We start from the raw sequence: 57,671 nt of genomic DNA, 5'->3' as shown, positions 1-57,671 counted from the left end.
ACCCAGGTGCTGATGTTAAAACGCTGATCAAGCTCGTGGTACCAATCAGAATCAATTGTGTTCTGATAGATACCCGGCGCGTACTGCACAAACTTAGATGCCTGCTCGCTAATAATTGGGCCAATGGTCATGACCAGACCGGTCACAGCGCCAGCAAAACCAGCAAGCACAGCAATCACGCCGATACCGCGCTTAATGCCCCAAGACTCCAGGCGGCGCACAATCGGGTCTAGACCCAGAGCAATGAAAATAGCACCGGTCACCCAACCCACCAGGGCACCCACATTGTTGAAAATGTAGTAGGCGAAGAGCGCCAGACCCACGCCCACGGTCATGAGGAAACCAAAAGCGACCGGGTTGTGCATCATGGATGCCTTGCCGTTGCCGACCACCTTCGGTGCGGGAGGCGCATCCTCAGAAGCGGCGGGAACCACCGGAATGGTATCCGTAGGAGGCATAGAAGCGCGGCGGCGGTTGGAACGCACCTGGCTAATGCTTTCGGTCAGCTCGCTGAAGGTCTCCGTTAGCTGATCGGTGAGGGATTCCTTCTTGCGCGTCTCGGGGGACGATGTCGTCTCTGCGGGAGCTTCTGAGGCTTTCTTCTCGCTCATGCTCTTCCTTTCCGAATCATTCCGGGTATTTTTTCTCTACTGTGCCATTCTACCGGCTGGTTTACTTTGTTACGGCGTCCACGGTGAATCCCAAGGACAGGGGAGTGCATGTGGGAGAGATATTTGCGGGACGGATCGGGCAATAGCCCAAACGCTATCCCCGGCATGAGCTCAGAGCGTAGGCGACAGAGAACGGGCGCTCGCAACGGTGCGTTGTGGGGATAATAGAGGAAGGAACGCGTGAAGGATTTAGCCCGCACGCAACAATAGGTACAGAACGTAAAGGAGCCCAGGATGAGCATTATTTTTGATCCGGCAGACCGCGGCGCATCCCAGAACGCGGCACAGGGTAACGTCGCGCAGGGTGGTGCAGCGCAGAACGGGGTAGCGCCGGAGATTCCCGCCTCCGTACGCAACGCCATGGAACTGAACCCCAACGCGGCACAGTCTGCTGGCGAACAGGGCGGCGAGCAGACCCCCTCCGCCCCCACCTGGCGTTACGAGGTCAACACCCCCGAAGAGTTCCAGAAGTTCGTGCAGCTTTCCAGCCAGGGTGCCGTGATTTTTGCGCTCTACGCGCCGCACTCGCCCTCCTCTCTGCAGATGCTCGAAGGCGTGCAGAAGCTCGTTGACTCCGCCGCAGGTAGCATGATTTGCGCCGCCGTGGACGTCACCAAGCTCCCCGAAGCTGCCCAGGCATTCGGCGTGAGCGGCGTGCCCGCGGGTGTTGCCGTTCTGGCGGGCCGCCCGGCACCGATTTACACCGGCCCGGTCAGCGCAGAAGACCTCGGCGATGTGCTCTCTCAGGTTCTGCAGCTCGCGGCACAGTACCAGCTACCCGGTGGCTTCGACCCGGTCGTTCCCGAAGACGAAAAGCCCCTGCCGCCCCTGCACGCAGAAGCCGTCGCCGCCCTAGACCGCGGCGACCTGGAGGGTGCCCGCGCCGCATACCGCAAGGCAATCGCCGAGAACCCCGGCGATAAGGAAGCGAAGCTCGGCCTGGAACAGGTTGAACTGCTCTCGCGCGTGAAGGACCTGGACATGGCAACCGAGCGTGCGGCGGCTGCGGCAGACCCCATGAACATTGAAGCGGCGTTCAACGTAGCCGACTTGGACCTGGTGGGCGGCCACGTGGAGGACTCCTACAACCGTCTGCTGCGTCTGTTCAGCGCTGTTGGTCCTGACGATAAGGCGCGTGTGCGCGAGCGCCTCGTGCAGCTCTTTGACGTGGTGGGTGCATCTGACCCGCGCACCGTCAAGGCGCGTGCGGCACTGACCATGGCGCTGTTCTAAAAGGCGCTGTCACCCGGGAAACATCATGAGCCGGTCTAGCTAGCTCTGGCTAATCTAGGCGGCTGAAACGTTGAATACGGACGGGCTATCGTCTACCCCTGCACTCGGGCTGCGGGGGAGGCTGTAGCCCGTTCTGCGTTCGCGGGTTTGAGCGGTTTTAAGGGTGGGGAGAGCAGGCGACTCAACCTGTCTGATAGCGCGGTTGGATGGCATCTATAGCACCCCGAAATGTCCATATTATGCATTGTGAGTACTTAATAATGCAGGTTTCATCACCAAACCTGCTAGACCTCATGGGGGGGTGGTAGGGTGAAAATATGAACACTAGTCACTTTCCCCAAGACCCGAACCCGCAAGAACCAGGTTCACCGCAGAACCCGGTACAAGAGACCAACCCAGTACCAGAGACCGCAGTAGAGGCAACCCCCACCGCGGCAGTACCTCAAGCTATAGTCCCCGAATCTGTAGCGCCGGAAGCTGTAAACCCTGAGCCTGCAGCGCCGGAAGCTGTAGTTCCCGCATCGGTAGCACCGCAGCTACCCGTCACCCCGCAGGCCGCACCGGCCGCTGGCGCCCGCCCCGCCATCGAAATCCGCGGCCTCACCAAGGCATTCGGTCAGAAGGTCGCCGTCGACCGCATCAACCTGGATATCCCCTCCGGATCCTTCTACGGGCTGGTCGGCCGCAACGGCGCCGGTAAAACCACCACCATCTCCATGGTCACGGGCATGCTCATGCCCAGCGAAGGCACCGCATACGTGCGAGGCATCGACATGTGGACCGAGCCGCTCAAGGCCAAAGCACACCTGGGCGTGCTGCCTGACGGCGTGCACCTCTTCGACAAGCTCACCGGCGAGCAGCTCATCACCTACTCCGGCTACCTGCACGGAATCGATAAGGAAACTGTCGCATCCCGCGTCAAGGACCTGCTCACCGCAATGGACCTGACCGACGCTGCGGGTCGTGCCGTTGCCGACTACTCCGCCGGTATGACCAAGAAGATTGCGCTCGCCGCCGCGCTCGTCCACGCACCCTCCGTGCTGATTCTTGATGAGCCCTTTGAAGCGGTCGACCCGGTTTCCGCCGCTAATATTCAGGATATTCTGCGTGGCTTCGTTGCCTCCGGTGGAACTGTTATTATCTCCTCGCACGTGATGGACCTCGTGCAGCGCCTGTGTGACCACGTAGCCGTCATGGACTCCGGCCGTATTCTCGCCGCCGGAACCGTCGATGAAGTACGCGCCGGTATGAGCCTTGAAGAACGATTCGTGCAGCTGGTTGGCGGCCGCACCTCCTCGGAAGGATTGTCATGGTTGGGCACCTCGTCTCACTAAAGTGGCAGTATGTGCTCGCTTCCTTCCGCCGAAGCATCTGGGCGCTCATTGGCCTAATTTTTGCGGCGCTTTATGCGGGCGGTATGCTCTTCGGCCTCGGCTCCGCATACGTTATCGCTAACTCGGAGGTACCCGAATACGGTCAGCTCGGCGCCCTCCTTGTAGGCACCGTTGTGGCGCTCGCCTGGGCTATCGTCCCTATCTTTTTCAGTGGCCTGGACGGCACCCTGGACGAGAGCCGATTCGTGCTCTTCCCCATCAAGCCCTCCACCCTGCAGAAGGGCCAGTTCCTCGGCGGGTTCGTGGGTATCCCCGGCATTGCCAGCATCATTGCCGTGCTGCTGGGTGCGATCGCGTTTATATCGCAACCGCTCGCGCTGGTCGTGTACCTCATCTGCTGCGTGCTCGGCCTTGCGAACCTCATGGTGTGGGCTCGTCTCGCCAACCGCCTGGGCATGGCGCTGAATGATAACCCGCGCATCGCCAACACCCTGATGATCGTTGCCATGCTACTGATGATGAGCGCCGGCTTTATCTTCGGTGGAACGATAACCTACCTGACCAAGCACTGGGAAGAGGTGCTGCCCTACCTGCCGTGGCTCAGCGTGACGCCCTTCGGGTCGGCATTTGCGGTGCCCTACTTTATGGCGACCGGCAATATGGGTACCGCCCTTGGTTGCCTGGCTCTGACCCTCGTCTACCTGGCTGGCGGATGGTGGCTGTGGGGTAAGAACCTGGCACGCTCCATGGCGAATGTGGGCAGTAGCGCGCACCACGCCAGCGCTGCCGAAGTCGCCGCAGGTGATTTGGGTCTGTTGGCACGGTTCCCCGCAACCCCGCGTGGCGCCGTGGCGGCACGAACCCTGCACTCATTTCTGAAAGACAACCGTCTGCAGCTGCTGACCGCAAGCACCGCCATGCTTTATCTGATACTGACGGTGGCTATGCCCCTGTTCCTGAGCTCTGTAGGCTCCTTCGAAAGTCGGGCCAGTTTTAACGGCGTCAACGCGGCTGAAGCTAACCAGATCATCAATAGCGGCGTGATGCAGCTCTTCGGATTCTGGATGTACTTCTGCACCGTCTTCACCGGCTACTACATGTGCTACCTCGTCTCCTACGACAACACCGCATTCAGCCTGCACGTGCTCTCCCCGCTACGCGGTATTGACGATCGTCTCGGCCGTCTTTGGGGTTACAGCATCCTGATGGTTCCGATCGTGGTGGTGATGGTGTTCGTCGCCTCAGCGGCAAATGGACACCTGGAGCTTTTCCCCATCGTGCTGATGCACCAGCTGGGCGTGCTCGCCGCAGCGGCTGGTATGGGCAGCGTGATGGACACCTTCATTAGCCCGCCCGTGGCGCCTCCCGGGGCTAACCCGTTCAAGAACCCGAAGAACACTGAAGGCTTCGCTAAGCAGCTGCTGCTGATGCTCTCTATAGTTTTGGTGATGCTCAGCGCGCTGCCCGGCGGTATCTCTGTTCTCGTGTACATTTTCCGCACGCAGGATGTGCTGACCCTCGTATACGGCGGCTTGATTCAGCTGCTGATTGGTGCCGCACTACTAGTGGGCGGCGTGGCGTGGGGCGGCCACCGCTACGACAAGGTCAGCTCCAAGATGCTGGAACGCGTGGCACGCTTCCAGGCGAACTAACAAGAGTCGAAGCTCCAGCACATCAGGAATAAAAGAGAAGGGTTCCGTGTTAGGTACTAAACCTGGCGCGGAACCCCTTTTCTGTGCCACCCAAACTTCTAACGGAAAGAAGCTCACCGCAATACCTAAGAGTCTATGGTTGAGCTGTGGCCTGCCTCCATATTGACCGCCCGGGGGCTCAGCACCTCCCAACTGCTACTAAAATAGAGAAGGCGCCAATCACCCAACCGTGCAGCGGCGCTCCTCACCCTATGTATCCCACCTCATCATCAAGGAGAAACATGAGCTCGATCGAAGGCATCGAAGACCCCTTTGGCCCCGGAACCGCAGGCGGCACCGCCCTGCTCGAACGCGAAGAAACCCAGCTTTCTGAGCCCGGCGACCACGAGCGCTTCTCCCACTACGTACGCAAGGAAAAGATCCTCGAATCGGCGCTGACCGGTGAACCCGTGCGCGCCCTCTGCGGCAAAATGTGGGTACCCGGCCGCGACCCGCAGAAGTTCCCCGTCTGCCCCCAGTGCAAGGAAATCTACGAAGGCCTCGCACCCGGCAACGACGGCGACAACGGCTCCGGCGAATAATACGCGCCAGGCGACACGCCTGAGACAAATACGCCTGAATAAATACGAATAAATAACACGCCGCAGCAGCAAGACTCAACGGCCCAACACCGCTCATGAGACTTTGCTGACGAGCACCAAATTCTTGCACCACAGCCCGGCCCAACCCGCGGATGTGGTGCTAGAATTTAACCTCGCTGTGCCCGGACCGCCAGAGCATCAGGAACACTAGAGCGCCACCTCCTAACGGGGGAGAGGCACCTGCCCTGAGTCGGCAGAGGGTACCAGCAGAGGCAGACGAGGAAGAAGGAGAGAATGAGCGCAGCACCAGAGGAACCCACGCTATTTGACAGCATGGTGAAGCCGAAGCTCTCCCCGGCATACCCCGACCGCGCCCCCTGGGGCACCTCGGTGCACCTGCGAGCCTGGCAGGCCGAGGCCATGCAGAAGTACTTCGAAAAGAACCCCCGCGACTTCATGGCCGTGGCAACCCCCGGCGCGGGTAAAACCACCTTCGCGCTCACCCTCGCCAAGGAACTCTTCAACCGCGGCACGGTGCGCCAGCTCATCGTTGTGGCGCCGACCGACCACCTGAAGAAGCAGTGGGCGGACGCCGCCGCGAAGGTCGGTATTCCGATTGACCCGAACTTTAAGAACGCGGACGTGACCATCAGCCGCCACTACAAGGGCGTGGCGCTGACCTACGCGCAGGTGGCGAATAAGCCGCAGCTGCACGCGCGCAACACTGAGGCGACGAAAACCCTCGTTATTTTTGACGAGATTCACCACGCCGGAGACTCCCTCTCCTGGGGTGACGGCCTGCGCGAGGCCTTCGACGACGCGACCCGCCGCGTGGCGCTGACCGGCACCCCGTTCCGTTCCGATACCTCCCCGATTCCGTTCGTCACTTACGAGGTCGACAACGACGGTATCCGCCGCTCCAAGGCGGACTACTCCTACGGCTACGGCCCGGCGCTCAAGGATCACGTGGTGCGCCCGGTCATCTTCATGGCGTACTCGGGTCAGATGCGTTGGCGCACCTCCGCCGGTGAGGAAATGGCGGCAAACCTGGGCGAGGGCTTCACCAAGGACATCACCTCCCAGGCATGGCGCACCGCCCTGGACCCCAACGGCGAATGGATTCCGACCGTGCTCGCCGCCGCCGACAAGCGCCTGACCGAAGTGCGCCGCACCGTGCCCGACGCCGGCGCGCTCGTCATCGCCACCGACCACGCGGACGCCAAAGCCTACGCCGAACAGCTGCAGAAGATTACCGGCGAATATCCCACCGTGATCCTCTCGGACGACCGCGAAGCCTCCGCCAAGATCGACGAGTTCCGCGAGGGCACGCAGCGCTGGATGGTCGCCGTGCGCATGGTGTCCGAAGGCGTGGATGTGCCCCGCCTCGCCGTGGGCGTGTACGCCACCAGCACCAGCACCCCGCTGTTCTTCGCGCAGGCTATCGGCCGTTTCGTGCGTGCCCGCAAGCGCGGCGAAACCGCATCCGTGTTCCTGCCCTCGGTGCCGCAGCTGATGATGCTGGCCAACGATATGGAGGTCGAGCGCGACCACGCCCTCGACCGCGGCGCACCCCAGGAAATCGACCCCATGGTCGAGGGCCTGGACGACCACCTGATTGAGGAAGCAAACCGCGAGGAGCGCGCCTCCGAGCAGCTGGCCCGCGGCAAGTTCGAGGCGCTCGGCTCCGAGGCGTCCTTCCACGGCGTGCTCTTCGACGGCGCCGAGTTCGCCTCCGGCAACCTCGCCGTGGGCAGCGAGGAGGAGCAGGACTTCCTGGGCATTCCGGGCCTGCTGGACGCCGAGCAGGTGGGCACGCTACTGCGCGCGCATCAGCGTGAGCACGCGGCTCGTCGCCCGGCAACCGCGGTGCCTTCGGTGGTGGATCACCGCCAGTTGAAAGCGCTGCGCAATAAGCTGGCGAAGAACGTGGCGGCCTGGTCGATTCGCTCGGGTAAGCCGCACGGCGTGATTCACAACGAGCTGCGTAAGATTTGTGGCGGCCCGGCGGTGGCGCAGGCCTCCGCGGAGCAGATTCAGGCGCGTCTCGATAAGCTGTCGGACTGGTTCGTTGGCCGACGCTAGAACATAGGTAGAACGTATAGAGAAGCCCCGCGGGTGTGTATGCGCTCGCGGGGCTTCTGTGTGCATAAAATGCAGAAATATTGGGTCTGAGGCGCCATAATCATGGCGGCACGGAGATGGAACGTGTAGCCTAGTGGGGGTAAGTTCTTTAGAACATGCGGCATGGTCGCCGATTATAGGGAACTTTCCAATGATGCGCGGCATATAGGTCTATGCTGAGTCATCAAAACTTTAAGAAACACCATGCAACCAACCCCCGGATGGCGCGCGCCCCGATATCGTGCCAGGGGAATGATTGCACCAACCTTTGAAGGACAGTGATGTCTCATATTTCTCGCCGTAAGGTCGTGAAGGGTGTCGCCTGGGCAACCCCCGTGATCGCGGCTTCTTCAGTAGTGCCGGCCTACGCAGCGTCAAAACCAGATTGCACCGTGTCTGAAAAACCTTACATGGATATCAGCGCTGACATGTACAACCGACGGGAAGAAACAGAATATCTCTACGCGCACCACACCTACATTAAGGTACGTTTTGAACTGGTCGGTGGCGCAGGCGGCGGAAGCTTCGATAGGAGCTCTCCAGGCGGTTCCGGCGCGAAGGTTACCGGAGTCGTCGAGGTACCCGGTCCTGCGTCTATCGAGCTCATTGCAGGTGGCGGCGGAAGGGTCGATGTCCGAGGGTACGGGCCCACCCTGGACGAGTACCGGTCTGAAGGCTTCCAGGGTGGGCAAGGCTTCGGTAACGGTGGTGGGGTTCCTAACACTAGAATTCCCGATGACGTCATGAAAAAGCTGAGCGAACGCTGGGCATGGGCTGCAGATTGGGACCACGGACCGCATCCTAAGTTTCCCATGGAAGAAGTCTATGGATGCTCAGGCGGTGGTTCAACGGCACTGCTCATCAACGGTGAGGTTATTGCCGTTGCTGGAGGCGGTGGCGGCGGAACCACCCGTGCAACAATGTTCACAACGGAACCTGACCCGGACCATTTCCCCGGAATCGTAGACGTTCGTATGACCGGTCCAGAAAATCAGGCTCACCCGCCCGTGCGAAGTGTGGGCGGGTCGGGAGAACGAGCACGCGGTGGTGACGCCACAATCGGACGTGAGTATTATGCTCAGGACCCGAGCATTCAACTAACTGTTGAAGGCGGTAAAGGTGGCGGCGGAGGCATTGGTGGTGCTGGCGGCGCTAAGCCAACCGTGCTGACCGGTACCCCTAACGATGTCTTTAGCTTCGATAGCCAGAATAATCAGATTCTTTACAGCTCCTCCACTGCAGGTAACCCAGGCACTAATGGTTTGCAAGGGAACGGCGGTGACGGTGTAATGTCTGTGAGCTACCAGCTGGACAACCACAGTCTGTACGGCGGGGAATATGAAACCCTTAAACTCCCGGACGGGACCCACAAATACTTGTCTTACTACCAAGTTGCTCCATACTTCAACGGTGCCCAGATTATTGTGTCTGGAGGCGGGGGTGGCGGCTACGGCGGCGGCGGTTCGGGCGCAGCTCTCTCACAATCAGCGATTACGATTGCTCAAAAATGGAACAATAATCCGCAGGGTATTCGACAGAGTGTGAGCTCTGCGCAGGTTGCGGGTGCTGGAGGTGCGGGTGGTTCCTACCTGGCACCGAGTGTGATTGAAGGTGAGATTTCTCTATCAAATAACGCAGACCATTATAGTGAGTACGGAACCGGTGGTACCGCGACAGTGTATCTCTGTGAAGTGCCCTGGTAATAACCCGTCTTTGCCAGAGGTAAATTAAACCTCCGGCTCAGTGAAAGCCCCGAGAGTGTGTATGCGCTCGCGGGGCTTTTGCACGCCCGTAATATTTGTTCGCGTAGACGCAATAGGGCGGGCATCCCGAGTACTCTCGGGGTGCCCGCCCTATCGTTGTGCGAGTTGCGTTGAGGCTAGAGGACCTCTACGACCTCCACGCCGTCGGCTTCCAGTGCCTCGGCGGTTTCGTCGAGCTTATCCTCGTGCACCGGCGCGGTCAGGTCAATCAGAACGCGGGTTTCGTAGCCGGCGTCGACCGCATCGCGCGCGGTGGCTGACACGCAGTAATCGGTGGCGATACCGACAACATCAACGTACTCGATACCGCGCTCATCCAGCCACTCCGACAGGGGAGTCTGCGGGCCGTCCTCGGAAGCATCCGCGCCCGGCTCGTGCTCGCCGGTGGCCACCTCGTCCTCGGGGGCCAGCAGACCCTCGAAGCCCGAGTATGCGGCCTCGTAGCGGCCCTTACGGAAGTACGCCTCAATGTAGTCGGTGTCCAGGTTCTCGTGAATCTGCGCACCCTTGCTCTTGGCCACGCAGTGCACGGGCCAGGAGTCCACGAAGTCAGGGGTGTCGGAGAAGTGCGAACCCGGATCGATGTGCCAATCCTGGGTGGCCACGATTGCGTCGTAGCGGTGGTGGTTGTTCTCCACGAACTCGCTAATGAGCGAAGCCACCTCGGCGCCGCGCGCGGTCGCCAGGGAACCGCCTTCGCAGAAGTCGTTCTGCACGTCCACAATAATCAATGCCTTAGACATAGCCGTCCTTACAAGCCGTTCCTATACGGTCACGGGTAGAAGTATGGCGCGCCGCCCCGCGTGATTGCGCCGGATGCACCCCGTCCTTGAGGGGTATCGCGGCGGCTCGCGGGGCGGGCACCGTGGGGGAGTTTTAGATGAATTCGGTCGGGATAACCGGCTCGCCCTCGGAGAGGCGACGAGCGGCCTCGGGCAGCTCGGCCAGGGATGCGGCGTGGCGGGCGGTTGCGCGGCGCACGCCCTCCTCACCGGTGAAGCCGGGCAGCAGCTCGCCCTCGCGAACGAAGTCCACGAGCAGGGGGCGGGTGTCCTCGTGCAGGGCCGGGTCTTCGTGGGTTCCCAGAACCTCGGCCGTTGCGATGCCCATGCTGTTCAGGCGGCGGGCAGCGAGCTTGGCGCCACCCACCGAGGCCTTGCCGGCCGAGGCCTTCGCGACCGGCTGCATTTCGCCCGCGGAGTTCTCGCGGGCCACGACCTTGTACACCATGGAGGAGGTCGGCGCGCCCGAACCGGTCACCAGGCGGGTACCCACGCCGTAGGAGTCCACGGGGGCAGCGGCCAGCGAGGCGATGGCGTATTCGTCCAGGTCGCTGGTCACGGTGATCTTCGTATTGGTGTTACCCAGCGAATCGAGCAGTTCGCGCACGTGGGCGGCGGTGGTGACCAGGTCACCCGAGTCCAGGCGAACGCCGCCGAGCTCCTCGCCGGCCAGTTCCACGCCCAGGCGCACGGCGTTGTCCACGTCGTAGGTGTCGACCAGCAGGGTCGTGCGGGCGCCGAGGGAACGCAGCTGCGCTTCGAAGGCTTCGCGCTCGTTGTCGTGTAGCAGGGTGAAGGCGTGGGCGCTGGTGCCGATGGTGTGCAGGCCGTAGGAGCGGCCCGCCTCCAGGTTGGAGGTGCCGGCGAAGCCAGCGATGACGGCGGCGCGGGCTGCGGAGACGGCGGCGCGCTCGTGGGCGCGGCGCGAACCCATTTCGAGGCAGGGGCGGTTGCCGGCGGCGGCGGTCATGCGCGAGGCGGCGCTGGCCACGGCGGAGTCAAAGTTCAGGATGGACAGCAGGTAGGTTTCGAGGATGCACGCCTCGGCGAAGGTGGACTCGATCTGCATGACGGGGGAGTGGGGGAAGAACGCCTCACCCTCGGCGTAGCCGCGGATGTTGCCGCTGAAGCGGAAGGACTCCAGGAAGGAGAGGGTCTCCTTGTTGACGACGTTGCGGGAGGAGAGGAACGAGAGCTCTTCGTCGGTGAAGCGGAATTCGGAGAGTCCCTCGAGGAAGCGGCCGGTGCCGGCGAGCACGCCGTAGCGGCGGCCCGCGGGAAGGCGGCGGGTGAAGACCTCGAAGGTGCACTTGCGCTGGGCGGCTCCGGAGGCGAGAGCTGCCTGAAGCATGGTCAGCTCGTAGTGATCGGTGAGAAGCGAAGTAGTAGTCATGTGTCTAATTGTAGAGGGGGGAGCGGGCGTTTTTCTTGTTGTGACGGCGTGTCAATCACTACATAAAGTACTATTGACTATAAGTAGTGTAGTATGAAAAAGTACAGGCACTCTGCCCGCCGCCCGGCGCGTCCGGCCGTATAATCGAAAGAGATTCGGCCCCCGCACACACACCGGCCGCGAGCCGCCACGCTGCACGAAGTGGCGAGGCTCGGTTCCCAACAATCCGGCCCCACGAACTCCGGAATCCATCAGACCGGACCCCGAAGGACCCCCCATGAATAACGCAGCCGTGACCCTCTCCAGCGGAACCCTCACCGAAGGCGACACCGACCTGACCACCGAGCTCGAGAACATCCTCGCCGCTGATACCCCCTGGAACGTCATCGTCTGGAACGACCCCGTCAACCTCATGACATACGTGGCATACGTCTTCCGCAGCCACTTCGGCTACTCCCGCGCCCGCGCCGAGGAGCTCATGCTGCAGGTGCACCACAACGGCAAGGCCATCGTCTTCACCGGGCCCCGCGAGGACGCCGAAAAGCACACCCAGGCCATGCACGCCTGGGGTCTGCTGGCCACCTTCGAGAAAGTGGAGAACTAATGGCACGCCCCTTCCGACGCACCCCCGGCGGCTACACCGCACGATTTGAACAGCCCGAGCGCGAGCTCATCCGAGAACTCGCCGAGGATGTGCGCGCCCTGCTACGACCCTCCGACACCGCCGCCGACGGCAGTACCGTCGACCCGCTCGAGGCGCTGGTCGGCATCACCGAGAACCCCACGATTCCCGAGGACAGCGCCGTGGCTCGCCTGCTCCCCGTCGCCAGTAGCGACGAGGAAAGTGCGGCCGAGTACCGTCGCTACACCGAACGCGATTTGCGCGAAACCAAGCGCGCCAACCTGGCGATGCTCGCCTTAGACATTGAGTCGAGCGACCTGCGCCTGAACGAGGAGCACGCCCGCGCCTGGGCCGCTGCCCTCGGTGATATTCGCCTGGTGCTCGCCGACCGCCTGCAGATTACCGATGAAGAACGCGCCGACGAGATCGGCACCATCACCGACGCCTCGCAGGTCACTAACAATGAGGAGTACATGGCGATGGTGTACAACTTCATCTCGTGGGTGCAGGATTCGCTCATGCTTGCGATGATTGAGGGCCTGGACGAAGAGGAGTAGAGGCCTCTTCTCGGTTCATAAGGTGCACGCGCGCGCAGTAATATTGCCCGTCGACGTGCGATAGAACACCGCCCACTGAACGGATTTTTCGTTTGCCCCCTCGCACCGCCGTCACAGACCGTCTCATAATGGTGGTTCTGGACTCATCTAACCCCCTCCCGGGAAGAAACCACCCCGAACGCGGGTTAGCATAGAACGAGGAAACGACCGATACCGAAGTGTAGGTGACCCATGAGTGACAGCATCGACGCAACCAATCCCTACCGTGCCCGCACCCCCTGGGGAAGCCCCGAACCCGTAGCTCCCACCGCCGCGGCACCCATCGGCGTCTTCGACTCCGGCGTAGGCGGCCTTACCGTGGCCCGCGCCATCATGGATCAGCTGCCCCACGAACGCATCATCTACGTCGGCGACACCGCGCACGGCCCCTACGGCCCCCTCAAAATTGCAGAGGTGCGCGCCAACGCACTGCGCATCATGGACGAGCTCGTCGACTCCGGCGTGAAGATGCTCGTCATCGCCTGCAACACCGCATCCGCCGCCGTGCTGCGCGACGCCCGCGAACGTTACACCCGCCAGTACGGCATCCCCGTCATCGAGGTGATTCAGCCCGCTGCCCGCCGCGCGCTTGCCGCGACCCGCAACCGCAAGATCGGCGTAATCGCGACGGAGGCGACCGTCACCTCCCGCGCCTACGAGGACACCTTCGCGATTACCCCCAACCTTCAGGTGTACTCGGTGGCCTGCCCGCGCTTCGTGGAGTTTGTGGAGAAGGGCATTACCTCCGGCCCCGAACTGCTGGAGACCGCTCGCGAGTACCTGCAGCCGCTCAAGGATGCAGGGGTCGACACGCTCGTGCTCGGATGCACCCACTACCCGTTGCTGGCCGGCGTGATTTCCTACATCATGGGCGAGGACGTCACTCTTGTTTCCTCCGCGGATGAGACCGCCAAGGATGTATACCGCGAACTGCTCAACCACGCCATCGAGAGCCCGGTTCCCGAGGAGCACCCGCACCACGAGTTCCTCGCTACCGGCGAATCTGAGACGTTCTCGCAGCTGGCGCGCCGCTTCCTCGGCCCCGAGGTCACGAACGTACGTCACACCAAATCCGTGGCCGAGCGTTTCCCGACCGGCTCCTTTGCCACCATCACCCCCGAGATGCTGGCCGCACACCGCAACATCACCCTGGACGAAGACGTCGCCGAGGCCGAAGAGGCCGCGGCGACGCAGGAAGGTCCCGCATGCGCCTAACGATTATCGGTTGTACCGGTTCCTTCCCCGGCCCCGTCTCGCCGGCCAGCTGCTACATGCTCACCGCGACCGACTTCGCCGGCCGCACCTGGCGCGTCATCGTGGACATGGGCAACGGCTCCCTCGGCATGCTGCAGCGCCATATCGACCTGAGTGATATCGACGCGATTCTCATCTCGCACCTGCACCCGGACCATTGCATCGATCTGTCCGGTCTGCACGTGGCCGTCAAATGGGATCCGCGCGGCTGGCCCAAGGGACGTATTCCGCTCTACGGCCCGGCCGCCATTAACGAGTACCTTTCGGCGACCCACGGCTTGGACCCCGACCCGGGCATGAGCACCGAGTTTGAGTACCACACCTGGACCGAGGGCGAGCCCGTGCAGATTGGCCCGTTTCGCGTGGAACCATTCCGCGTGGTGCACCCCTCGAAGGATCCCTACGCCCTGCGCATCACCTGCAACGACCGCGAGGGCCACACGATTTTCGCCTACTCGGGTGATACCGACCTGTGCGAGGGCCTGGTTAAGGCCGCGCGCGGCGCCGACCTGTTCCTGTGCGAGGCCGCCTACCAGGAGGGTCGCGACGACGCCCTGCGCGGTATCCACCTGACCGGCAAGCGCGCCGGACAGGCCGCCCAGGAGGCGGGCGTACGCAACCTGCTGCTGACCCACTTGCCCGTATGGAACGACCCTGACATCGCCCGCGCCGAGGCACGTAGCGCCTTCTCCGGCCCCGTGGGCGTTGCCGAGATGGCCGCGAGCTACCGCATCTACCCGCGCCCCACTCCGGCGCATCCGGTGACCTCCACGCTGAACGTGGTGGAGGTGCTGGACCCGCCGCTCAAGACCGCCATTGCCCTCCCTAAACCCTAGCTGGACTAGCGCAAACCACATTCAACCCGACCAGGTTATAAGCACAACAGACCGACCGACCCAAGGAGAACCCATGACTGTGACCCGCGACGACGGCCGCGCCCTCAACGAACTGCGCCCCATCACCATTACCCGCGGCTGGTCCCGCAACGCCGAGGGCTCCGCCCTCATCGAGTTCGGAAACACCCGCGTGCTGTGCACCGCATCCTTCACCGAGGGCGTGCCGCGCTGGCTCAAGGGCGAGGGCAAGGGCTGGGTGACCGCCGAGTACGCCATGCTGCCGCGCGCCACCAACACCCGTTCTTCGCGCGAGTCGCTGAAGGGCCGCGTGGGCGGCCGCACCCACGAGATTTCCCGTCTGATTGGCCGCTCCCTGCGCGCGGTCATCAACATGGAGGAGCTGGGCGAGAACACCATCGTGCTCGACTGTGACGTGCTGCAGGCTGACGGCGGTACCCGCACCGCCTCGATTACCGGCGCGTACGTGGCCCTGGCCGACGCTATCGCCTGGGCGAAGGAGCAGAAGATTATCTCCGCCAAGGCTAACCCGCTGATTGATTCGGTGTCCGCGATTTCGGTGGGCATCATCGACGGTACCCCTATGCTTGACCTGCCCTACACCGAGGACGTGCGCGCAGAGACCGACATGAACGTGGTCGTCACCGGTAGCGGCAAGTTCGTGGAGGTTCAGGGCACCGCCGAGGGCGCCCCCTTCGACCGCGAAGAGCTCAACAGCCTGCTCGACCTGGCCCTGGAGGGCACCGCAGAGCTGGCCCAGATTCAGCGCGAGGCCCTGAAAAACGACTAACCCGCACGGCGCCCCACCCCGCACCGTGTGCACCTGTTGCAAAGGAGAAACCATGGCAGAAGCAAAGATTGTTCTGGCAAGCCACAACAAGGGCAAGCTCAAGGAGCTACGCGAGATTCTGCGCGGCCACATCGACGGCCTGGACGTTGACACCCAGGTCGTGGATGCAGCCAGCGTGAACGCACCCGATGTTCCTGAGACCGGTGTGACCTTCGCTGAGAACTCCCTGCTCAAGGCTCGCGCGGTCGCCCGGGCAACCGGTCTGATTGCTATTGCCGACGACTCGGGCCTGTCCGTGGACGTGCTCGGCGGCGCTCCCGGCATCTTCTCGGCCCGCTGGGCCGGCCGCCACGGCGATGACACCGCGAACCTGAACCTGCTGCTGGCTCAGCTGAGCGATATCGCTCCGGAGCACCGCGGCGCGAAGTTCTGCTGCGCCGCATCGGTGGCCTCCCCGGACGGCTTCGAGGCGGTTGAATACGGCGAGCTACCCGGCGAGCTACTGACCGCACCGGCGGGGGAGGGTGGCTTCGGCTACGACCCGATTCTGCGCCCCGTGGAGCTCAACGGCGAGAACGCCCTCTACGAGGGTAAGTACGCCGGCCAGTCCTGCGCACAGATCCCCGCCGAAATCAAGAACTCGATTAGCCACCGTGCGCGTGCTTTTGAGGCGCTGATTCCGCAGATTGCTGCGGCTCTGGCCTAAAACCGTCACTGGGGCGTTACAGCTTGTTTGCTGTGCCTGATATCTGTCGGGTATCTGCCTGGCGGAGGGACGAGTGCGATTTATTCGTACACCGCGGCCAAAATCCCCCATACGAATACCACTTAAAGGCACAATAGGTAAAGAAGCTTTACCTCAGGGTTAGTGACACCAAAGAGACTCGTCTGCTGAAGGTACCTTCGGCAGACGAGTTTTGTTGTTGAAAAGCACTTCAACGGAGCATCTGCCTGATGCCTGCTGCCACCGACCCCGGTAGAAAAACCTGCCGCGAAAGAGAACGCACCGATGTTCATCCTTCTCTTGCTGATGGCGCTGATGCTTGCCGTCGCCCTCTGGTCCTACTCCTACGTGTGGCGCGGCCTCAACCGCCGTGTTATCGCCGCCGTCAAGGTGGTCGACCCCATGATTACGCTCGGCCCGTACGCCATGGTGGCCTGGGCGGGGTTGATGGGCATCATCGCCACGAATATGTGGGCGACCGGTACCCTCCAGCTGGTGCTGAGCGTGGTGTTGTGGGTGATTGTTGCCGGTACTCTCGGCTGGGCTGGTTTTTGGCTCCTCATGCACTGCCTGGGCGGCCAAACCCCCGGCAAGCGCCCCATGTGGTGGCGTGAGGCGGTTGCCGCGAAGTTCGCCTGGCGTAACCTGTCCCGTATGCCCGCCTACCTGGGTGCTCGCACCAGCATCCTGCCGGTGGAGAACCCGCACCTGACCAAGCCGTATTCGGGGTCGTGGACTCGCCCGCTCGGTGCGACCATGCCCGGGTACAGCTCCAACGGCGAGTTTATTGAGGGCTTTGACGAGTTCGGTCGCAAGATGCCGCGCATCTACCCTGTAGGCCCTGAACCGACCATTTTTGAGATGGCGCGCTGGGGTAAGTCGGTGAGCTCCGATCAGCTGCTGACGACCTTCCTGCCGACCGCTCCGTTTGAGCGTCTGCGTCTGCCCGGCACTATGACGGGCCCCTTCACCTTTGCGGGGGAGGTGCCGCACGGTGCGGTGACGAAGTGGCCTCGCCGCAGCGGCGCAAACCGCGCCTTCGGCTCCTACGCTCGTCTGGGTGAAATTACCGAACGCAAGGTGGAGCTGCTGGTCGACCACCGCCTCATTGCGGCACTGCAGACCACCCGTGAAAGCTACGAACGCCGACACAGCTGGATGCTCGCCTTCACTGATATTGCAGACGGCGACTTCACGATGGACGCCGACGAGAATGGCAACCTGCGCATCACCTTCGGCATGATCACCGAGGGTTACGAGACTCCGTGGGTCTTCACCAGCACCCTGAAAGACAGCCCGCGCCTGCGCCGCAAGGTACGCCGCGCCATGCGCGAGCGTCGCGTGCTCAAGCAGAGCAGCGGCGAGCTGATGGACTGGTACTTCGTGCCGAAGCTCAGCGAGTTCCCCCACGGCCCGGCCACCAATGAGCTTCCCGAAGAGTTCTACTTCAAGTCCAATATCATGGTCACGAACCGTCACGAGAGCTCCTCTCGCGCCTCGGGTGAGGCTCACTAGGGCAGTGCCACTGCTATGAGGTGCCCAGAGTGGACACCTCAGAAGCGCACCCTAAAAATTCAGACATCCATGCACCGACTGCTACTCCATAGGGGAGTGGCAGCCGGTGCTTTTCTGCTGTTTCATTCTCTCGGCAGCGTCTAATAACGGTACAGAGAGCCTCATGACGGCGCAGGCAGAAGCGGGCAACAAGCCACGATAGAATAGAAACTTAGAGCACTATGAGCGCAAGCCCGGGGCATTTTCTCCCCTTCGCGAGCTTGCCGTGCTGAAAACATCTGCAGAGCATATTTGCAGAGAGCATCTGCAGGGAACGCCTGCAGAGAACACACAGCCATCATTTGCCGAAAGGATTCCCGTGGCGTCTTCGAACTACACCGCCCGTCACCTCTCCGTGCTGGAAGGTCTGGAAGCTGTACGCAAACGCCCGGGCATGTACATTGGCTCCACCGACTCCCGCGGCCTGATGCACTGCCTCTGGGAGATTATCGATAACTCGGTGGATGAGGCGCTCGCCGGTTTTGGCCAGTCCATTCAGGTCATTCTGTACCGTGACGGTTCGGTTGAGGTACGCGATGATGGCCGCGGTATCCCCACCGACATTGAGCCGCGCACCGGCCTGTCCGGTGTGGAGGTCGTGTTCACTAAGCTGCACGCCGGCGGTAAGTTTGGCGGTGGCTCCTATAACGCATCCGGTGGTTTGCACGGTGTGGGCGCTTCCGTGGTGAACGCGCTGTCTTCCCGTCTGGACGTGCAGGTGGACCGTGGCTCGAAGACCTACCAGATGTCCTTCCGCCACGGCATTCCCGGATTCTTCGAGTCCGGCCGCACCCCCAAGCCCGAAGATCCGTTCACTCCCGCAACCGAGGGCACTGACGCCCTGCAGATTGTGGGTCGCGCTAAGCGTGGCGTGACCGGCACCCGTGTGCGCTATTGGGCTGACCCGCAGATTTTCACCCCCGACGCTAAGTTCAGCTACGAGGACTTGGCTGCTCGTGCGCGCCAGACCGCGTTCCTCATTCCGGGTCTGCGTATTTGCATCCGTGATGAGCGCCGACTGCCCGGCACCCCCGGCGAGCTGGAACCCCACGAGGAAGTTTTCCAGTACGACGGCGGCATTAGCGAGTTCGTCGAGTTTCTGGCGCACGATGAGCGTATTACCGACACCTGGCGTTTTAGCGGCAGCGGATCTTTCACCGAGACCGTGCCGGTGCTGGGTGAGGACGGCCGCTCGCAGCTGACCGACGTGGAGCGCGATTGCGAAGTGGACGTTGCGCTGCGCTGGGGCATTGGTTACGAGACGACGGTCCGCAGCTTCGTGAACATTATTGCCACCCCCAAGGGCGGTACTCACACGACCGGTTTTGAGCAGGGCCTGCTGCGCGTGATGCGCAAGCACCTTGCCGATAATGCCCGCAAGTACAAGGTGGGTAACGACAAGATTGAGAAGGACGACGTGCTCGCCGGCTTGACCGCCGTGCTGACCGTGCGTCTTGCCGAGCCGCAGTTTGAGGGTCAGACCAAGGAGATTCTGGGTACCCCGGCGGTTCGCCAGATCGTGTCGAAGGTCGTGGGCGATGCGCTGAAGGCTCGCCTGGAGTCGACCGCCCGTGCGGAGAAGGCTCAGGCGACCGCTCTGTGTGAGAAGGTCGTCTCTGAGATGAAGACCCGCGTCTCGGCGCGCATCCATAAGGAAACTCAGCGCCGTAAGACCGCGCTGGAGTCTTCGTCCATGCCCACCAAGCTGGTGGATTGCCGTTCGACCAATGTTGAGCATTCTGAGCTGTTCATTGTGGAGGGTGACTCGGCGCTGGGCACGGCGCGTCTGGCGCGTTCTTCCTCGTATCAGGCTCTGCTGCCGATTCGCGGTAAGATCCTGAACACTCAGCGTGCTTCGGTGACTGATGTGCTCGCGAATGCTGAGTGCGCGGCGCTGATTCAGGTGATCGGTGCGGGTTCGGGTCGTACCTTTGACCTGGACTCTGCTCGCTACGGCAAGGTCATTATGATGACCGATGCGGACGTGGACGGCGCCCACATCCGTACCCTGCTGCTGACCCTGTTCTACCGTTACATGCGTCCGCTGATTGAGGCGGGTCGCGTGTACGCTGCGGTTCCGCCTCTGCATCGTGTGGAGGTGGTGCGCCGCGGCAAGCCGAACGAGATGGTGTACACCTACTCGGAGAAGCAGCTGCACGAGCTTCTGGATTCTCTGCGGGAGCAGGGGGTGTCCTATAAGGAACCCATTCAGCGTTATAAGGGTCTGGGTGAGATGGACGCTGACCAGCTGGCTGAGACGACGATGGATCCGCGTCATCGCATGTTGCGCCGTATTCGCATTGAGGATGCGGAGGCTGCCGAGCGTGCGTTCTCCTTGTTGATGGGTTCTGAGGTGGCTCCGCGTAAGGAATTCATTATTGCGGGTGCTCATCAGCTGGATGCCGAGAGCATTGATATGTAGAGCATCGATATGTAGCGTGCGGTACCTTGCGGGGCATTGCGGTGCCTTGCGGGGCAGTGGTGGCTGGCGTGTCACAATCCATGAATTTTGTGTGAGAATAGTCACGCAATTCTCGGAGATTCCGCGTAAATTCCGCATGAAACAGGCAAATTTAAGCTTTGAGCACTACTTGAAGCACCTGTCACAATCACGAAATCTGTCACCAAAATTTTGCAGAAAATATTAAAAACTGCAATATTTCACCAAGGTTCCGAAACTGCTTCTCAACCCCGCAAGGCACCATCGTGTCTCATTCCTCTCACCACCCTTGCATCGAGGGATAACGTCCAAGGTACCTTTAGCGAAACGTCAAACAATAAACGTCCATACTATGCACAGCCTACTCACAGCTTCTTAGGAAAACCCTGTACCTTAGAAGCATGAGAGACACTGTGTCAGTAACTCTCGTATGCCCTCCATCGATGGTGGACTACCCGAAATCTGGCACAAACGCACATTAAGTACACACATAGTAAGGACCTATCAATGGATCCCCTTGATTTTGGTAGGTGGCAGTTCGGTATTACCACCGTCTACCACTTCTTCATGGTTCCGCTGACTCTGGGTCTGGGCCTTGTGGTGACCTACCTGTACATTTGCTACGTTCGTACCAAGAAGGACGAATACAAGCGCATGACGAAGTTCTGGGGCAAGCTGTACCTCATTAACTTCGCTATGGGTGTGGCCACCGGTCTGGTTCAGGAATTCCAGTTCGGCATGGCGTGGAGTGAATACTCCCGCTTCGTCGGCGACGTCTTCGGCGCTCCGCTGGCAATGGAAGGCCTCTTCGCCTTCTTCGTTGAGTCGACCTTCCTTGGTCTGTGGATCTTCGGTTGGGACCGCCTCAAGCCCGCAGTCCACGCCTTCTGTCTGTTCATGGCAGTTCTCGGCTCCTGGATTTCTGCATTCTTCATTCTGGTTGCAAACTCCTGGATGCAGCACCCCGTCGGTGCAGAAATGATTGACGGTCGTCCCCGCATGACCGACATTGGCGCAGTGCTGATGAACCCCCTCGCATGGGTGACCGTCTCTCACGTCATCACCGCCGCTATTCAGGTTGCTGGTGGCTTCCTGGTTGGTATCGCATGGTACAAGCTGTGGCGTCGCCGCAAGGATGGTATCGACAAGGTCGTTGACGGCAAGGTTGTTGTTGGTGAGTCCGACAAGGGCGCACGTGACAAGACCGACTTCCAGGTCTGGTTCAAGTCCCTGCGCCTGGGCGCTGTTGTGGGCCTCCTCGCCTTCGCAGGTATCGGCGCGTCCGGTCACATTCAGGCACAGATGATGATCCACGAGCAGCCCATGAAGATGGCTGCTGCAGAAGCCGCGTGCCACGATGGCACCTCCTTCTCCGTTCTGACCGTCGGTGAACTCGGCGCTCAGAGCTGCGATAAGATCCACACCGTCATCGAGGTCCCCGGCGTGCTGTCCTTCCTGGCACACGACAACTTCGATACCCCGGTGAAGGGTATTCAGACCCTGCTGCCCGAGTACGAAGCTAAGTTCGGCACCAACCTGCCCAACAACCCGCTCTACGGTGAGCGTGCAGGTCAGAAGATTGATTACCTGCCCTCCCTCGAGGTCTCCTACTGGGGCTTCCGCGGCATGATCGGTCTGGGTGCGGTTGTACTGCCCTTCTACCTCTACGCACTGTGGGTAACCCGTAAGAAGGGCGTGGGCACCGTCCCCGAGTCCAAGCTGCTCAAGAACATTGCAGTCTGGTCCATCCTGGCTCCCTTCCTTGGTATCTCCCTCGGCTGGATCTTCACCGAAATGGGCCGCCAGCCCTTCGTTGTGGCTCCGAACCTTCAGGGTGACCCCTCGATTCACCTGTTCACTGCAGCAGCTATCTCCCCGGGTGTTTCCGGTGAAGAAATCCTCTTCTCCCTGCTCACCCTGGGCCTGCTCTACGGCGTGCTGATGGTGGTTGAGGTCTACCTGCTCATCAAGTACGTCAAGGCCGGCGTCGTGGCAGCAATGCCCGAGCTGGTTCAGTCGCCCCACGAGGACGAGTCCAACGACAAGTCCAAGCGCGATGTGCTGGAGTTCGCCTACTAGGCGGGTAAGGATTGATTCACCATGAACTTTGATTTCAATATCTTTGCCGGTCAGCCTGGCCTGCCCACCTTCTGGTTTGCTGCCATTGGTGTCTTCTTCATCATGTACCTGATCCTGGATGGTTTCGACCTGGGCGTCGGTATGCTGATGGGTTCCAAGTTCACCAAGAACGAAAAGGAACGTCGTCTGCTGCTGAACATCATCGGCCCCGTCTGGGACGGTAACGAGGTGTGGCTTGTGACCGGTGGTGCAGCTCTGTTCGCTGCATTCCCCATCTGGTACGCAGCCCTCTTCTCGGCTCTGTACATCCCCCTGACCCTCGCGCTGGTCTTCCTGATTCTGCGCGTGGTCGCCATTGAATACCGCGGCAAGAAGAACGACGAGAAGTGGATCCGTAACTGGAACATCGCTCTGTCTGTTTCTTCCTTCTTTATCCCACTGCTCGTTGGTGCTCTGCTGGGTCTGACCTCCATGGGTCTGCCCATCAACGAGAACGGCGACCGCGTCGGCGGCGCCTTCGCATGGGTCTCTCTGCCGGTTCTGCTCGGCGGTCTGGGCTTCGTTGGCTTCTCCCTGGTTCAGGGTCTTGCCTTCATCGCTCTGAAGACCGACGGTGATATCCGCGACCGTGCCCGCAACACCCTGGTACGCTGGGCTCCCGTCCTGCTGCTGCCGATCGTTGCATGGGTTCTGACTCTGGACTTCACCACCGGTAACGGCATCTCCTGGCTGTGCACCATCCTGGCTGTGGTTGCTGTTCTGATTGCTTGGATCTCCGCAAAGGGTGGCCGTGAGGGTCGCGCTTTCGCTGGTCTGTCCGTGTTCCTCGCATTCGGCGCTCTGGCAATCTTCACCGCAATGTACCCGAACGTTCTGCCCTCCACTCTGGACCCGGCATACTCGCTCACCATTGCGAACGCCTCCAGCTCCGAGTACACCCTGGGCGTTATGACCTTCGTGACCTGCCTTGGTCTGCCGGTCGTGTTCGTCTACCAGGCATGGACCTACTGGGTCTTCCGTAAGCGTCTGCACGTGGATCACATCCCCGAGGCTCACGACGCTACCGAACTGGCTGAACTGCCGACCAAGTAGCATGTAGCTGATTGAAGAATCCCCCTAATTTCTCTTCTGAGAAGTTCGGGGGATTTTTCTATGCACACAGTGGACTATGCACACAGAGGGCTATTCCTGCTGGAGACTATGCCCGCAGCGGATGCAGCTCGCGGCAGGCGAGTGGGCGCGCAAAAATTTTTGATGCACACCCCCCCCGAAATTCGGGCGCGACAGGGCACAGAACGTGTAATGTGGTGAACAACTCACTCTTATGAAAGGTGTTCAACGATGAAGTCCCTCAACCGTAGCTCCACCGTATCCGCCCCTCGCACCGGAACTAGCCCTCGCGCCAGCATGAGCCGCCGCCTGCTCGCCACGGGTGCCCTGTTCTGCATCGGCATCATGCCCCTGAGTGCCTGCTCGCTCTTCAACCCGCCGTTGGAACGCGACGAAAGCGTCCACGCCATCTTCGACGCGGAACAGGACATCGTAAAGATGCCCCTGGACGATTACCTCTACTACGAGAGGGGCACTCATTACGAATACACGGCCTTTCAGATTGCCATGAAGCAGTGCTACGCCGAACACGGGCAGAGCTACACCGACCCCGACCAAGCTCCCCAATCTGAAAGCGCGCCGCGTGGCGATCCGGGCCGAATGTACGGCCCCTGGAACGTCGAATACGCCAAGAAGTACGGATTCCAGAAGCGAGACCCCAACGCCAAAGCTCCCATCTCCGTCACCCCAGGGGCAAGCCTCAGCCCCGAGGAGAGGCTCATCATCGAATGTGAGGACAAGGCCCGCGAGACCCTGGACGCCGCGGTTCCCGAAGGTAAGAGGCCCGAGAACGACGTGCAGTCCACATACAGTCGTATCTCCACCGAGGCGGTCAACGCCGTTTACGGTAGCAAACTGCACCGCGAACTCGAAGAGAAGTGGAAGCAGTGCGTCTCAAACCGGGGGCTCACCCCCATTAAGGCAGGGGCGGTAGCAGAGGAAAGCCCGCTGAATGAGCAGCTGAGCAAGAACGGCGGTTTCAACGAGCCCGCCTCCGAAGAAGAGATTCGCATCGCCACCATTCAGGCCGAATGTAACCAGCAGGTCGGCATGAGTCAGCAGCTCTACGACCTGGAGGCACAGTACCAGATGCCGCTCATCCGCAAGTACCAGTCGCAGCTTGAGCAGGACCGCAAGGCAGAACGTGAGCGTGACGAGAAGTTCAAGCAGTACGTTCTGGAGCACCAGTAAACCGGGGCACTAAAAGACAGCGCACCGAAAGACGGCGCTAAGAAATAGGCAGCGCAGAGAAATAGACAGCGCTGACACAGTTCAGAAAGACACCGCCATGACCACTCACACGAAAAATCAAAACAGCGGGCACCGCTTCAGCGAGCGCATCGCCCGACCCCGCGTGCTCCTGCTGCTGGCAATCCTCGCCATCGGTTCGCTCATGCTGTCCTTCTACCTGGGCACCCGCTACGCCGCCACGGGCCCCGACCCGGCCGTGCAGGCAAAAACCGTGATCCCGGTCTGGGCGAAGGTTGAAGAACGAACCGTCAGCGAGGGCCTCGCCATTGCCGGAACCACCAAGGCTGGGGAGACCGCCCCGATTAGCGCGCGCACCAACGGTGAGCCGGTGCTCGTCTACCAGAACCAGAAGCCCGGCAACGTGCTCAAGGCCGGTGACTTCATCGGCATCATTGGCGCCGACCCCGTCTTCGTGCTGGAGGGGCCGCTGCCGCTGTACCGCGACCTCAACCTGGGCGATAACGGCGACGACGTGCTCGCCTTCCAGAAGGCACTGAACTCCGCCGGGTACGCCACCGCTCAGAGCGGCACCGTCACTGAAGACACCCTCGACGCCGTCACGCGCCTGCACCGCGCGCACCTGACCGGCGTGCCCAGCGAAGGGGTCACCAGCATTGCCCGCAACAACTACGCGATTCTGCCCGGCGGAAGCCACACCGTCACCGCAGTTGCGGCAGTCGGCCAGCTCATTAACGACGGCAACCCCATCGCGAGTGTAGAAACCAGCGAACCCTACGTGGAATCCAGCGTTGAGCTCTCCGTTGCCAATAAGCTCAAGGCCGGCGACCGCGTTAGCCTGCGCACCTCCACCGGCAGTGTGGAAGGTACCATCACCAGCATTGGTGAGCTGCAGAACGACCCCTCCAAGGGCGCGGCGAAGAGCGTGCGATTCAGCGCCGACGACCCGAGCAAGCTCACGCCGGGCCAGAGCGCATCCATCACCAGTAAGGGCAACACCTCAACCACCCTCGCCGTGCCGACTACCGCGGTGCGCCAGGACTCCCAGGGCACCTACGTGCTCGTTGAAAAGGGCGGAAGCTCCACCTCGACCAGCAAGGATGCGCCCGCCACCGAACGAGTCAACGTTGAGGTTCTACGCACTGCCGGCGGATACGCCGCAATCAACGCGAACCTCAGCGCGGGACAGAAGGTGCTTGTCTCATGAGCCGCCGTAAGATAACCCCAGACACAAGCCCAGGACGTGCGCCTACAATTGCGCCCAACGTAGCGTCCGCCGCTACACCTGCTGCCGGGCTCGGTACCGCGCCCGCTATCGAAATGCACGGCATTACCCGTGTTTTCGAGGGGAGCGAACGAGCAGTCCTCGACCACCTCGACCTGGTGGTCGAACGCGGCGAATTCCTCGCCATTATTGGTCCGTCGGGCTCCGGTAAATCCACCCTGCTCAACGCCATTGGTCTGCTCGACACTCCCACCAGCGGAACCTACAGCCTCTTCGGCAAAAACACGGAAGGACTCAGCGACAGAGAACGCGACGAAATGCGCCGAGATCACCTCGGCTTCATCTTCCAATCCTCAAACATGCTGCTGGACGAAACCAGCACGACCAACGCCTCCATGGGTCTGCGCGTGCAGGGCGTACCCTACAGCGAGCGCCTGCAACGCACCGAAGAAACCCTAGAATTTCTGGGGTTGAGCGACCGCGCCAGCATCCGCACCCGCTACCTCTCCGGCGGCGAGAAGCAGCGCTGCGCCATTGCTCGTGCCCTCGCCACGCGCCCGCCGCTGATTCTTGCCGACGAGCCGACCGGCAACCTGGATAGCCACAATAGCGCCAAGGTCATTGAGATTCTTCAGCGCATTAACGCGACCGGCTGTACCGTGCTGGTTATTACCCACGACCCGGAGGTTGCCGCCGCCGCCCGCCGCGTGATCCGCATTGAGGATGGGCAGCTGCACGAGCAGAGCCGCGCCGACTTGGCTACGGTGCCGGTTGCCGAGGCTGTGCCGGTTGCAACGGACACCCCGGCAGAAGCCACGGTAGGTGCCCCGGTAGACGCCTCCGCCAGCCTCGCACCGGGGGAGAAGCCCGCTACGCATCGCCGCGGAAGCTTCCTCACCGACGACAGCATCGAGGCAATCTCGGCGCTCACCTCACGACCGCTACGCACCCTGCTACTGGGTCTGTCCTTCGCACTGGGCGTGGGCGGACTCATCAGCGCCGCCGGCATGAGCGAATCCGCCAGCTACCAGGTGAACCAGCGCCTGCTCGGATCCGAACAATCCACGCTCTACATCAGCGACAGGGATAATGATGAGAACGTGCTCGGAACCTACCGGCAGGGCGAATCCGCGCAGAATGTTGCCGACCGCATTAGCGCGCTGGACTACGTGAAGAACACCGGATTCGTCAGCAGCGTGGCGCCCGCCGACGTGCGAATCACCCGATTCAGCCCCTATGAGGACGAACCCAAAACGGCGATTGGCCTCAGCTCCACCTCGAAGACCCGGCTCGAGCAAATCGGTGCCCGCATGAACCCCGAAACCCTGCGTGCGCTCGAACAGATGAACTCGACCCTCACCCAGCAGAATGTTGCCGACCGTGAACGCGCCGAGCAGCTCTCCGGCGCTATCGTCTCGGTCTCCGCTGCCCGCGCCCTCGGCATTATCCCCGAAGATAAGGCTGCAGATAACGCCACAACCGAGCCCCGCCCCGGCGAGATGCCCGTCGTCGACTACGGTATTAAGCTCGGCGGGCTGCCGCAGGTGGCACCCGGTGTGAGCATCTGGGTGGACGGTCAGCTGATGCCGGTCGTCGGCCTCTTCGACCCCGGCAATAGCGGCTACGAATTCAGGAACACGGTCATTGTCTCGCCGGGCACACTTCAGCGCACCGGACGCGGCCAGGTGACCTACATTGCCGAAACCGAACGGGGCTACGGCAAAGCGGTCGCCAAGGCGATTCCGCTGACCCTCAAGCCCGCTGAACCCAGCCAAATCAACGTGGAAACCCCCTCCGACCTGCAGAGCCTGCGCGCGTCTATCGCCTCGGATCTGGGTCTGTACGTGGGTGTGCTCTCCGGTATTCTGCTGGTGCTCGCCTCCCTCTCGGCGGCAACCGCAATGTATCTGTCCGTGCAATCGCGCACCGCAGAGATTGCGCTGCGCCGCGCCATCGGATCGAGTAAATGGCTGATTGCCCGCATCTTCCTCATGGAGGGCGTCATGCTCGGCGTGCTCGGCGGCTCCATCGGCGCCTGCTCCGGCATGATTGCGACCATCATTCTTTCGCTCGTGCAGGGCTGGCAGGCGGTTCTCTCACCCGGATTCGTGGTGCTCGGCGTGGGCGTTGGCGCCCTTACCGGTCTGGTGTCTTCGGCGTACCCGGCGTGGGTGGCGTCCCGCAAGAGCCCTGCCGACGCGATGCGCGGCTAGAACTAGCGCTGGGTGAGGACCAGCCAATTATCCGAAACTTGACTGGTCAAATAGGTATTAGATAGCCCAACCCTTAAACTGATGGGAGGTAAAAACAGCAGAAGACTAAGGACAACACGTGAGTCGAACGCACACACCGCGTCATGCTGACAAACATCAGAACACTGAGGCACCAGAGGTGACCGAAGGAAAGCGCAACGACCGCGCTGACCGCCGCCCGCCCCTGGGCCCTGACGCCCGTAAAACCCTCAGCACGTTCGGTGTCATCACCGCCGTGCACACCCTTGCGACGGTGCTTTTCAGCGCCGCCCTGGCTGTGATTATTGCCCGCGCGGCACACGCCGGTTTCGCCGCTGTTGCCGCCGAGCACGCGCGCCTCAAAGAGACCAGCGCCCCGGACGTGTACCGCGCCTACATTGAGTTCTCGGGCTCCGCGCAGGCGCAGCTGGAGGCGCACGGCGGCTGGTTGCTCGGCCTCGGTGGTATCTTCGGTGACGCAGACACCATTACCCCCGGCCTGATTGCGGTCGCCGTGGCTGCCCTGCTCGTCCGCTCGGGTACCGACTACCTGCTGGCTGTGAGCGCGCAGCGTGCCGCCTCCGGGGCGAAATCTCAGATTCGTTCCTCGCTGCTCAAGCGTGTGCTCGCCACCGGTGGCGCAGACACCCCCGAAGGTACCGGCGCGACCGCTGTGCTGCTGTCCCGTGGCCTGAACGCTCTGGATGACTACTACACCAAGACCCTGACCGCGTTCGTGTCCACCGCGATTGTGCCGTTCATCCTCTGGGTTGTTGTGGCGTCCCTGGACTGGATGAGCGCCATGGTGCTTGCCTGCACCTTGCCGCTTATTCCGGTGTTCATGATCCTGATTGGTAAGAACACCCGCGACGAAACCGCAGAAGCTCAGGCTGAACTGCACCGCCTCTCCGACCATATTCTGGAGCTGGTGCGCGGCCTGCCCGTCATTATCGGTCTGGGCCGTGAACGTGCACAGACCCGCTCCATGAACGCCCTCGGTCAGCGTTACCGTGAACGCACCATGCAGACCCTGCGTAGCGCCTTCATGTCTTCGCTCGCCCTGGAGCTCATCACCACCATTTCGGTGGCGCTGATTGCTGTGCTGATTGGTGTGCGCCTGGTCAACGGCACCCTGGGCCTGGACACCGCAATTCTCGTGCTGCTGCTGGCTCCCGAATGCTACCAGCCGCTGCGTGATGTGGGTGCCGCCTACCACCAGTCGGAGGACGGCGTTGCCGCCCTGCGTAGCGCTCAGAAGATTATTGATGCGCCCCTGCCTGCCGCCGCTGCGGACTCGACTGCACAGGAAACGGCAGTGCAGAAGGCTCAGCCTTCCACCATCGCTGTGGAGGACCTGTCGGTGAGCTACCCGGCGCGTCCTGCGGTGCTGACTAACCTGTCCCTGAACTTGGACCGTCGCGTTGCCACCACTCAGGGTGAAACTGCCCAGGGTGAGCGCGGTGCGGTTATCGGCGTGATGGGTGAGTCCGGTTGCGGTAAGTCCACCCTGCTGAACGTGTTCTCCGGTGCCGTGCGTGAGGGCCTGGTACCCACCGGCTCGGAGGATCCCGTGCACCTGACCGGTAGCGTGACCGGTCTGGGAACCACCCTGGTCATTCCGCAGTCGCCGGTCTTCACCGCACCCACCGTGCAGACCGAAATGGCTCTCTACGCACTCAGCGCTACCGAGGCGGAGCGTGAGCGTGCAGCCGCTCTGCTCGGTGAAGCGATGGACTCCAAGAAGCTGTCCGTCACCGATGCCGAGTCCGCGCTGCTGGTTGGCCCGCTGGCTCAGCTGGGCATGGAGAAGCTGACTGCCCTTGAACCCGGTGCCCTCAGCGCTGGTCAGGCGCGCCGCCTCGCCGTGGCACGTACCCTGGCTCGTTCCGAGGCTATCTACCGTGCCGGCGGTGAGCAGACTGTGCTGACCGTCCTGGTGGATGAGCCGACCGCGCACCTGGACGCCTACTCGGCATACCTGGTGACCCGCGCCCTGCACCGCCTGGCGGAACTTGGCGCAACCGTGCTGATTGTGACCCACGAGCAGGAGCTCGCCGCTGGCTGTGACAGACTCGTTCGTGCCGTGCAGACCGCCCGGGGCTACACCTGGACCGCCGAGGCGAACACCGCCCGCGTTGCGGTTCCTGCGCAAGCCCCCGCGCACCTGCTCAAGGACAGGGAAGAGTACGAGGCTGAAAGCACCGCCCCGGCGGGCGCCTCCGCAGCTGCCGAGGTCAAGGAAGTCGAGCCTGCCGGCCTGTTCGCAAGCTTGCGCACCCTGAAGGAACTGACCGGTATCGGTGTTCGCGCCGCAACCGGCCCGGTGATCATGGCTGCGATTACTTCCCTGATGGCTGCGGCACTGACCGCGCTGTCCGGCTGGCTGATTGTTCGCGCCGCCGAGGGCCCGGCAATGATGTACCTGATGGTCGCCATTGTGGGCGTGCGTTTCTTCGGCCTGGGTCGTGCCTGCGCCCGCTACGCTGAGCGTCTAATGACCCATTCGAAGGTGCTTGCCGCCGCGAATATTCTGCGTCTGCGCGCCTGGGTTGGCGCCTGGCAGAGCGTGAGCAGCGTGCGCGCCCTGCTGCGCGGCGACGCCCTGCTGGAGCGCCTCGTGGGCGGTATTGACGAGCTTCGCGACGGTATTCCGCGCGTGATTATTCCACCGGCCGCGCACCTGCTGGTCATGATTGCCGCGCTGGTGACGACCGCGTGCATCCTGCCCCAGGCCCTGATTCCCGTGCTGGCGGCGGTGCTGGTGAGCACCTTTGTGGCCCCCTGGGCCGTGCTTCGTGCCGATGCCCGCGCGGAGGCTCTGGCCCGCCAGTCCACCGCACGTATGCTGCGCCTGGGCACCGGTATGCTCTCCGCCGCCGAGGACCTGCGCGCCAACGGCGTGGCGAACACCGCCGAACGCGCCAACAACGAGCTGGACGCGCAGAACCTTTCCGCCCTGCAGAAGGGCTCGACCGCCCAGGGCCTGGGCCGAACCCTCGTAGCGCTGAGCTGGTTTGGCGCTGCGCTGGCGAGCGCCGTGATTGCCTACCCGCTGGCCGTAAACGGCACCGTGGGCGCCCCCGAGTCAGCGATCGTGGTGTTGCTGTGCACCGGCATGCTGGAGAGCTCCCTGGGCCACATCGAGGCGGTTCGCTCCTGGCCCGAGTTCGCCCGTCTGCTCGCCTCGATTGCCCCGAGCGTTCGCGACGTATCCCTGGAGGGCGTTGTCGCCACCTCGACCCTGAAGCGTTCCGTGCCCACCGAAGCCGAGGTAGACACCCACGTTCTGCCGCGTCGTGCCGAGCGTCTGCGTGCCCGTGCCGAGGCCGAGATGGAGGAGCTGCTGGAGGCGGACCGCCAGCGTGCCCGCCGCTTCGCGCGCCCCGACTCTGCGGCTGAGTCCAAGGCTGATTCCCCGCGCCCGCCCAAGCCCGGCGAGCCCAAGCTGGTCGGATGCGGCACCCCGCAGCAGCTCGGCGTGAAGGTCGCCGGCGCGGCCCCCGCCCTGGCCATGCAGGACGGTTCCGCCCGCTGGCCTGGCATGGACCACCCGGTCTTCGCACACCTGAACCTGACGGCTCGCGAGGGCTCCTGGACCGCGGTGACCGGCCCCTCCGGATCCGGCAAGTCCACCGTGCTTGCCACCCTGCTGGGCTTCCTGCCCCTGGAGTCGGGCCGCATCGAGGCCGTCGGCGAGGTGCTGGATCCCGAAGAGCTGCGCGGTTACGCGGCGTGGTGCCCGCAGGCGGCGCATATCTTCGAGTCGACCCTCGAGGGTAACCTGCTGCTGGCCCGCGACCGTTCGGATCGACCGAGCGAGGAGGAGCTCATCGAGGTTCTGCGCCGCGTGGGTCTGGGCGAATGGTTTGACGCCCTGCCAAAGGGCCTGCGCACCCCCGTGGGTGCCGGCGGTTCCTTCCTGTCGGGCGGTCAGCGTCAGCGCCTGGCGGTGGCTCGCGCCCTGCTGGTGAACTCGCCGGTTCTGCTGCTGGATGAGCCGACCGCGCACCTGGACGCCGAGTCTGCCCGCGCGCTCATGGCAGACCTGGATGCGGCAACCCGCGCCAGCTCGGTGGCCACGGTTCTGGTGTCGCACCGTCCCGAGGATGTCGCCCACTGCGACGAGGTGGTTCGCCTATAAACGCACCCGGGCGGCAGGCACCGCGTGCGAGGCTGAACGCAAGAAACTGCGAGGAAGGCCCCGGTACTTCACGGAAGTACCGGGGCCTTTCTGTGTGCGCAGATAGTTCTGAGTGTTTATATCTCCACGCGAATAGGTTCGGGTGAGGGTAGGGAGGAGGGAGCTAAACCCAGCCGAGTATTTGCGCGCTCATCCGCAGCAGCATGAGGGTCATAACGATAACGAGCACGCGGCGAATGAATCGCTCGCCCAGGTGAATTGCGGTGCGGGCACCAACCCAGCTTCCCGCCATGTTGGCGCATCCCATGGCGATTCCGAGGAGCCAGTGAATTGAGCCCAGCGGAATGAAGTAGAGGAGCGCGCCGAGGTTGGTGGCGGTGTTGAGAACCTTGGCGGCCGCAGTCGCGTGGAGCATATCGTAGCCCATGGCTATCTGCAGGGCGACGAGCATCATCGCGCCGGTGCCAGCCCCGAGGATGCCGTCGTAGCCGCCCAGAATCAGACCCAGTGCAAAGCCGCGCACTAGGAACGATGAGGTTGTGAGCGCGCGAGACTGTCCGCGAGGTATGCGCGGTTGTAGCACCGAGAAGACGAGGATAGCGGCTAGAACCACCACAATGGCGGGGCGGAAAATATGTGCCGGCAGGATCGTGGCGCAGTACGCGCCGGCGGCGGAGGCGCAGAACGCCACGAACGCTACGGGGAGCAGGATTTTCCACGGGATTTTGAGCGAGCGAATATAGGTTGAGGCACTCATCAAAGTGCCCATGGCGCTGGCAACTTTATTGGTGCTCAGAGCGGCGATGGGTGAGAATCCGGGCGCCATGAGCAGGGCGGGGAGCTGGATCATGCCGCCTCCGCCCACGACAGAGTCGATGCATCCCGCGCAGAAGGCAGCGAGCAGGAGCACGATAAATAACTCTGGTGTGACGGACAGTAAATCAAGCACGACAAATCCTCTAAGAACAATGCGTCAATAAATGTGTGCTGTGTTACTTAAGGTACACCACATAAAAGCCGGGGGTGAAGACACACACAACGTGTCTTCACCCCCGGCTTCGTTAGCAACCTGAGGTCGAAAGGCCGTGAACGGCGCGCCTAGAAGAGCTTTTCACCCTCCGGGCTAACCGCCAGCGCAGCAGAAACAGCCGCGTAGTTCGGACCAACCACACCGATGCTCTGGGTGAGCATCACGCCGGAGCCGTCGCGGGCACCGTGCTCGGTCGGCAGGGAACGAGCCACGCCGCCGGAGGATGCCGCCTTCGCCGGGCCCACGCCAACCCAGGCCAGGGCCAGCTGGCTCTCACCGGTGAGGAATCGGTGCGCGCGCACGCCACCGGTCGCGCGGCCCTTCTGCGGGTACTCGCTCAGCGCGGTGACCTTGGCGCTCGCCAGGCCGTCCTTGCCGTTGGTGACGGTCACGACCTCCGCCGCGTCGCCGGGCGCGGTCACACCCAGGGCGATGACGCGGTCGCCGTCGGCAAGCTTGATGCCTGCGATACCGCCGCCGGTGCGTCCCTGCGGACGAACCTTGGCGGCATCGAAGGTCAGCAGTTTTGCGTCGCGGGTGACGAAGGTGAGCACCGCATCGTCGGTGGGGCAGGGGGCTGCGGCTACGATTTCGTCGCCGTCCTTGAGCTTCATGATGTCCCACTCGGTCTGGTTCAGCGGGTAGTCGGGGTTCACGCGCTTAATCACGCCGCCGGCGGTTGCCATCGCCAGCACGGTGCTCAGCGGCACGAGTGCAATCAGCTTCTCACCCTTAGCAAGCTGAACCAGCTCGGTTGCCTTCACCGCCGACGCCATGGAGGGGGTGCCGCCGTTCTCGTCCAGCACCGGAATGTCCATGACGGACAGACGCACCATGCGTCCGGCGGAGGTGACGGCACCAATCTCACCGCGTGCGGTGGTCGGCACAATCGAAGCGAACACGTCGTGCTTGAAGCGCTTGCCGGGATCCACGAGGGCCTCGCGGATGGGCTTGCCGGGGGTGCGTCCCATCACGCCGGTGGCGGAGAGCAGCACCCAGCAGGGCTCGTCGGCAATCTCGAGGGCCAGGCCCAGGCTCTTCTTCGCCTTGGACTGCGCGGTGACCGCCTCGATGGCGACCTGCATGTCGTCCTTGGTCTTGAGCTGGGTGCGGCGGTCGGTGCCGTAGCGTTCGGCGACCTCGGCGAGCTCGTCAGAAACCAGCTCGCGCAGGGCCGCATCAGAGCCGAGGATGCGCTGCAATTCCGCGATTTCCTGCTGCAGGGTATCGCGTTCTGCTTCCAACTCCAGGCGGGAGTACTTGGTGAGCTGGCGCAGGCGCAGCTCCAGAATGTGGTTCGCCTGCGTGTCGGTCAGGTCGAAGACGACCTTCAGCTTTTCGCGTGCCTGAGCGGTCTCGTCAGATTCACGAATGATCTGGATGACCTCGTCAATGTCGAGGATGGCCACGAGCAGGCCCTCCACCAGGTGCAGGCGGTCGGTGCGCTTGCCCAGGCGGAACTCGGTGCGGCGGCGGACCACGTTCAGGCGGTGGTCAATGTACACGCGCATCAGGTCGAGCAGGCCGAGGGTCTGCGGCTGACCGTCCACGAGCGCCACGTTGTTGATGCCGAAGGAGTCCTCGAGCGGGGTGTGCTTGTATAGGGCGGCGAGCACGGCCTCGGGGTTGAAGCCGTTCTTGATCTCGATGATGAGGCGCAGGCCGTGGGTGCGGTCGGTCAGGTCGACCACGTCCGAGATGCCGGTGAGCTTCTTGGAGTTGACGCCGTCCTTGATCTTTTCGATGACCTTTTCGGGGCCGACCATGTACGGCAGTTCGGTGACGACAATGCCCTGCTTGCGGGGGCTGACCTGCTCGATGGATACCTTCGCGCGGGTCTTGAAGGTGCCGCGGCCGGTTTCGTAGGCGTCACGGATTCCGCTCAAACCCACGATGGTGCCGCCGGTGGGCAGGTCGGGGCCGGGGATGAACTTCATGATGTCTTTGAGGCTCGCCTCGGGGTGTGCGATGAGGTGGCGGGTACCGGCGATGACCTCGCGCAGGTTGTGCGGCGCCATGTTGGTTGCCATACCGACCGCGATGCCGGTAGTGCCGTTGACAAGTAGGTTCGGGAACGCGGCGGGCAGCACGGAAGGCTGCATGAACTGGTTGTCGTAGTTCGGTACGAAGTCAACCACGTCTTCTTCGAGGTCCGCGGTGAGCGCCTGCGCGGCGGGCGCCATACGTGCTTCGGTGTATCGGGCGGCTGCCGGGCCGTCGTCGAGGGAACCGAAGTTACCGTGACCGTCCACGAGGGGCAGACGCAGCGCGAAGGGCTGGGCGAGGCGAACCATAGCGTCGTAGATGGCGGCGTCGCCGTGCGGGTGGAGCTTACCCATGACCTCGCCGGTCACGCGGGCGCTCTTGACGTGGCCCTTGTCGGGGCGCAGACCCATCTGCTGCATCATGTAGAGGATGCGGCGCTGCACGGGCTTGAGGCCGTCGCGGGCGTCGGGGAGGGCGCGCGAATAAATCACCGAGTAGGAGTATTCCAGGAAGCTGGATTCCATCTCGGCGGATACGTCGATGTCGACAATATTCTCTACCACATCCACCGGGTAGTCGCTGACGGCGGATTTGGATCGGCGAGCCATATATCTCCTCGTGTCGGTGTGTTTTCGCTCTTCCTATTTTAGCGGGTGGGAGCGGATGAATCGGGCTGGTTGGTCAGCGTCACCTGCGGGGTGCACCAAGACGGTTGCGGGGCAGTAACTGAAGCACGACGGGGGAGTACACGCCGTCATATGCGGCTGTATTAGCGTGGTCAAGTAGCACAGCCCGGCTGGAACCCTCTAAGGTAGAGGGGAGTAATACCTAACCGCCTTCATCGCGTGCGCCGACCGACGTCGCCTCATGAGGGCACCGCACGAAAGAGGTACGATGTACGCCACCACCCCCGAACGCGAGCAACTGGTCGCAGATATTAAGCATGCCGGTTTCTACCCCGACCTCGTGCTGGAAGTAGTGGATGACGCGCTGGCAGGCATGAACCCGGACGCACACTTCGTACAGCACGAAACCCACTTCTCGCGCGATGATTTTCACCGCCACATCACCGTGATGGTGCTCTGCGGCGAGCACGTCATCTTTGCGCACCTGGACGACCAGCACCTTGAGGGGGATGCGCAGGGTACCGTGGCGCACGTGAGCGTGGAGGCGGTGCACCTGAGCGCCCTGAACGCGGTCACCATCAGCTACGGTTTCAGCCAGCCGCAGGCGTACAACGCCGGTAGCACCGCACCGACCGAGATTTCCTTCCAGATTGCCTGGACCGGCTCCCTGCACGTGGAGCTGGCGCCCGCCGGTTGCCAGGATCCGCAGTGCAACGCCGACCACGGCTACACCGGTGATGCGCGCCGCGAGGACATTGCGGTACGTGTGTCTGCGACCGCTGACGGCCCGGAGTCGGTTCAGCGTGCGCAGCATTTTGCGCGTGCTCTGCACCGTGCCCGCATGTACACAACCCGCCGATAACCACCGGCATCCCGCGCCTGCCACCCAACGGCGCTCGCGATTAGCACTCGCCACACCCTGAGAGACACACCCGAGAGGAACCTATGACGGCCCCGTCCCGCACCGAACAGACCACCCTGCACGATGTTCTGGGCGCGCCGTTGCCTCCCGCGCCCGCCTACGGCAGCAATAGCATTGCCGATGTGCTGGAGTCCGCCTCCTCTCTGGTGGCTCAGCGAAGCCTGGCGCGCCCCGCGCACGCGCTAGATTCCGACCCGGCGTTCAACTCTGTTGCCGACCCGCTGAACCTTGCCGGCCGCCTCGCGGAGCAGGACGTTGATCCGGCGTCGTTCCGCCACGCCTGCGTGATCATGGTGGACGGCCTGGGCGAGCAGCTGCTCAACAGCTACGGCGGCTACGCGCCCGCCCTGCGTAAGACCCTGAACCTGGGCCCGCTGGACGCCGCGTTCCCCACCACGACCGCCGCCTCCCTGACCTCGCTGGGCACCGGCACGGCACCCGGCGCGCACGGCATTGCCGGCTACGAGGTGCGTAACCCGGCAGGTAATGGGGGAGTGGGCTCGGTCATGAACCACCTGTCCGGCTGGGATCAGTCGGTGGACCCGCACGCCTGGCAGCCGCTGCCGACCGTGCTGGAACGCCACCATACGAACCGCCGCGTGCTCACCATTTCGCTGGGTAAGTACCGCGGTACCGGCCTGACGGAGGCGGCGCTACGCGGCGGCGACTTCGTGGACGCCGTCGGCTACAACGCCCGCGTCACCTACGCCCTGGAGGCGCTCTCCAGTCGCACCCCCACCACCGTGTACCTGTACTGGGGCGAGATTGACGCGGCGGGCCACCGCTACGGCGTGGGCAGCGACGAATGGCTACAGCAGCTGGAGGAACTGAACTCGGCGCTGAAGCGTCTGGCGGAGCGCGCCCCGGCGTGGGCGGCACTCTTCGTGACCGCCGATCACGGCATGGTGAACGTGCCCGAGCATCAGCGCATCGACTACTCTGGCGTGGAGGAGCTGACCCGCAATATCGCCATGACCGCCGGTGAACCGCGCGCCGTGCACCTGTACCTCGAAGACACCTCGGAGGCGGCACGCACCGCCACCGCTCAGCGTTGGGCGCAGTACTGGGGCGAGCGCGCCTGGGTGATTGACTCTCGCGAGCTGATGCGTGCCGGCTACTTCGGCCCGGTCATCACGGATGCGGCGCGCGGCCGTATTGGCGACCTGATGGTGTGCGCTCGCGATGACTGGGCGCTGTACGATATGCGCCACTACCAGGAGCGTGCCCTGCACATGGTTGGTCAGCACGGTTCGCTCACGGACGCTGAGCGTCTGGTGCCGTTGCGCATGCTCAAGACCTTCTAAGATTCGGAAGAGCCCCGCTCAGCGGATACAGGCTGAGAAGATAGAAAAGCCGCCGGTTATTCACGCGAATAACCGGCGGCTTTCGTATGTCTAGATGCTCTCGTCTTGATGCCTCTATCGGGCGGCGCGAGGGCGGTCGCTTACTTGCGGCCGCCGAAGATGATGTCGTCCCAAGCGGGAACGCTCACGCGCTGCTTCTTCGAGGAAGACTTGGGCTTCTCCGATGCGGGAGCTTCAGCAGCTTCTGCGGGTGCGGATTCAGCCGGTGCTTCAGCAGGCTCTTCGGCGGGTGCGTGCTCGCTGTAATCTTCCGGTGCCGGATGCGCCGCGGGGGTGTGTGCGGCGGGTGCACCGGTCAGCGGGCCGCGAGCAGATGCAGCCTCGGCGGGCGCTTCAGTAGCGGGTGCTGCGGGTGCCGCAGGCTCTGCAACCGGTGCGGGTTCTTCAGCCTTCGGAGCTTCTGCCGGTGCAGCAGCTTCGGGTGCCTCAGCGGGCTGAGCGGACTCGCGGTGCACGAACACCTCGGGCTCCTCAACCTGCGCCGGGCGCACCGAGCGGGCGCGCTCCAAAAGCTCCTTGAGCTTACGCTCATCAGCGCTCTCAGAGGAAGTAAGGGGTGCCGGTGCGGGCTCGGGTGCCTTCGGCAGGCGGGCGGGAGGAACCTCCACGGGAGCCTTCTTCGCGGCGGCGGCAACAGCGTCCTCACTATTGCCCATCAGGAAGTACGCCGCCTCATTCGAAGCGTACAGGCCCTGGTTTGCCGGGTTGTACACCCAACGTGCGGGGAAGACGACCTGCGCGGGCAGGTTCTGACGCACCGAATCCTTCAGCGCAATATCAACCTCAACGCGCCACTGGCCGTTCTCCTGCTGGCGGGTGGTCCAGTCCTGGGTTGCGTCCTCAAAACCGTAACGCTCGGAGACTTCCTCAATGCGGGCGCTCAGGGTCACGGGAATCTGTGCGGTACCCGAAGCGGAGCTGCGGCGACCAATCTTCACGCTCTGAGCGGCACGAATAATGTGGGCACGCTCAGCAACGATCGGCCACTCGTAGCGGCGCACGCGCTCCGGCTCCCAACCGGACTCTTCAGCGATTTCCTCAACGGAGGCACCCTGACGGAAACGGGTCTGAATATCGCGCGGACCGTAGGTGCCCTTAGCGCCCAGACCGCGGGCGGGCTGAATACGGCGAGCCTTGGTGATGCTCGTGCGCAGGTTCGCGTCAATCGGCAGCAAGAAGCGGGTGCCGTCAGCAGACTCAAGCACCAGATTTTCGCCGTCATCGTGAACGCCAATCAGACGCAGTTCAAGCATGAGAACCTCCATAGGTGAACCGGACGCGTTCGTGAATGTGTTGCACGGAACGCAAACTACCTTCCAGGGTACCGTGAAAGCGCGGTAAATCAGTAGCGGAGGCGGGATTTTCCCCAAAAAAAGATGTACTTTTCGGACCGAAAAAGCTAGAATGTGACGCCTAAACCGTCCAAAGCCTACCCAGGATTAGACAAATAGGGTGCCAATGGTGAACAATACCTGGCATGCCGTCGGGGTTAAATCCTCACCAGCGGCACCTAGAGCACTCATTAAACCAGCGTGGCCTAGTTCAACACACAGCCACAGAACCAACGGAGCGTGAAAGTTTGGCAACTGATTACGATGCACCTCGCAAGCAGGACGAAGAGCAGAACGAAGAGTCCTACGAGGAGCTGAACGCCCGCCGTTCCGAGATGCAGTCCGGTGCGGTGGACGAAGACGAAAACAGCGCAGCAGAAAGCTTCGAGCTGCCCGGTGCTGACCTCTCCAACGAGGAGCTGAACGTTGTTGTTCTGCCCGCTCAGGACGACGAGTTCACCTGCGCATCCTGCTTCCTGGTGCGCCACCGCTCGCAGATTGCACGCGAAGAGGGCGGCCTGTCCTACTGCATCGAGTGCGAGGGCTAAAACTTTAGGGAAGGGCTAACACCCACCCGACATACACCTCATGACGGGGCGAGTGCCGAGTGCACCCGCCCCGTTGAGTATGTGAAAGCCGCGCACGCAAGAACAGCGCCGCGTCGCACCCAACACGGCACGCCGCCGCACGCGCTGAACGCGAACACGCAACGAAAACACCCCGCAGTAGAGCCTCAACACAGCGCGAGGTGATGGCACAGACACCCGCGAAAGGTTAGAGTATTGACCATGATGACCCCCGTAAACGTCCACATTAAGCTGCTCGACCCCGAGCTGCCCGCACCCGCCTACGCAAAGCCCGGCGACGCCGGCGCTGACCTGCGCTCCCGTATCGACTTCGAACTGGAACCGGGCGAACGCGCCCTCGTACCCACCGGCGTGGCAATCGCCCTGCCCGAAGGTTACGTTGGCCTGGTGCACCCGCGCTCCGGCCTGGCAACCAAGAACGGTATCACCATTGTGAACGCACCCGGCACCGTTGATTCCGGCTACCGCGGCGAGCTGATGGTCACCCTGCTCAACACTGACAAGACCAAGTCCTTCCACGTGCAGCGCGGCGACCGTATCGCCCAGCTGATCATTCAGAAGTACGAGCACGCAACCTTTACCGTGGTGGACGAACTGGATCAGACCGAACGCGGCTCCAGCGGCTTCGGTTCCAGCGGAATCCACTAGTCTGCTCTCACCGCGAAAACCGCACGAGAGAAGAGAAGAAACCCCCGCACCCTGCGTGCGGTGAAAGTAGGAATACCATGTTCGGATTTGGTAAAAAGAAGCACGCCGAGGAGGCTGAAAAGGCCGCCATCGACAAGGCTGTCGCCGAAGAGATTGAGGAGACCAACGTCGAGGTTGAGGAGCTGAAGGAAGAGGAGAACTCTCCCGAGGTCATCAAGTACGACCGCGTCAACGGCCCGCACGACATTGAAGAAGTCACCGCCGAAGACCTCGAAGACTACGTCGACCTGGGTGCGCTGCGCATCAAGTTGCTCGACGGCATGAACCTGCGCCTCGAAACTGACGACGCAACCGGCGCGGTTATCGCCGCAACCATCACCCGCGACGGCGCAACCCTGCAGGTGCAGGCATTCGCCGCACCGCGCACCACCGGCATCTGGGACGATATCCGTCACGATCTGACCGAGTCCGTCGCATCGCAGGGCGGCATCGTCGAAATCTACGCCGGCGTATTCGGCGCCGAGATGCTGACCCGCCTGCCCGCCGTCACCCCGGACGGTCAGCCCGGCGAGCGCATCGCCCGCTTCGTGGGCGTGGACGGCCCCCGTTGGTTCCTGCGCGGTGTGATTTCCGGCGCGGCTGTGCTCGGTGACGACAAGGCTGCCGCATCCGTGGAGGAAGTTTTCCGCACCGTCGTGGTGGACCGTGGCGACGACCCGCGCCCGCCGCGCGAACTGCTGCCCATGACTCTGCCCGCCGACCTGGTTGTGGCTGAGGAAGAGCCCGCCGTGGAAGAAGAGACCGAGAACGAGCACAGCAAGCTGCGCCCGATGCCTCGCCGCGGCCCTGAGATTACCGAGATTGGCTAATGCCTGAGTTCTCGAACTACCCGAGTGCGCTCGCGGTGCCGGAGGAGCAGATTCTTGCTCCCGGGTACCCCGAGCGCTTTCGCGTACGCCTTGCCGGACGCGTGGAGCAGGTGTGGTTGCCTGCGCTGCAGGATAAGCCGATGTACCGTGCCGAGCTGGTGGTGGCGAAGTCGAAGCCTCTGCAGTGGTCGAGCCCGTTGGCGCTGATTGGCATGCCGATTGTGGAGCCGCCCGGTGAGGATTTCGACGAGGAGTCCGAGGATTCCGAGAAGCAACACCACCTGAACACGGCGTCTTTGGCGACCGTGGCGGTGCAGGATCAGCACGAGGTGTCGTTCCCGCCCTATGCGCCGTTCAACCCGGGGGACCGGATTCTGCTGAAGTGGCAGGGGCAGCGGATGGTGCCCGGCGTGCTTGCCGGTGCGCTGTTGCGCTGTTCCGGCGTGGTGTCGGTGAGGGCGCATCAGCCGGTGATTTACAACCCGCGCTATGAGATTGTGCCGCAATTCTTTGCTGAGAAGGGAAAATATGAGCGCTGAGCAGTCTTCGACCCAGCCCGACCCGAACGCTAACCCCGCAACTAGCCCGGCTGATGACCCGGCGCGGGAGGAAAATCAGCTGGCGCAGAGCCTGAGCGCCTCCATGGGTGCGAATATGCGCCGCACCGCCAACGGCGATGTGGATATTCTGCACGCTATCGGCGGCTGGCGCGGCCTGGTGGAATCCTCCCTGCCCGCTGTGGCGTTCCTGGTGTTGTTCACCGTGACGAAGGAACTGAACCTGTCCCTGATTGCGGCGCTGGCTGCGGCGGGCGTGTTCACGCTGATTCGCCTGGTGCAGGGCTCTAAGCTGGTGAGCGCGCTGACCGGTCTGGTGGGCGTGGCAATTTGTGCGTTTGCGGCGTACCGTACCGGTAATGCGAGCGACTACTTTGTGGTCGGTTTCTGGACGAACGGCGTGTACATTCTGGCGTATCTGCTGTCGATGCTGGTGCGTTGGCCGCTGATGGGTCTGATTTTCGCGGTGATTCGCGGTGAGGCGCTGACCTGGCGTGAGAACCCGGTGCGTCTGCGCCAGTACATGCTGGCGACCTGGATTATTACCGTGCTGATGATGCTGCGTCTTGCTGTGCAGGTGCCCCTGTATTTCGCGAATAATGTGGAGGCGCTGGGCGCGACCCGCCTGATTATGGGCCTGCCGCTGTACGCTTTGGGCGTGTGGCTGGCGTGGCGTGTGTCGGCTCCCGAGGAGGCGCCGGTGAGCGAGGACCCCGAGGCGCTGGATGCTGAAGAAACTGAGGTGCCCGGAGAGTCTGGAAGCTCCAAGAACCGCTAAATCACAGTCCGCGACTTCGTGAAATAGCTTCATAAAAGTAAGCGAAAGCCCCGGTACCCGTAAGGGTAACCGGGGCATTCGCCTCCTCAAAAACTTACGTATAAACGCTATGCAAAAGCTTGCGCATAAACGCTTAGGCGAACAGCGCGCGGATCTGGTCCTCACCGGCAATGGTCGTGATGAAGAACAGCTCGTCGCCGCCCTCAATCGCCACATCGGCACTGGGCGGGATTGGCGCGCCGTCACGCAGGATTGCGGTGAGCACCGTATCGACGGGCCACTGCACGTGATCCACACGGTAACCGATGACGGGGTGGTCATCCGGCACGGTGTACTCGGCGAGGGTCGCGCCGCCAGCCTGCAGGGTCAGCAGGCGCACCACGTCGCCGACTTCCACGGCTTCCTCGACGAGGGCGGTCATCAGACGCGGGGTAGACACCGCAACATCCACACCCCAGGAATCGTCAAAGAGCCACTCATTACGCGGGTTGTTCACACGCGCCACGGTACGCGGCACACCAAACTCACTGCGAACCAGCAGGGAGACCATCAGGTTTGCCTTATCGTCACCGGTTGCGGCAACGACCACATCCGCCTTGTTCGGGTGCACCTGGCGCAGTACGGACAGTTCGCAGGCATCACCAATATGCCAGCGCACACCGGGCAGATCGGCGCGCTTCTTAACTTCCGGTTTGGAATCGATGATGGTCACGTCGTGGCCGTTCATCATGAGCTCTTTAGCGATAGAGGCGCCCACGGAACCGGCACCAACAATGAGGACCTTCACTTACTTCTCACCTTTCGAGGAATCACGATGGCGGCCGATGAGTTCGAGGGGGTCGGGCAGATCCGGGGGAGTGTCACCGAGGTGAAATTCATGCTCGATAACGGGGCCGTCGTTGTGCGCCTGCTCGGCGGGTTTCTTCGGGGCGTGGGGGTGCTTGCGGTGGCCCGAGGCGGGGGCGTACTCCGCCTCCACTTCTTCGTCTTCAACGCGCGGCGGGCGGGAGAGAATACGGGTTACGTCCGCAACGTCGTCGGTGCGCATCATGACGTGCACGCTGTCGCCCTGCTGGTAGGCGGAATCGGGGCGGGGGAGCATGCCCTCACCAAAGCGGGTGATGTAGGCGATGCGCACCCCGGCGGCACTTTCGATGCTGGTCAGCGCGTGACCCGCCCAGCCGTCGTCGAGCGGAATTTCGGTGAGCATGAGGCGGCCCGAGGGTTCACGAAAATCACCCTTGAGCGCCTGCTCGGGCAGCAGGCGGCGCAGCACCTGGTCGGTGGACCAACGCACCGACGCCACCGTAGGAATACCCATACGCTGGAAGAACTCGGCGCGGTTCGGGTCGTACACACGCGCCACAACGTTCTTCACCTTGAACATTTCGCGTGCCACACGGGCGGCAATAATATTCGAGTTATCGCCCGAAGAGACGGCGGCAAAAGCATACGCCTCGGTAATACCGGCACGCTTGAGAGTGTCCTCATCGAAGCCAACACCGGTCACCAGACGGCCCTCAAAGCCCTTACGCAGCGGCTGGAAAGCACGTTCGTCCTGGTCAATGACGGCGACCGTATGCCCCGAAGCTTCCAGAGTGCGCGCCAACATGACGCCCACGCGCCCGGCACCCATAATGACGAAGTGAGGCATACAACCCTCCGAATGTGTTGATGTTTTGTGTCGATAAGGCGTTACCGCCTACCCCTACCAGTGTAATGGGCGGGTGAGCCTCCGCGCCGATGCTCCGTGATATTCCGCTCGCCATGCCCACTATTCGGCTGAATAAAATTGAGCTTTGAAGCCGCGACCTATAGCCTTAACAGCGTGAGGAATCGTTGGGATAAGATGCGCATCGCCCTGACCGGCAGGCCGGTCAGCACGCGAAATCTTTCGGCTGTCAATCTGCCGAAGCGCTACGCCCTGCCTCTTTTCGGTGCCGACGGCATCTCTTCGGTCGCCTACGCCGCCGACCAGATGATTTTGACCCTTGCCGCCGCGGGTGCGTCTGCGCTCGCTTTTTCGCCCTGGATTGGTTTGGGGGTGGCGATGGTGGGTCTGCTGGTGATTGGCACGTACCGGTACAACATTAATCAGATTGCTTCTGAGGGCGATATTCAGCTGGTGCACCGCAAACTGGGTGCGCTGCCGTCGATTGTGATGGGCGCTTCGTCGCTGATGGACTATATGCTCACAGTGGCGGTGTCGATGTCTTCGGCGTCCTCGTTTTTGGTGGCGTTGTATCCGCAGATTCAGGATTGGCGCACGCACATTGCTGTGCTACTCATTGTCGCGCTGACGCTGTTTGCGCTGCGTGGCGTGCAGCTGCTGGGCAAGATTGCGTACTGGCCGCTGTACGTTTTCTTGGCGCTGTTAGGAGCGACCCTCATTGTGGGTTGGATTCGTGCCGCGACGGGTACCCTGCCGCTGGCTGAGTCGGCGACCTACGTGATTGCCCCCGAATACCACGATCATGCCCTGGAAGGCTTGGCGCTGGTGCTGCTTCTGGCGCGTTCGTTCTCCGCCGGTGTGGTGGCGTTCTCGGGTGTTTCTACGATCTCTAATTCGGTGAAGTATTTCCGCCGTCCGAAGAAATATAACGCGGCGGTCACCATGATGATGATGGGCCTGATTACCTCGGTCCTGCTGGTGAGCCTGCTCGGTTTTGCGGCGGCAACCCGCGTGCACATGGTGCACGATACGACCCGTTTCTTGTTCATTGACGGGCACGCGCCGGGGGAGTACTTCCACCAGAAGCCGGCGCTGTACCAGGTGGCTTTGGCGATTTATCAGGGTGTTCCGTTCTTCGCGCAGCTGCTGGTGTTTGCCACGGTGGGCGTGCTGATTATTGCCTCGCTGACTGCGTTTACCGGCTTCCCGGTGATTGCCTCGTCGCTGGCTGATTACCAGTACCTGCCGGTGTTCTTCCGCAGCATGGAATCACGCGGCCTGTATGCGAACGGTGTGCTGGCGCTGTCGGCATTCTCAATTTTCCTCACCACCGTTTTCGGCTCGGACGTGTACTCGCTGATTCAGCTGTACATTGTGGGCATGTGCCTGTCCATGGTGCTGGTGCAGCTGGCGGTGGTGCGCTACCGCATGCGCCTGCTGCGTATTACTCTCGCACAGATGCCGCGTCGCGCCCTGCTACGTGATATCGCTGTCTCTGTGGTGGGTGTGGTCGTAACCGCCGCGGTGCTGGTCATCGTCGTGGTGACGAAGTTCGCCGCCGGTGCGTGGCTCTCCCTTGGAATGATTGCCCTGATGGTTGGAGGTATGGTTGTGACTCGCCGCCACTACGATGCGGTGGATGCCGCCCTGGACATCCCCCTGAACGCCGAATCCGTTGCGGATGTGGCGGCCCTGCCTTCGCGTGTGCACGCCATCGTGTACGTGGAGCGTGTGCGCCGCCCGGTGGTTCGTGCCCTCTCGTATGCGCGTGCCGGCCGCCCCTCCACGATTGAGGCGCTGACGGTCAACAACGACCGGGCCGCCCTGGAGGTCGTGAAGAAGCGCTGGTACGCCCTCGGTATTCCGGTGCCGCTGTCGGTCATTGACTCGCCGTACCGTGACACGGTGGATGCTGTCGTCTCGTATATTCGCCGCCGCCGCAAGAAGTCACCGCGCGATATTTTGGTGGTCTACCTGCCGGAATTCGTGGTGGAGCACTGGTGGCAGCGTCTTCTGCACCGCCGCACGGTGCGCCGCCTCAAGCAGGCGCTTCTGCATGAGCCAGGCGTTATGACGGCAACCGTGCCCTGGGCGATGCACGAGGATGAGGTGTATGATGAGATTTTTGATCAGCGTTTACAAAGCGAAGAATCAACGGTAGAAGCAGAGGACCCAACGGCAGCTGTCGCCCCGAAGATTACTCGTTCAGCCGGTGGCGGCCGCGAACTGATTCAGAGTAACCGCCACGCGGTGTACCGCGGCCGCCTGCACGAGGCGGACGCTGTGGCGCGCGAGAAGAAGCGCTAGCCGTATCGGCTAAGCCGATTTCTGAGCCTCCGTACACCCCGTACGTAGCCTCGTACATCCCCTCGAATAGCGCCTGGACTTTGCCCTTTACGCCCTATTCGGTACCCCTAGCGGGGCGTCGGAATCGGAATAAAGATACAAACCGGTGTAAAATAGTTCACATTAAGTGATTCTTTAGGAGACAATGCTGTGACTCACACTGCTACCACGCCTGCCGCCTCTAAAAAAGTAGACGGATACAGCGTCGGGCAGACCCTCACCGTCACCTGTGAGGCACCCGCACACGGCGGCGCCTTCGTAGCGCGCACCGAACAGGGCGTCATCTTTGTGCGTCACGGCATCGTCGGCGAACAGGCTGAAGTGCGCATCACCGCAATCGGCCCCAAGCGCCGCTTCTACTTCGCGGACGTTATTTCCGTACCCGTACCCTCCCTGGCGCGCCGTGCCCACCCCTGGATTCAGGCGGATGCGCTCGCCACCGAAGAGGAACGCGCCGCAGCAACCGGCGTACCCGAACTACTCGGCGGCATGGAGTACGGCCACATCAACCTGGATGAGCAGCGACGCTACAAGACCGATATCGTCCGCACCCAAATCAACCGCCTGGGCGGCCTGCCCCTCGAATCGCCGTTGCTGACCAACCTCATGGTTGAAGAGCTGCCCCTGCGCGATAACAACGAGGGTCTGTCCTGGCGTAGCCGCGTGCGCTACAACGTGACCAAGGTCCGCGCGCACAATAGCGAAGAGCAGAACGGCGGCAAGAAGAGCCCTGCCGTCACCTGGCGCGTCGGCATGCACCCGTACCGCGCCTCCCAGCCCGTACCGGTCGTCGACTTTCCCCTCGCCGCCACCGAGTTGCGTAACCTGCAGCTTGAACAGCTGAACCTGCGCGGCGTACGCGAAGTCGAGGCGACCGTCTCCTCCCGCGGTAGGGTCCTGCTGCAGTTCATCGTCGACCCGCGCTTCTCCGTCGAGGAGGTCGCTAAGGACATCGAACAGCAGGCATCCGACGCCTGGGGTCTGCTCGCCAAGCGCAAGATTTCGCTGTTCTTTACCCCGCAGTCCACCTCCAACGGCAAGCCCAAGCGCCGCCGCCCCGGTTCCGCCCACAGCCCCTACCGCCGCGTACCCGAAGGCGACCAGCTGCTCGGCGCGGGTCTGCGCTCCGTCACCGAAGAAGTCACCTTCGGCTCCCGCCGCTTCAGCTACCAGGTGTCCGCCGGCGGCTTCTGGCAGATTCACCGCGCCGCCCCCTCCACCATGGTCGGAACCATGCTCACCATGCTCCGCCCGCAGGAAGGCGAATGCACCCTCGACCTGTACGCCGGCGCGGGTCTGTTCACCGCCGCGCTCGCGGACGCCGTGGGCGCCACCGGCACCGTGGTCAGCATTGAGGGCTCCCCGGTGACCCATAAGGATGCGCGCTCGAACTTCGCGCCGGATGGCTGCTCCCGCACCGAGAACTCTGCGGACACCCGCATTGAGGTGATTCGCGGCGACGTGGCACGTCACCTGGTGGACTTGAAGACCGCCCTTGAGTTTGGCGAAATCCCCGCCATTGATGCGGTGGTCCTTGACCCGTCCCGTGAGGGCGCGAACCGAACCACCTTGGAACGCCTGGATGCGCTGGACCCCAAGCGTATTCTGTACGTGGCGTGCGATCCGGCATCCCTGGGTCGTGACACCGGTATTTTGCGTGAGCTGGGTTGGGATATGGTGCAGCTTCGGGCGTTTGATATGTACCCGAATACGCATCATGTGGAGACGGTTGCGCTTTTTGAGCGTGCCCCGGCGAAGCCTCGTCCGCGCCGCCGCCGCACCAAGTAGTGCGGAGAGTAGCGCGAGGCTAGTAGCCGTAACAAAGCAGCAAATAATCGCCGTGTTGGACGGGTTGGGCTGTTCACCAGCCTGCCCACTAGGGGTTATTTCAGGCCGTTTTCGCTCAACCCGGTGCGTCTTGCTCTGCGGGCGCATAAATCTGCTTTTTGGCATCGTAAACGGTAGAATCATTGAAGAACCAACGCACGGAATGAGCCGTGCCCCGACCTTGAGGAGTGTGGGTGTATGTCCGCTGAAAACGCATTGCCGCAGGAGGAGACCCCGAATAGCGCCGCCGGTGGCGCACCCACCGCCGACTACAGCATTGGCGATGGCGCCACTGCTAAGTTGCTCCCGGGTATTCAGCGCCCGGCGGACCTGCAGAACCTCAGCTACGAGCAGCTGGAGGAGCTCTCTAAGGAGATCCGCCAGTTCATCGTGACGAACGTGTCGGCGACCGGCGGTCACCTGGGCCCGAACCTGGGCGTTGTGGAGCTGACCCTCGGCATTCACCGTGTCTTCGAATCTCCCAAGGACAATATTCTTTTCGACACCGGCCACCAGTCCTATGTGCATAAGCTGGTGACTGGTCGTCACGCGTTTAAGACTCTGCGTCAGAAGGGTGGCCTGTCGGGTTACCCGGATCGTGGCGAGTCTGAGCACGACATTATCGCGTCTTCGCACGCCTCCAGCTCGATTTCGTGGGCTGACGGTATTTCTCGCGCGCACAAGCTCAACGGTGAAGATGACCGCTACACCGTGGTCCTCATTGGTGACGGCGCGCTGACCGGCGGCATGGCGTGGGAGGCTGTGAACAATATTGCTGCCGACCGCACCCGCAAGGTCGTGATTGTGGTCAACGATAACGGCCGCTCCTACGCGCCGACCATTGGCGGTTTCGCGAACCAGCTCTCTGAGCTCAAGCACGGTGTGCAGCAGCATGTGGATCGTGTGCGCCTCGATCACCGCTACGACAATGCTCTGGATGCGGTGCGCATCGGTCTGCAGCGTGGCGGCCCCGTCGGTCAGATGGTGTACCGCGGCCTGCACGGCATGAAGGCGGGCATTAAGGACGTCGTCGTACCCAAGGGCATTTTTGAAGACCTGGGCATGAAGTACGTGGGCCCGATTGACGGCCACGACCAGCAGGCTGTGGAGAACGCACTGACCGCGGCGAAGAACTATGCCGGCCCGGTGATTGTGCACGCCATTACCGAGAAGGGCCACGGCTACGCGCCCGCCCGCGCGAATGAGGACGACCAGTTCCACGCGGTGGGCCAGATTGACCCGCTGACCGGTGAGGATGTTTCGACCAGCACCTCCGAGTCGTGGACCGGCGTCTTTGGCCGCGAAATTGCAGATATTGCGGATGAGCAGGAGAACGTCGTCGGTATTACCGGCGCGATGCTCATTCCCGTGGGTCTGCGCGAATTCCAGAAGCGCCACCCCGAGCGCGTTATTGACGTAGGTATCGCTGAGCAGCACGCCGTGGCGATGAGCGCCGGCCTGGCGTACGGCGGCATGCACCCGGTGGTTGCCCTCTACGCAACCTTCCTGAACCGCGGCTTTGACCAGCTGCTCATGGACGTTGCCCTGCACAAGGCGGGCGTGACCGTGGTGCTGGACCGCTCCGGCATTACCGGTCCGGACGGTGCAAGCCACCACGGCATGTGGGATTTGGCGATGCTGCAGTTCATTCCGGGTCTGCACTTGGCGGCTCCGCGTGATGGCGCGACCCTGCGCGAAGAGCTGCGTGAGGCTGTAGCTATTAACGATGCACCGACCGTGATTCGCTACCCGAAGGGCTCCGTGGGCGAGGACATTCCCGCCCTGGAGCGCCGCAGCGACGGCGTGGATGTGCTGGCACGCACCGGTGAACCCCACCCGGAGACCGGTCAGCGTGACGTGCTGTTCGTTGCCGTGGGCGCTATGGCTCGCGTGGCTCTGGAAGCCTCCAAGGTGCTTGCCGCCGAGGGCATCCAGTCCACCGTGGTTGACCCGCGCTGGGTGATGCCGGTGCCGTCTTCGGTCGTTGAGCTGGCTCGTGATCACCGCATTGTGGTGACCATTGAGGACGGCGTGCGTTCCGGCGGCGTGGGTTCGCGCATCCGCCAGGAAATGCGTGCGGCTGGCGTGGATACCGCGCTGAGCGAGCTGGGTCTTCCGGCGGAGTTCATTCCGCATGCTTCTCGCGAGCAGATTCTGGAGGAGGTCGGCCTGACCGCCGAAACCATTATCGCGGATTTGCGTGCGCAACTGGCTGGCGATAAGGTTCCGTTCGCTCGTGAAGAGGGTCAGAAGCCGCGACACACCCGCTAAGCGGTCGTATCTGAGTGCCGCCTGAGCACGCCTTAGTAACGGGCATCAGTAGCCGCGGGCACCATCAGACAGCATAAAGCCCCGCCCATCAGTCGTGATGGGCGGGACTTTGCTGTGCGCAGGTCTTGCTGTGTAGAGGTTTTGCTGTACGTAGGTTCTGAGCCGCCGGTTTAGGAATCGTTGGAGGTGTGGGTGACGAAAATCTTGCCGCCCTTCACCTGCACCGGGTAGCTGGTCAGCGCCTCCTCTGCAGGGCCGTGCACGACCGAGCCGTCAGCTACGGCGTACTCGGAGCCGTGGCAGGGGCACACGATACGGTTGGAATCCTGCACCTGCACCTGGCAGCCCTGGTGGGTGCACACGGTGCTGAACGCCTTGTACTCACCCGCGGACGGCTGGGACACGATAACGGTCGTGGAACCGTGAGTCAGCTTAGCTGCCTTGCCCACGCCCACTGCGGAGGCGGAACCCACCTCAACGGTGCCTTCGGGGGCGGTGACGTTGGAGTCACCTTCAGCGCAGGAGGCGAGCAACGCACCGGATGCGACGGCACCGGTGATGAGGGTTGCGCGGCGGGAGAAGACGCGAGCAGAAGAATCCGTCTCTGCGGTAGCGGCTGCGGTTTCGACGGCGGCAGATTCGGTAGTGGCAGATGCAGTGGGGGAGGCGCATGCCTTCTGAGAGCGGCAGCATCCGTTGGGTGCGGGCATGGTGGTTCCTTTCGTGTACTCTTTCCACCCTATGCCGGTTTGGGATAAAAATCGAATGAGAGCAGGCGAAGCTTGGTTCGCATTTGCTCCCCCCCCGAGACAAAATCCTGAGGCACACTCCCGAGGCACAAAAATGCCGGTCGGGTGGTCGCATCAGCAACACACCCAACCGGCACACATCTATTGAGCGTTAGTGAAATCTACCCCAGGTGACGGGCAAAAATCGGCGCAATCACGGGGGCAACCAGACCCGTCTGCCACGGACGCGCACCGTACTCGGCGAGTGCATCCCGCAGGGTCTGCTCGTCAAAACGAGCCGGCGGCTCCCAGCAGAGGCGGCGAACATAATCGGTCGTGATCAGGTTCTGCGCCGGGATATTCAGCTCCTCAGAGAGCTCATCAATTGCCTGACGAACCTCGGTGAACAGCGCCAAGTTCTCGGGGCGCTTAGACTCCCATGCCTTCAACGGCGGCGGGGCAGTCGACGGCAAAGTGAACGGTACGGCGTTCTCACCGCGTGCCGCCGCGGCAATAGCACGCACCCAACGCGGGCCCTCACGACGCAAACCACGCGTCTGAAAACCAGGAATCGACATGATAGCGGGCACGTTACGCGGCATGGTGCGTGCCGCCTCCACAATCGCAGAATCAGGTAGCAGACGCTTCGCGTCGACGTCCTTCTTACGTGCCAGCGAGTCACGCTCAAGCCACAGGTTACGCAGCGCCGTCAGCTGCTTGACCGAACGCAACATCGTGCGGCCCTTCGTCTTACGCCAACGCTCCGGCTGATCCGTCGGATCCTTCACCGGGGTCTTGCACAGGTACTCAAACTCCTCCAGAGCGTACTGCAGCTTACCCTGCTGGCGGAGCAAATCCTCCAACGCATCACGCAAATCAATGAGCACGTCAACGTCCAGCAGAGCATAGTTCAACCAGGATTCCGGCAGGGGGCGGCGCGACCAGTCTTCCTTCGAGTGCTTCTTCGCCAGCTTATAGCCGAGAAGCTCCTCAACGGTCGCACCCAGGTTCACGCGCTCCAGACCGGCAAGACGCGCACCAAGCTCCGTATCAAACAGACGGTTCGGGCGCATACCGAGCATATCCAGGCTCGGGAAGTCCTGAATTGCGGCGTGAATAACCCACTCAGCATCCGCCAGAGCATCGTTAATAATGCGCAAATCCTTAAACGCCTCAGGGTCAATCAGGTACAGCTGATCTTCACGCTTAAGCTGCACCAAAAAAGCACGCGAACCGTAGCGGATGCCCTGGGCACGCTCCGTATCAACAGCCACCGGGCCGGACGCCGCCGCCAACTGCTCAGCGGCACGACGCAGACCGCTCTCAGTGGTGATGAGAGTCGGAATCGGTGAGGAAGGGGCCTCCAGAGGAACAACGTCCGGAACTTCGATACCGTGAAGGGTCAGCTGAGGGGTGCCTGCGGCATTCTGTTCAGCTGCGGTACTCATGCACTCAATCCTTTTCCTCTGTCTGATTCGACGCGCCAGATGCCCGGGTAGGCGTACGCCCGAGCAAACACGAGCCCGGGCGGGGTGGCGTGCCCGCGAAGGCACTACGCCATTCTACCCGCCCGAGCTTAAAGCCTCGAATTTAGAGATACTCACAATAAGGGGTTCACCGGTACGCCCGCGAGGGGGCTTGCCGGGCTCTATTCGGCGGCTTCCGCCTCGTCAACCGGAGTATCACCAGGCTGTGCTTCACTAGGCTGTGCCTCACCCGCCGGGGTCAGCGTCAGACACACCGAATTAATGCAATACCGCAAATCCGTGGGAGTCGGAAAACCCTCACCCTCAAACACGTGACCCAGATGCGAATCGCAGGCGGCGCAACGCACCTCCACACGGCGCATACCGAACGTCGTGTCCTCCAGGTAACGCACACGGTCCTCAGCCAGCGGCGCGAAAAACGACGGCCAACCACAATGCGAATCGAACTTCTGATCGGAACGGAACAGCTCCGTACCGCAAGCACGGCACGAATACACACCCTCAGTGTGGGTGTTCCAGTACTCGCCCGTGAACGCGCGCTCGGTGCCGCCCTCACGCAGAACAGCGTACTCTTCAGGCTTGAGGACTTCACGCCAGTTCTTGGCGATAGCACCCACGCCAGGTAGCGAATTGCCCATCATGACTCCTTCAGTTTGCTCTCATGCCCAGGCTCTTACGGTATATGTAACGCCGCGGCCGGGCGGATTATTCCCGCTGAGCGCGGACTAAGCGCGGATGTCAGCGTACTTGCCGTTGGTGAGCTTCAGCAGGTCGTCCGGGGCGAGCTCAACGTCCAGGCCGCGCTTACCGCCAGAGACCATGATCGTGTCAAAAAGCTGCGCAGACTCATCGAGCAGGGTGGGGGAGGGGGTCTTCTGGCCCAGCGGGGAGATGCCTCCGACCACGTAGCCGGTGCGGCGTTCGGCGACCTTCGGGTCGCACATGGAGGCGTTCTTCCAGCCGAGGGCTGCGGCGGCCGCCTTCACGTTGAGCTTGCCAGACACGGGTACGATTGCGACCGCGAAATCCTTCTCGTGCACAATCAGCAGGGTCTTGAACACCTGCTCCTCGGAGGCGCCGAGGTTCTTCGCGGCCTCTTCACCGAAGGAGGTGACGCCCTCAACGTGCTCGTATTCGCGCATCTGGAAGGGGGTGTTCGTTTCGGTCAGCAGTGCTACGGCGGCGGTTGCTGCGCCGCTCTTCTTACCTTTAGTTTTCTTAGCCATAGATACCATTTTACGGAAGTCACCACGCGCCGATACCTATGCGCTGATACCTATGCGCCGAGAAGCCACATGTGTTTCGAGAAGCCACAATAATGGTGGCTTCTCGAAACACATGTGGCTTCTCAATGGTTATGGGGTTATTTCAGTAGCCCTTTTTCCTTCAGCTGCTCTTGAGAAAGCGAGCCAACGACAGTCCAAAATCCATCTGATTTGTCTACGTTCTGAGGTGGCCTTTAGGCTCCCTTTTTTCTTAGTAAATACCGATGAGTAATTGCATGCCAAGACTAGTCAAGATGATAGCAATCCAGCAAAGGGCTCCAAGAAGAATGGATTTTCCACTGGATTTGATCATAGCAATGAGGTTGGTTTTGAGACCAATAGCACTCATAGCCATGATGATGAAGAATATGGAGAGTTGTTTGAGAGGTGAAAAGAAGCTAGTGCTGACACCGAAAGATGTGAGAAGAGTAGTTAGCAGAGAAGCTAGGATAAAGTAGAGAATGAAAACGGGGAAGATTTTTTTAAGCTTCACTCCTTGGTTGTCGCCTTGTTGACGGCTTTGCCAATAGGAGAGGAAGAGAACGATAGGGATAATAGCTAGAGTGCGTGTCAGTTTGACAATAGTTGCAGGCTCAAGAGTGTTTGCATTGTAAAGACTATCCCAGGCACTAGCAGTAGCTGTCACAGAGGAAGTATCGTTGACCGCAGTACCCGCAAAGAGAGCAAAACCTTCGTTGGAAAGATGGAGCCAAGAACCTAGAGTTGGAAAGATAAGAGCTGCCAAGACATTGAAGAAAAAGATAACAGAAATGGCTTGGGCCACTTCTTTTTCCTTGGCGTGAATAACAGGAGCAGTCGCTGCAATGGCAGAACCGCCACAGATAGAAGAACCTACACCGACCAGGGTAGCAAGCTTTGTATCCAGATTAAAAAAGCGTTGGAAAAAGAAAGCAATAATTAAAGCGATAGAAATGGTCGAAATGATGACAGGAAGGGAAGATTTTCCAACTGCGAAAACTTGTGAGATACTGAGTCCAAACCCAAGCAAAATAACAGCATACTGAAGCAATTTTTTGGAGCTATAAGTCAAACCGGCATCCAGTTGTGTATAGGAAGTGAGAAAGGGATGGAGAATCATTCCGATAAAAATGGCGAAAACAGGTGCTCCCACAACAGGCAGAAATCCTCCTAAAACCCAAGAGATGATAGAAATGATCAGACAGACTGACAGTCCTGCCCAATTTTTTGATAGAAATGACATAAAAACCTCCGAGAATAAACACTCCTTATTATAGTCTTATTTGGTAAACTAGAAAGTAGGAATACAGACCCGGCCCGGGGAGCGCACCACCTCAGCCTCCGCGCTGATAAAGGCCTTCGATATCCTTGAGGAACTTAATATCCTTCTCGTAGGTATCCAGCATAGAGGGCCATACATACTGCATGTAATTGCGCGGCGTGTAAGAAAAACGGAAGTCATGGAAATACATTCCTCGTATCGGTGTGGTGCGTGAGTTGCAAAGGGCTACTAGATAATTCCCTGCTCACGTAGCTCCTTATTCGAGCGATGCTCCGAGAGTCGCCAGTAGCCATTCTGATACTTATAGCGGAACATAAATATTTCATTTTCGTTGCTGGTATTAGTACGCTCATACACCTTGCCATTGGGGTTTACGTACATGCCATAAGTCCACAAGCGTCGCGTGAGAGTCCAATATTCTTTGGCTTCTTCGTCATACATCAGATCGCTTTCGGCCTGGTATTCTGAGGTGCCTTCGATAACCCAGCCACCGCTTTTGTAAAGATCCTCGATGTAGTGCAGGAATTTAATGTCCTCATCAAAAGTGTCCAGCATGTAGGGCCATACATACTGCATATCACCGGTCTGGATACCGTAGTTGCGTGCCTTAATCCAGTCACGCATCATCTCACGGAGTCCAGCGAAGGTTTCGGGGTACTGCTGCGGCTCGGCTTTCGGCAGAGGAACATTCTGCGCAGGGCCGTAACCATCAGCTTTGCGGTATTCGCCGTCGGGTGCCTTCGAGCCTCCAGAGTAGCCGCGGGTAATGACTGGGCTCGGAGTAGCCGATGCAGAAGCGGCATCGGAAACCGCCGCAGACGCCGAAGCCGATTCGCTTGGTGCGGTGGAGGCGGTGGCTGCCGCCTCGTTGGTGGCTTGCTGGCCGCAGGCCGCAAGCAGAGCGCCAAGGCTCAGCATCACGCCGCTGCTCAACATTGCGCGGCGGGTAAGAAAAACAGAATTCATGGAAGTAGATTCCTTATATCGGTGTGGTATGTGAATCAAAAGAAAAGGCTACTTCTCGTTTTGCAATTCCTCTTCCGTTTTACTGCCAGCAATTTTCCAATAGCCGTCAGAGTAGGTGAAAAGGAAGTAGAAAGTATCGTCGCTGGTGTCAGTATTAGCCTGCATATCAAGGTGACCATTAGACTCCACGTACATAACAGTGGTCCAGAACCGGCGATGCAGCATTCGGTACTTTTTCTTCGCCTCATCGTAGATGAGCGGGCCTTGGGGTTGGTAGCTATCCAGCCCGTCAACAGTCCACCCGCCGTTCTGGTAAAGGTCCTCAATGAACAGGTAAAATCCGTATTCTTCAGATTCGTCCGTAACGTATTTGAAAGCGTAGGAGCAGTCACCGGTCTGAATCGCGTAGTTATGGGAGACAAGCCAATCCTTCATCATACGGTAGAGGCCTTGTTCAGACTCGGGGTACTGCTACGGCTCTGCTTTCGGAAGAGGAACATTCTGTGCAGGACCATATCCGTCTGCCTTGCGATACTCGCCGTCAGGTGCCTTGGAACCGCCGGAGTAGCCGCGGGTAACGACCGGCTTCAGGGTTGCGCTTGCCGAAGGCGACTCAGATGTTGCCGCAACCGCCGAAGCGGTTTCGCTCGGTGCTGCGGAGGCGGCGGCTACCGCCTCATTAGCCGCCTGCTGGCCGCAGGCTGCGAACAGGGTACCAATGCTCAACATTGCGCTGCCGCTCAACATTGCGCGGCGGGTAAGAAAAACGGAAGTCATGGAAATACATTCCT

45 protein-coding genes and 1 pseudogene (1 of these 46 only partly in view) are annotated in these 57,671 nt (G+C 61.7%); 30 read left to right on the top strand and 16 right to left on the bottom strand.

The window, feature by feature from the left end; genetic code table 11:
* Positions 1-611, bottom strand: the 5' end (the start) of a protein-coding gene (locus HMPREF2528_RS06295) for an AI-2E family transporter (RefSeq protein ID WP_012903752.1). The gene continues 676 nt to the left of window position 1, outside the view; only the first 611 of its 1,287 coding nucleotides appear in the window; the start codon lies at positions 609-611; the stop codon falls past the left edge of the window.
* Between the two features lie 294 nt (positions 612-905).
* Here HMPREF2528_RS06295 and HMPREF2528_RS06290 point away from each other — a divergent pair, with 294 nt between their 5' ends.
* From HMPREF2528_RS06290 to HMPREF2528_RS06265, 6 genes are all read left to right on the top strand, one after another.
* A complete protein-coding gene (locus HMPREF2528_RS06290) occupies positions 906-1,904 on the top strand; it encodes a tetratricopeptide repeat protein (RefSeq protein WP_070543283.1) in 999 nt (332 codons plus the stop codon).
* A 317-nt stretch (positions 1,905-2,221) separates the two neighbouring features.
* Positions 2,222-3,238 carry an ABC transporter ATP-binding protein gene (locus HMPREF2528_RS06285; protein ID WP_070543281.1) on the top strand — a complete coding sequence of 339 codons (1,017 nt, stop codon included), beginning with the start codon at positions 2,222-2,224 and terminating at the stop codon, positions 3,236-3,238.
* Positions 3,214-4,890, top strand: coding sequence for a transporter (locus HMPREF2528_RS06280; protein WP_070543277.1), 1,677 nt, complete (start codon positions 3,214-3,216; stop codon positions 4,888-4,890). Before HMPREF2528_RS06285 ends, HMPREF2528_RS06280 begins: the two co-directional genes overlap by 25 nt.
* Before the next feature lie 281 nt (positions 4,891-5,171).
* The gene (locus tag HMPREF2528_RS06275; protein ID WP_005506434.1) at positions 5,172-5,471 is read left to right on the top strand and encodes a DUF3039 domain-containing protein; all 300 of its coding nucleotides are present in this window, start codon (positions 5,172-5,174) and stop codon (positions 5,469-5,471) included.
* A 294-nt stretch (positions 5,472-5,765) separates the two neighbouring features.
* Positions 5,766-7,553, top strand: coding sequence for a DEAD/DEAH box helicase (locus tag HMPREF2528_RS06270; RefSeq protein ID WP_070543273.1), 1,788 nt, complete (start codon positions 5,766-5,768; stop codon positions 7,551-7,553).
* A 320-nt stretch (positions 7,554-7,873) separates the two neighbouring features.
* On the top strand, positions 7,874-9,295 hold the full coding sequence (locus HMPREF2528_RS06265) for a transcriptional initiation protein Tat (RefSeq protein ID WP_141744693.1): 1,422 nt from the start codon (positions 7,874-7,876) through the stop codon (positions 9,293-9,295).
* Positions 9,296-9,471: 176 nt separating this feature from the next.
* Here HMPREF2528_RS06265 and HMPREF2528_RS06260 read toward each other — a convergent pair whose 3' ends face one another.
* Positions 9,472-10,098, bottom strand: coding sequence for an isochorismatase family protein (locus HMPREF2528_RS06260; protein ID WP_049333640.1), 627 nt, complete (start codon positions 10,096-10,098; stop codon positions 9,472-9,474).
* A 133-nt stretch (positions 10,099-10,231) separates the two neighbouring features.
* Positions 10,232-11,530 (bottom strand): nicotinate phosphoribosyltransferase, encoded by a 1,299-nt coding sequence (locus tag HMPREF2528_RS06255; protein ID WP_049333638.1) that lies wholly within the window; start codon positions 11,528-11,530, stop codon positions 10,232-10,234.
* Positions 11,531-11,807: 277 nt separating this feature from the next.
* Here HMPREF2528_RS06255 and clpS point away from each other — a divergent pair, with 277 nt between their 5' ends.
* From clpS to HMPREF2528_RS06185, 14 genes are all read left to right on the top strand, one after another.
* Positions 11,808-12,134, top strand: coding sequence for an ATP-dependent Clp protease adapter ClpS (gene clpS / locus HMPREF2528_RS06250; RefSeq protein WP_049333636.1), 327 nt, complete (start codon positions 11,808-11,810; stop codon positions 12,132-12,134).
* Positions 12,134-12,709 carry a DUF2017 domain-containing protein gene (locus HMPREF2528_RS06245; protein ID WP_070543267.1) on the top strand — a complete coding sequence of 192 codons (576 nt, stop codon included), beginning with the start codon at positions 12,134-12,136 and terminating at the stop codon, positions 12,707-12,709. The genes clpS and HMPREF2528_RS06245 overlap by 1 nt, the downstream gene beginning before the upstream one ends.
* Before the next feature lie 231 nt (positions 12,710-12,940).
* Entirely contained in the window at positions 12,941-13,963 is a 1,023-nt protein-coding gene (gene murI, locus HMPREF2528_RS06240; RefSeq protein WP_049343120.1) for a glutamate racemase, read from the top strand.
* A complete protein-coding gene (locus HMPREF2528_RS06235; protein WP_049333630.1) occupies positions 13,954-14,838 on the top strand; it encodes an MBL fold metallo-hydrolase in 885 nt (294 codons plus the stop codon). Before murI ends, HMPREF2528_RS06235 begins: the two co-directional genes overlap by 10 nt.
* A 73-nt stretch (positions 14,839-14,911) precedes the next feature.
* Complete coding sequence (gene rph / locus HMPREF2528_RS06230) at positions 14,912-15,646, top strand: ribonuclease PH (protein ID WP_049343119.1); 735 nt, start codon at positions 14,912-14,914, stop codon at positions 15,644-15,646.
* 52 nt (positions 15,647-15,698) lie between these two features.
* Positions 15,699-16,352, top strand: coding sequence for a non-canonical purine NTP pyrophosphatase (locus tag HMPREF2528_RS06225; RefSeq protein ID WP_070543264.1), 654 nt, complete (start codon positions 15,699-15,701; stop codon positions 16,350-16,352).
* A 303-nt stretch (positions 16,353-16,655) separates the two neighbouring features.
* Positions 16,656-17,885, top strand: coding sequence for an RDD family protein (locus tag HMPREF2528_RS06220; RefSeq protein WP_070543259.1), 1,230 nt, complete (start codon positions 16,656-16,658; stop codon positions 17,883-17,885).
* A 358-nt stretch (positions 17,886-18,243) separates the two neighbouring features.
* Positions 18,244-20,346, top strand: coding sequence for a DNA gyrase/topoisomerase IV subunit B (locus HMPREF2528_RS06215; protein ID WP_070543255.1), 2,103 nt, complete (start codon positions 18,244-18,246; stop codon positions 20,344-20,346).
* A 525-nt stretch (positions 20,347-20,871) separates the two neighbouring features.
* Entirely contained in the window at positions 20,872-22,443 is a 1,572-nt protein-coding gene (locus HMPREF2528_RS06210) for a cytochrome ubiquinol oxidase subunit I (RefSeq protein WP_049352964.1), read from the top strand.
* A gap of 21 nt (positions 22,444-22,464) precedes the next feature.
* The gene (gene cydB / locus HMPREF2528_RS06205) at positions 22,465-23,535 is read left to right on the top strand and encodes a cytochrome d ubiquinol oxidase subunit II (protein ID WP_070543251.1); all 1,071 of its coding nucleotides are present in this window, start codon (positions 22,465-22,467) and stop codon (positions 23,533-23,535) included.
* Positions 23,536-23,784: 249 nt separating this feature from the next.
* Entirely contained in the window at positions 23,785-24,744 is a 960-nt protein-coding gene (locus tag HMPREF2528_RS06200; RefSeq protein WP_083297884.1) for a multidrug transporter, read from the top strand.
* A 97-nt stretch (positions 24,745-24,841) separates the two neighbouring features.
* The gene (locus HMPREF2528_RS06195) at positions 24,842-25,969 is read left to right on the top strand and encodes an efflux RND transporter periplasmic adaptor subunit (protein ID WP_049326948.1); all 1,128 of its coding nucleotides are present in this window, start codon (positions 24,842-24,844) and stop codon (positions 25,967-25,969) included.
* Entirely contained in the window at positions 25,966-28,200 is a 2,235-nt protein-coding gene (locus tag HMPREF2528_RS06190; RefSeq protein ID WP_070543248.1) for an ABC transporter ATP-binding protein/permease, read from the top strand. The genes HMPREF2528_RS06195 and HMPREF2528_RS06190 overlap by 4 nt, the downstream gene beginning before the upstream one ends.
* Positions 28,201-28,378: 178 nt before the next feature.
* On the top strand, positions 28,379-32,359 hold the full coding sequence (locus HMPREF2528_RS06185; RefSeq protein ID WP_246823900.1) for a thiol reductant ABC exporter subunit CydD/CydC: 3,981 nt from the start codon (positions 28,379-28,381) through the stop codon (positions 32,357-32,359).
* A 163-nt stretch (positions 32,360-32,522) separates the two neighbouring features.
* On the opposite strand, the gene HMPREF2528_RS06180 is transcribed toward HMPREF2528_RS06185, so the two are convergent.
* A complete protein-coding gene (locus tag HMPREF2528_RS06180) occupies positions 32,523-33,269 on the bottom strand; it encodes a sulfite exporter TauE/SafE family protein (RefSeq protein WP_256387662.1) in 747 nt (248 codons plus the stop codon).
* Between the two features lie 188 nt (positions 33,270-33,457).
* Entirely contained in the window at positions 33,458-35,983 is a 2,526-nt protein-coding gene (locus HMPREF2528_RS06175) for a DNA gyrase/topoisomerase IV subunit A (RefSeq protein ID WP_070543238.1), read from the bottom strand.
* Between the two features lie 286 nt (positions 35,984-36,269).
* On the opposite strand from HMPREF2528_RS06175, the gene HMPREF2528_RS06170 reads away from it, so the two are divergent.
* Together HMPREF2528_RS06170 and HMPREF2528_RS06165 are read left to right on the top strand one after the other, a co-directional pair.
* On the top strand, positions 36,270-36,863 hold the full coding sequence (locus tag HMPREF2528_RS06170) for a DUF5998 family protein (RefSeq protein WP_070543234.1): 594 nt from the start codon (positions 36,270-36,272) through the stop codon (positions 36,861-36,863).
* An 83-nt stretch (positions 36,864-36,946) separates the two neighbouring features.
* Complete coding sequence (locus HMPREF2528_RS06165) at positions 36,947-38,227, top strand: alkaline phosphatase family protein (RefSeq protein WP_070543230.1); 1,281 nt, start codon at positions 36,947-36,949, stop codon at positions 38,225-38,227.
* A gap of 140 nt (positions 38,228-38,367) precedes the next feature.
* Here HMPREF2528_RS06165 and sepH read toward each other — a convergent pair whose 3' ends face one another.
* Positions 38,368-39,540 (bottom strand): septation protein SepH, encoded by a 1,173-nt coding sequence (gene sepH, locus HMPREF2528_RS06160; protein WP_210389025.1) that lies wholly within the window; start codon positions 39,538-39,540, stop codon positions 38,368-38,370.
* A gap of 326 nt (positions 39,541-39,866) precedes the next feature.
* On the opposite strand from sepH, the gene HMPREF2528_RS06155 reads away from it, so the two are divergent.
* From HMPREF2528_RS06155 to HMPREF2528_RS06135, 5 genes are all read left to right on the top strand, one after another.
* Positions 39,867-40,166: a DUF4193 domain-containing protein gene (locus HMPREF2528_RS06155; RefSeq protein ID WP_005506382.1), complete on the top strand. Its 300-nt coding sequence runs from the start codon at positions 39,867-39,869 to the stop codon at positions 40,164-40,166.
* 240 nt (positions 40,167-40,406) lie between these two features.
* On the top strand, positions 40,407-40,853 hold the full coding sequence (dut, locus tag HMPREF2528_RS06150; RefSeq protein WP_049354821.1) for a dUTP diphosphatase: 447 nt from the start codon (positions 40,407-40,409) through the stop codon (positions 40,851-40,853).
* A 77-nt stretch (positions 40,854-40,930) separates the two neighbouring features.
* Positions 40,931-41,722, top strand: coding sequence for a DUF3710 domain-containing protein (locus HMPREF2528_RS06145; protein ID WP_049337392.1), 792 nt, complete (start codon positions 40,931-40,933; stop codon positions 41,720-41,722).
* Complete coding sequence (locus tag HMPREF2528_RS06140) at positions 41,722-42,261, top strand: hypothetical protein (RefSeq protein ID WP_049340596.1); 540 nt, start codon at positions 41,722-41,724, stop codon at positions 42,259-42,261. Before HMPREF2528_RS06145 ends, HMPREF2528_RS06140 begins: the two co-directional genes overlap by 1 nt.
* Entirely contained in the window at positions 42,251-43,057 is an 807-nt protein-coding gene (locus HMPREF2528_RS06135; RefSeq protein ID WP_070543227.1) for a DUF3159 domain-containing protein, read from the top strand. Before HMPREF2528_RS06140 ends, HMPREF2528_RS06135 begins: the two co-directional genes overlap by 11 nt.
* Positions 43,058-43,190: 133 nt before the next feature.
* Here HMPREF2528_RS06135 and HMPREF2528_RS06130 read toward each other — a convergent pair whose 3' ends face one another.
* Both HMPREF2528_RS06130 and HMPREF2528_RS06125 read right to left on the bottom strand, forming a co-directional pair.
* The gene (locus HMPREF2528_RS06130; protein WP_005506372.1) at positions 43,191-43,844 is read right to left on the bottom strand and encodes a potassium channel family protein; all 654 of its coding nucleotides are present in this window, start codon (positions 43,842-43,844) and stop codon (positions 43,191-43,193) included.
* Positions 43,845-44,711, bottom strand: a complete 867-nt coding sequence (locus tag HMPREF2528_RS06125) for a potassium channel family protein (RefSeq protein ID WP_012903714.1) — start codon at positions 44,709-44,711, stop codon at positions 43,845-43,847.
* A 195-nt stretch (positions 44,712-44,906) separates the two neighbouring features.
* Here HMPREF2528_RS06125 and HMPREF2528_RS06120 point away from each other — a divergent pair, with 195 nt between their 5' ends.
* The 3 genes from HMPREF2528_RS06120 (at position 44,907) to dxs (ending at position 51,173) form a co-directional block, all read left to right on the top strand.
* A complete protein-coding gene (locus tag HMPREF2528_RS06120; protein WP_070543223.1) occupies positions 44,907-47,036 on the top strand; it encodes an APC family permease in 2,130 nt (709 codons plus the stop codon).
* A gap of 189 nt (positions 47,037-47,225) precedes the next feature.
* Positions 47,226-48,863: a class I SAM-dependent RNA methyltransferase gene (locus tag HMPREF2528_RS06115; RefSeq protein WP_012903711.1), complete on the top strand. Its 1,638-nt coding sequence runs from the start codon at positions 47,226-47,228 to the stop codon at positions 48,861-48,863.
* Between the two features lie 237 nt (positions 48,864-49,100).
* Positions 49,101-51,173, top strand: coding sequence for a 1-deoxy-D-xylulose-5-phosphate synthase (gene dxs, locus HMPREF2528_RS06110; RefSeq protein ID WP_083297882.1), 2,073 nt, complete (start codon positions 49,101-49,103; stop codon positions 51,171-51,173).
* A 170-nt stretch (positions 51,174-51,343) separates the two neighbouring features.
* On the opposite strand, the gene HMPREF2528_RS06105 is transcribed toward dxs, so the two are convergent.
* From HMPREF2528_RS06105 to HMPREF2528_RS09265, 8 genes and pseudogenes are all read right to left on the bottom strand, one after another.
* On the bottom strand, positions 51,344-51,883 hold the full coding sequence (locus HMPREF2528_RS06105) for a Rieske (2Fe-2S) protein (protein ID WP_070543220.1): 540 nt from the start codon (positions 51,881-51,883) through the stop codon (positions 51,344-51,346).
* A gap of 200 nt (positions 51,884-52,083) precedes the next feature.
* The gene (locus HMPREF2528_RS06100; RefSeq protein ID WP_070543217.1) at positions 52,084-53,349 is read right to left on the bottom strand and encodes an HRDC domain-containing protein; all 1,266 of its coding nucleotides are present in this window, start codon (positions 53,347-53,349) and stop codon (positions 52,084-52,086) included.
* 200 nt (positions 53,350-53,549) lie between these two features.
* Complete coding sequence (gene msrB, locus HMPREF2528_RS06095; protein ID WP_070543214.1) at positions 53,550-54,026, bottom strand: peptide-methionine (R)-S-oxide reductase MsrB; 477 nt, start codon at positions 54,024-54,026, stop codon at positions 53,550-53,552.
* An 87-nt stretch (positions 54,027-54,113) separates the two neighbouring features.
* Positions 54,114-54,614, bottom strand: a complete 501-nt coding sequence (gene ybaK, locus HMPREF2528_RS06090) for a Cys-tRNA(Pro) deacylase (protein ID WP_070506566.1) — start codon at positions 54,612-54,614, stop codon at positions 54,114-54,116.
* 250 nt (positions 54,615-54,864) lie between these two features.
* Positions 54,865-55,875 (bottom strand): YeiH family protein, encoded by a 1,011-nt coding sequence (locus HMPREF2528_RS06085; protein WP_070543211.1) that lies wholly within the window; start codon positions 55,873-55,875, stop codon positions 54,865-54,867.
* Positions 55,876-56,142: 267 nt separating this feature from the next.
* A complete protein-coding gene (locus HMPREF2528_RS06080) occupies positions 56,143-56,880 on the bottom strand; it encodes a DUF6318 family protein (RefSeq protein WP_065423891.1) in 738 nt (245 codons plus the stop codon).
* Between the two features lie 48 nt (positions 56,881-56,928).
* Positions 56,929-57,330 (bottom strand): annotated as a pseudogene (locus tag HMPREF2528_RS09270) (DUF6318 family protein); the annotation flags it as partial.
* A gap of 21 nt (positions 57,331-57,351) precedes the next feature.
* On the bottom strand, positions 57,352-57,657 hold the full coding sequence (locus tag HMPREF2528_RS09265) for a hypothetical protein (RefSeq protein ID WP_246823895.1): 306 nt from the start codon (positions 57,655-57,657) through the stop codon (positions 57,352-57,354).
* Between the last annotated feature and the right edge of the window lie 14 nt (positions 57,658-57,671).

It is taken from the genome of Rothia sp. HMSC078H08 (assembly GCF_001808955.1).
Classification (GTDB): Bacteria; Actinomycetota; Actinomycetes; order Actinomycetales; family Micrococcaceae; genus Rothia.
The sequence above is the reverse complement of the archived record's forward strand: the minus strand, read 5'-3'. Positions and strand labels throughout refer to the sequence as shown.

Coding starts and splice junctions, on each gene's coding strand:
- HMPREF2528_RS06290 (WP_070543283.1), top strand. CDS start 906: ATGAGCATTATTTTTGATCCGGCAGACCGCGGCGCATCCCAGAACGCG.
- HMPREF2528_RS06285 (WP_070543281.1), top strand. CDS start 2,222: ATGAACACTAGTCACTTTCCCCAAGACCCGAACCCGCAAGAACCAGGT.
- HMPREF2528_RS06280 (WP_070543277.1), top strand. CDS start 3,214: ATGGTTGGGCACCTCGTCTCACTAAAGTGGCAGTATGTGCTCGCTTCC.
- HMPREF2528_RS06275 (WP_005506434.1), top strand. CDS start 5,172: ATGAGCTCGATCGAAGGCATCGAAGACCCCTTTGGCCCCGGAACCGCA.
- HMPREF2528_RS06270 (WP_070543273.1), top strand. CDS start 5,766: ATGAGCGCAGCACCAGAGGAACCCACGCTATTTGACAGCATGGTGAAG.
- HMPREF2528_RS06265 (WP_141744693.1), top strand. CDS start 7,874: ATGTCTCATATTTCTCGCCGTAAGGTCGTGAAGGGTGTCGCCTGGGCA.
- HMPREF2528_RS06260 (WP_049333640.1), bottom strand. CDS start 10,098: ATGTCTAAGGCATTGATTATTGTGGACGTGCAGAACGACTTCTGCGAA.
- HMPREF2528_RS06255 (WP_049333638.1), bottom strand. CDS start 11,530: ATGACTACTACTTCGCTTCTCACCGATCACTACGAGCTGACCATGCTT.
- clpS (WP_049333636.1), top strand. CDS start 11,808: ATGAATAACGCAGCCGTGACCCTCTCCAGCGGAACCCTCACCGAAGGC.
- HMPREF2528_RS06245 (WP_070543267.1), top strand. CDS start 12,134: ATGGCACGCCCCTTCCGACGCACCCCCGGCGGCTACACCGCACGATTT.
- murI (WP_049343120.1), top strand. CDS start 12,941: ATGAGTGACAGCATCGACGCAACCAATCCCTACCGTGCCCGCACCCCC.
- HMPREF2528_RS06235 (WP_049333630.1), top strand. CDS start 13,954: ATGCGCCTAACGATTATCGGTTGTACCGGTTCCTTCCCCGGCCCCGTC.
- rph (WP_049343119.1), top strand. CDS start 14,912: ATGACTGTGACCCGCGACGACGGCCGCGCCCTCAACGAACTGCGCCCC.
- HMPREF2528_RS06225 (WP_070543264.1), top strand. CDS start 15,699: ATGGCAGAAGCAAAGATTGTTCTGGCAAGCCACAACAAGGGCAAGCTC.
- HMPREF2528_RS06220 (WP_070543259.1), top strand. CDS start 16,656: ATGTTCATCCTTCTCTTGCTGATGGCGCTGATGCTTGCCGTCGCCCTC.
- HMPREF2528_RS06210 (WP_049352964.1), top strand. CDS start 20,872: ATGGATCCCCTTGATTTTGGTAGGTGGCAGTTCGGTATTACCACCGTC.
- cydB (WP_070543251.1), top strand. CDS start 22,465: ATGAACTTTGATTTCAATATCTTTGCCGGTCAGCCTGGCCTGCCCACC.
- HMPREF2528_RS06200 (WP_083297884.1), top strand. CDS start 23,785: ATGAAGTCCCTCAACCGTAGCTCCACCGTATCCGCCCCTCGCACCGGA.
- HMPREF2528_RS06195 (WP_049326948.1), top strand. CDS start 24,842: ATGACCACTCACACGAAAAATCAAAACAGCGGGCACCGCTTCAGCGAG.
- HMPREF2528_RS06190 (WP_070543248.1), top strand. CDS start 25,966: ATGAGCCGCCGTAAGATAACCCCAGACACAAGCCCAGGACGTGCGCCT.
- HMPREF2528_RS06175 (WP_070543238.1), bottom strand. CDS start 35,983: ATGGCTCGCCGATCCAAATCCGCCGTCAGCGACTACCCGGTGGATGTG.
- HMPREF2528_RS06170 (WP_070543234.1), top strand. CDS start 36,270: ATGTACGCCACCACCCCCGAACGCGAGCAACTGGTCGCAGATATTAAG.
- HMPREF2528_RS06165 (WP_070543230.1), top strand. CDS start 36,947: ATGACGGCCCCGTCCCGCACCGAACAGACCACCCTGCACGATGTTCTG.
- sepH (WP_210389025.1), bottom strand. CDS start 39,540: ATGCTTGAACTGCGTCTGATTGGCGTTCACGATGACGGCGAAAATCTG.
- dut (WP_049354821.1), top strand. CDS start 40,407: ATGATGACCCCCGTAAACGTCCACATTAAGCTGCTCGACCCCGAGCTG.
- HMPREF2528_RS06145 (WP_049337392.1), top strand. CDS start 40,931: ATGTTCGGATTTGGTAAAAAGAAGCACGCCGAGGAGGCTGAAAAGGCC.
- HMPREF2528_RS06140 (WP_049340596.1), top strand. CDS start 41,722: ATGCCTGAGTTCTCGAACTACCCGAGTGCGCTCGCGGTGCCGGAGGAG.
- HMPREF2528_RS06135 (WP_070543227.1), top strand. CDS start 42,251: ATGAGCGCTGAGCAGTCTTCGACCCAGCCCGACCCGAACGCTAACCCC.
- HMPREF2528_RS06125 (WP_012903714.1), bottom strand. CDS start 44,711: ATGCCTCACTTCGTCATTATGGGTGCCGGGCGCGTGGGCGTCATGTTG.
- HMPREF2528_RS06120 (WP_070543223.1), top strand. CDS start 44,907: ATGCGCATCGCCCTGACCGGCAGGCCGGTCAGCACGCGAAATCTTTCG.
- dxs (WP_083297882.1), top strand. CDS start 49,101: ATGTCCGCTGAAAACGCATTGCCGCAGGAGGAGACCCCGAATAGCGCC.
- HMPREF2528_RS06105 (WP_070543220.1), bottom strand. CDS start 51,883: ATGCCCGCACCCAACGGATGCTGCCGCTCTCAGAAGGCATGCGCCTCC.
- HMPREF2528_RS06100 (WP_070543217.1), bottom strand. CDS start 53,349: ATGAGTACCGCAGCTGAACAGAATGCCGCAGGCACCCCTCAGCTGACC.
- msrB (WP_070543214.1), bottom strand. CDS start 54,026: ATGGGCAATTCGCTACCTGGCGTGGGTGCTATCGCCAAGAACTGGCGT.
- ybaK (WP_070506566.1), bottom strand. CDS start 54,614: ATGGCTAAGAAAACTAAAGGTAAGAAGAGCGGCGCAGCAACCGCCGCC.
- HMPREF2528_RS06085 (WP_070543211.1), bottom strand. CDS start 55,875: ATGTCATTTCTATCAAAAAATTGGGCAGGACTGTCAGTCTGTCTGATC.
- HMPREF2528_RS06080 (WP_065423891.1), bottom strand. CDS start 56,880: ATGAATTCTGTTTTTCTTACCCGCCGCGCAATGTTGAGCAGCGGCGTG.
- HMPREF2528_RS09265 (WP_246823895.1), bottom strand. CDS start 57,657: ATGACTTCCGTTTTTCTTACCCGCCGCGCAATGTTGAGCGGCAGCGCA.